Origin of the sequence: Lysinibacillus sp. NPDC093216, from assembly GCF_050280325.1 — a bacterium.
Lineage (GTDB): Bacteria > Bacillota > Bacilli > Bacillales_A > Planococcaceae > Lysinibacillus.
The window spans coordinates 73,642-117,688 of the sequence record NZ_JBNNVB010000006.1; the positions used below are offsets into that span (position 1 = coordinate 73,642).

Annotated in this window: 45 protein-coding genes and 1 pseudogene; 10 read left to right on the forward strand and 36 right to left on the reverse strand. The window is 38.0% G+C overall.

Annotation, left to right across the window (positions count from 1 at the left end):
* The first annotated feature begins 443 nt into the window (after positions 1–443).
* Positions 444–1,025: an ATP-dependent Clp endopeptidase proteolytic subunit ClpP gene (clpP, locus tag ACQKOG_RS09220; RefSeq protein ID WP_132361998.1), complete on the forward strand. Its 582-nt coding sequence runs from the start codon at positions 444–446 to the stop codon at positions 1,023–1,025.
* A 59-nt stretch (positions 1,026–1,084) separates the two neighbouring features.
* Positions 1,085–1,432, forward strand: a complete 348-nt coding sequence (locus ACQKOG_RS09225; RefSeq protein WP_427446121.1) for a hypothetical protein — start codon at positions 1,085–1,087, stop codon at positions 1,430–1,432.
* Positions 1,433–1,776: 344 nt separating this feature from the next.
* Here ACQKOG_RS09225 and ACQKOG_RS09230 read toward each other — a convergent pair whose 3' ends face one another.
* The 6 genes from ACQKOG_RS09230 to ACQKOG_RS09255 form a co-directional block, all read right to left on the reverse strand.
* A complete protein-coding gene (locus tag ACQKOG_RS09230; protein WP_427446123.1) occupies positions 1,777–1,983 on the reverse strand; it encodes a hypothetical protein in 207 nt (68 codons plus the stop codon).
* Between the two features lie 117 nt (positions 1,984–2,100).
* Positions 2,101–2,358 carry an HPr family phosphocarrier protein gene (locus ACQKOG_RS09235; RefSeq protein ID WP_370083594.1) on the reverse strand — a complete coding sequence of 86 codons (258 nt, stop codon included), beginning with the start codon at positions 2,356–2,358 and terminating at the stop codon, positions 2,101–2,103.
* Positions 2,359–2,639: 281 nt separating this feature from the next.
* Positions 2,640–3,587, reverse strand: coding sequence for a DNA-binding protein WhiA (gene whiA, locus ACQKOG_RS09240; RefSeq protein ID WP_049668978.1), 948 nt, complete (start codon positions 3,585–3,587; stop codon positions 2,640–2,642).
* 65 nt (positions 3,588–3,652) lie between these two features.
* On the reverse strand, positions 3,653–4,636 hold the full coding sequence (locus ACQKOG_RS09245; RefSeq protein WP_370083596.1) for a gluconeogenesis factor YvcK family protein: 984 nt from the start codon (positions 4,634–4,636) through the stop codon (positions 3,653–3,655).
* A 4-nt stretch (positions 4,637–4,640) separates the two neighbouring features.
* Positions 4,641–5,534 (reverse strand): RNase adapter RapZ, encoded by an 894-nt coding sequence (gene rapZ / locus ACQKOG_RS09250; protein ID WP_370083598.1) that lies wholly within the window; start codon positions 5,532–5,534, stop codon positions 4,641–4,643.
* Between the two features lie 9 nt (positions 5,535–5,543).
* Complete coding sequence (locus ACQKOG_RS09255) at positions 5,544–6,011, reverse strand: NUDIX domain-containing protein (RefSeq protein ID WP_370083600.1); 468 nt, start codon at positions 6,009–6,011, stop codon at positions 5,544–5,546.
* Between the two features lie 434 nt (positions 6,012–6,445).
* On the opposite strand from ACQKOG_RS09255, the gene ACQKOG_RS09260 reads away from it, so the two are divergent.
* Positions 6,446–6,718 (forward strand): hypothetical protein, encoded by a 273-nt coding sequence (locus ACQKOG_RS09260; protein ID WP_370083602.1) that lies wholly within the window; start codon positions 6,446–6,448, stop codon positions 6,716–6,718.
* Here ACQKOG_RS09260 and trxB read toward each other — a convergent pair.
* From trxB to ACQKOG_RS09340, 16 genes are all read right to left on the reverse strand, one after another.
* Complete coding sequence (gene trxB, locus ACQKOG_RS09265; protein ID WP_370083604.1) at positions 6,698–7,642, reverse strand: thioredoxin-disulfide reductase; 945 nt, start codon at positions 7,640–7,642, stop codon at positions 6,698–6,700. The two genes, ACQKOG_RS09260 and trxB, sit on opposite strands and share 21 nt — an antisense overlap.
* Positions 7,643–7,742: 100 nt before the next feature.
* Complete coding sequence (locus ACQKOG_RS09270; RefSeq protein WP_402870996.1) at positions 7,743–9,266, reverse strand: tetratricopeptide repeat protein; 1,524 nt, start codon at positions 9,264–9,266, stop codon at positions 7,743–7,745.
* A 90-nt stretch (positions 9,267–9,356) separates the two neighbouring features.
* The gene (hisIE, locus tag ACQKOG_RS09275; protein WP_370083607.1) at positions 9,357–9,974 is read right to left on the reverse strand and encodes a bifunctional phosphoribosyl-AMP cyclohydrolase/phosphoribosyl-ATP diphosphatase HisIE; all 618 of its coding nucleotides are present in this window, start codon (positions 9,972–9,974) and stop codon (positions 9,357–9,359) included.
* Positions 9,971–10,732 (reverse strand): imidazole glycerol phosphate synthase subunit HisF, encoded by a 762-nt coding sequence (gene hisF, locus ACQKOG_RS09280; protein WP_370083609.1) that lies wholly within the window; start codon positions 10,730–10,732, stop codon positions 9,971–9,973. The genes hisIE and hisF overlap by 4 nt, the downstream gene beginning before the upstream one ends.
* On the reverse strand, positions 10,726–11,358 hold the full coding sequence (hisH, locus tag ACQKOG_RS09285; RefSeq protein ID WP_370083611.1) for an imidazole glycerol phosphate synthase subunit HisH: 633 nt from the start codon (positions 11,356–11,358) through the stop codon (positions 10,726–10,728). Before hisH ends, hisF begins: the two co-directional genes overlap by 7 nt.
* The gene (gene hisB / locus ACQKOG_RS09290) at positions 11,355–11,954 is read right to left on the reverse strand and encodes an imidazoleglycerol-phosphate dehydratase HisB (RefSeq protein WP_370083613.1); all 600 of its coding nucleotides are present in this window, start codon (positions 11,952–11,954) and stop codon (positions 11,355–11,357) included. The genes hisH and hisB overlap by 4 nt, the downstream gene beginning before the upstream one ends.
* 4 nt (positions 11,955–11,958) lie before the next feature.
* Positions 11,959–13,233 carry a histidinol dehydrogenase gene (hisD, locus tag ACQKOG_RS09295; RefSeq protein WP_427446129.1) on the reverse strand — a complete coding sequence of 425 codons (1,275 nt, stop codon included), beginning with the start codon at positions 13,231–13,233 and terminating at the stop codon, positions 11,959–11,961.
* A gap of 53 nt (positions 13,234–13,286) precedes the next feature.
* Entirely contained in the window at positions 13,287–13,910 is a 624-nt protein-coding gene (gene hisG, locus ACQKOG_RS09300; RefSeq protein ID WP_370083617.1) for an ATP phosphoribosyltransferase, read from the reverse strand.
* The gene (locus ACQKOG_RS09305; RefSeq protein WP_370083619.1) at positions 13,903–15,075 is read right to left on the reverse strand and encodes an ATP phosphoribosyltransferase regulatory subunit; all 1,173 of its coding nucleotides are present in this window, start codon (positions 15,073–15,075) and stop codon (positions 13,903–13,905) included. Before ACQKOG_RS09305 ends, hisG begins: the two co-directional genes overlap by 8 nt.
* A gap of 527 nt (positions 15,076–15,602) precedes the next feature.
* The gene (locus ACQKOG_RS09310) at positions 15,603–16,145 is read right to left on the reverse strand and encodes an acyltransferase (protein WP_370083415.1); all 543 of its coding nucleotides are present in this window, start codon (positions 16,143–16,145) and stop codon (positions 15,603–15,605) included.
* A 4-nt stretch (positions 16,146–16,149) separates the two neighbouring features.
* Positions 16,150–16,791: a pyrophosphatase PpaX gene (gene ppaX / locus ACQKOG_RS09315; RefSeq protein ID WP_427446132.1), complete on the reverse strand. Its 642-nt coding sequence runs from the start codon at positions 16,789–16,791 to the stop codon at positions 16,150–16,152.
* A 12-nt stretch (positions 16,792–16,803) separates the two neighbouring features.
* Positions 16,804–17,625, reverse strand: coding sequence for a prolipoprotein diacylglyceryl transferase (gene lgt / locus ACQKOG_RS09320; RefSeq protein WP_427446134.1), 822 nt, complete (start codon positions 17,623–17,625; stop codon positions 16,804–16,806).
* Between the two features lie 237 nt (positions 17,626–17,862).
* Complete coding sequence (gene hprK / locus ACQKOG_RS09325; protein WP_323654922.1) at positions 17,863–18,798, reverse strand: HPr(Ser) kinase/phosphatase; 936 nt, start codon at positions 18,796–18,798, stop codon at positions 17,863–17,865.
* Between the two features lie 199 nt (positions 18,799–18,997).
* The gene (gene cccB, locus ACQKOG_RS09330) at positions 18,998–19,318 is read right to left on the reverse strand and encodes a cytochrome c551 (protein WP_427446137.1); all 321 of its coding nucleotides are present in this window, start codon (positions 19,316–19,318) and stop codon (positions 18,998–19,000) included.
* Between the two features lie 52 nt (positions 19,319–19,370).
* Complete coding sequence (locus ACQKOG_RS09335; RefSeq protein WP_370083419.1) at positions 19,371–20,219, reverse strand: YitT family protein; 849 nt, start codon at positions 20,217–20,219, stop codon at positions 19,371–19,373.
* Between the two features lie 728 nt (positions 20,220–20,947).
* Complete coding sequence (locus ACQKOG_RS09340) at positions 20,948–22,177, reverse strand: EAL and HDOD domain-containing protein (protein ID WP_370083420.1); 1,230 nt, start codon at positions 22,175–22,177, stop codon at positions 20,948–20,950.
* A gap of 414 nt (positions 22,178–22,591) precedes the next feature.
* Between ACQKOG_RS09340 and ACQKOG_RS09345 the strand changes: the two genes are divergently transcribed.
* Genes ACQKOG_RS09345 through ACQKOG_RS09360 form a run of 4 tightly spaced genes read left to right on the forward strand, consistent with a single transcriptional unit; the run spans position 22,592 to position 25,263 of the window.
* Positions 22,592–22,966: a GntR family transcriptional regulator gene (locus tag ACQKOG_RS09345; RefSeq protein WP_370083421.1), complete on the forward strand. Its 375-nt coding sequence runs from the start codon at positions 22,592–22,594 to the stop codon at positions 22,964–22,966.
* The gene (locus tag ACQKOG_RS09350; RefSeq protein WP_370083422.1) at positions 22,963–23,856 is read left to right on the forward strand and encodes an ATP-binding cassette domain-containing protein; all 894 of its coding nucleotides are present in this window, start codon (positions 22,963–22,965) and stop codon (positions 23,854–23,856) included. The genes ACQKOG_RS09345 and ACQKOG_RS09350 overlap by 4 nt, the downstream gene beginning before the upstream one ends.
* Positions 23,840–24,568, forward strand: a complete 729-nt coding sequence (locus ACQKOG_RS09355; RefSeq protein WP_427446140.1) for a hypothetical protein — start codon at positions 23,840–23,842, stop codon at positions 24,566–24,568. The genes ACQKOG_RS09350 and ACQKOG_RS09355 overlap by 17 nt, the downstream gene beginning before the upstream one ends.
* Positions 24,565–25,263: a hypothetical protein gene (locus ACQKOG_RS09360; protein ID WP_427446142.1), complete on the forward strand. Its 699-nt coding sequence runs from the start codon at positions 24,565–24,567 to the stop codon at positions 25,261–25,263. The genes ACQKOG_RS09355 and ACQKOG_RS09360 overlap by 4 nt, the downstream gene beginning before the upstream one ends.
* Positions 25,264–25,322: 59 nt before the next feature.
* Here ACQKOG_RS09360 and ACQKOG_RS09365 read toward each other — a convergent pair whose 3' ends face one another.
* From ACQKOG_RS09365 to ACQKOG_RS09400, 8 genes are all read right to left on the reverse strand, one after another.
* Positions 25,323–25,970 (reverse strand): VTT domain-containing protein, encoded by a 648-nt coding sequence (locus tag ACQKOG_RS09365; protein ID WP_370083433.1) that lies wholly within the window; start codon positions 25,968–25,970, stop codon positions 25,323–25,325.
* A gap of 455 nt (positions 25,971–26,425) precedes the next feature.
* Positions 26,426–27,973: a fatty acid--CoA ligase family protein gene (locus ACQKOG_RS09370; RefSeq protein WP_370083425.1), complete on the reverse strand. Its 1,548-nt coding sequence runs from the start codon at positions 27,971–27,973 to the stop codon at positions 26,426–26,428.
* Between the two features lie 451 nt (positions 27,974–28,424).
* Positions 28,425–30,359: an FtsX-like permease family protein gene (locus ACQKOG_RS09375; protein ID WP_370083426.1), complete on the reverse strand. Its 1,935-nt coding sequence runs from the start codon at positions 30,357–30,359 to the stop codon at positions 28,425–28,427.
* Complete coding sequence (locus tag ACQKOG_RS09380; protein WP_370083427.1) at positions 30,331–31,107, reverse strand: ABC transporter ATP-binding protein; 777 nt, start codon at positions 31,105–31,107, stop codon at positions 30,331–30,333. Before ACQKOG_RS09380 ends, ACQKOG_RS09375 begins: the two co-directional genes overlap by 29 nt.
* Positions 31,108–31,119: 12 nt before the next feature.
* A complete protein-coding gene (locus tag ACQKOG_RS09385) occupies positions 31,120–31,554 on the reverse strand; it encodes a hypothetical protein (protein WP_415731330.1) in 435 nt (144 codons plus the stop codon).
* 11 nt (positions 31,555–31,565) lie between these two features.
* Entirely contained in the window at positions 31,566–32,549 is a 984-nt protein-coding gene (locus ACQKOG_RS09390; protein WP_415731331.1) for a sensor histidine kinase, read from the reverse strand.
* Entirely contained in the window at positions 32,549–33,253 is a 705-nt protein-coding gene (locus tag ACQKOG_RS09395) for a response regulator transcription factor (RefSeq protein ID WP_370083430.1), read from the reverse strand. The genes ACQKOG_RS09390 and ACQKOG_RS09395 overlap by 1 nt, the downstream gene beginning before the upstream one ends.
* A 639-nt stretch (positions 33,254–33,892) precedes the next feature.
* On the reverse strand, positions 33,893–34,885 hold the full coding sequence (locus tag ACQKOG_RS09400; RefSeq protein WP_370083431.1) for a lipoate--protein ligase: 993 nt from the start codon (positions 34,883–34,885) through the stop codon (positions 33,893–33,895).
* A 144-nt stretch (positions 34,886–35,029) separates the two neighbouring features.
* On the opposite strand from ACQKOG_RS09400, the gene yhfH reads away from it, so the two are divergent.
* On the forward strand, positions 35,030–35,155 hold the full coding sequence (yhfH, locus tag ACQKOG_RS09405) for a protein YhfH (RefSeq protein ID WP_132362068.1): 126 nt from the start codon (positions 35,030–35,032) through the stop codon (positions 35,153–35,155).
* A 389-nt stretch (positions 35,156–35,544) separates the two neighbouring features.
* Here the strand turns inward: yhfH and ACQKOG_RS09410 are convergent, their stop codons facing one another.
* From ACQKOG_RS09410 to ACQKOG_RS09435, 6 genes are all read right to left on the reverse strand, one after another.
* Positions 35,545–37,734, reverse strand: coding sequence for a YhgE/Pip family protein (locus ACQKOG_RS09410; protein ID WP_415731334.1), 2,190 nt, complete (start codon positions 37,732–37,734; stop codon positions 35,545–35,547).
* A 115-nt stretch (positions 37,735–37,849) separates the two neighbouring features.
* Positions 37,850–38,422 (reverse strand): TetR/AcrR family transcriptional regulator, encoded by a 573-nt coding sequence (locus ACQKOG_RS09415; protein WP_370083685.1) that lies wholly within the window; start codon positions 38,420–38,422, stop codon positions 37,850–37,852.
* A 137-nt stretch (positions 38,423–38,559) separates the two neighbouring features.
* Positions 38,560–39,072: a FixH family protein gene (locus ACQKOG_RS09420; RefSeq protein WP_370083687.1), complete on the reverse strand. Its 513-nt coding sequence runs from the start codon at positions 39,070–39,072 to the stop codon at positions 38,560–38,562.
* Between the two features lie 3 nt (positions 39,073–39,075).
* Positions 39,076–40,464 (reverse strand): sensor histidine kinase, encoded by a 1,389-nt coding sequence (locus ACQKOG_RS09425; protein WP_370083689.1) that lies wholly within the window; start codon positions 40,462–40,464, stop codon positions 39,076–39,078.
* A complete protein-coding gene (locus tag ACQKOG_RS09430; RefSeq protein WP_370083691.1) occupies positions 40,461–41,144 on the reverse strand; it encodes a response regulator transcription factor in 684 nt (227 codons plus the stop codon). Before ACQKOG_RS09430 ends, ACQKOG_RS09425 begins: the two co-directional genes overlap by 4 nt.
* Before the next feature lie 2 nt (positions 41,145–41,146).
* Positions 41,147–42,106: a YncE family protein gene (locus ACQKOG_RS09435; protein ID WP_370083693.1), complete on the reverse strand. Its 960-nt coding sequence runs from the start codon at positions 42,104–42,106 to the stop codon at positions 41,147–41,149.
* A 193-nt stretch (positions 42,107–42,299) separates the two neighbouring features.
* On the opposite strand from ACQKOG_RS09435, the gene ACQKOG_RS09440 reads away from it, so the two are divergent.
* Positions 42,300–43,385 (forward strand): glycosyltransferase, encoded by a 1,086-nt coding sequence (locus ACQKOG_RS09440; protein ID WP_370083697.1) that lies wholly within the window; start codon positions 42,300–42,302, stop codon positions 43,383–43,385.
* Between the two features lie 182 nt (positions 43,386–43,567).
* Positions 43,568–44,047: pseudogene (locus ACQKOG_RS09445) on the forward strand (collagen-like protein); the annotation flags it as partial.

A 44,047-nucleotide genomic window follows, 5' to 3' on the forward strand; every position in this document is an offset into this window, starting at 1 on the left:
CGTGGATGCGGAGCGGATGCGGAGCGGATGCGGAGCGGATGCGGAGCGGATGCGGAGCGGATGCGGAGCGGATGCGGAGCGGATGCGGAGCGGATGCGGAGCGGATGCGGTAAATGTTTTTGTAGTTAAAGCAATGCGGAGGCATCAAATGTTTTCTGAGCGAACGCGAAGTTGCGGCATCTAATGGTTTCTGGGCGAACACGAAGTTGCAGCGTCTAATGTTTTCTGGACGAAAGCAATACGGCGGCATCTAATGGTTTATTGGCGAATGCGAAGTTGCGGCTATAATTACGCCAAAGCAAAATTGATTTAATTTATTTTACTTTAACAGGGTTAATATTTGACCTTCCCTGACTATAATGTGTATGATAAGGATACAGCTGAATTACCAAGGAAGTTTTCAGCAAAAGTATTCGAATTTAGTTTTTTAAGGAGGATTTAACATGAATTTAATTCCTACAGTTATTGAACAAACAAGTCGTGGTGAACGTGCGTATGACATCTATTCACGACTACTAAAAGACCGTATTATCCTATTAGGAAGTGCAATTGACGACAACGTTGCTAACTCAATTGTTGCTCAACTTCTATTCCTACAAGCAGAAGATCCAGACAAAGATATCTTTCTTTACATTAACTCACCGGGTGGATCTATCACTGCTGGTATGGCAATTTATGACACAATGCAAATTATCAAGCCACAAGTACAAACAATTTGTATCGGAATGGCTGCATCTATGGGTGCTTTCCTACTTGCTGCTGGTGAACCTGGTAAACGTTTCGCATTACCGAATGCTGAAGTAATGATTCACCAACCTCTTGGCGGTGCACAAGGTCAGGCAACTGAAATCGAAATCGCTGCAAAACGTATTTTATTCTTACGTGAAAAATTAAATGGAATTTTATCGGAACGTACTGGTCAACCACTTGAAGTCATTGCAAGAGATACAGATCGCGATAACTTCATGACAGCTGAGCGTGCAAAAGAATACGGCCTAATCGACCAAATTATGGAACGTAAATAAAAATGCTAAAGGCATCCCAGATTATTTCTGAGATGTCTTTTTTTGTTTTTCGACATTAAATGTATGTATGGTTTGATGAGGCTATCCTTCACTTTGATTGGGCTATCCGCGATTTTGATGGTTTTATCCACGACTTTGGCTACTCTATCCATCATTTTGATGGTTCTATCCACGATTTTGGCTCTTCTTTCCGTCGCTCTGACTTTTCCTTCCGTCGCTTCGGCCTTTCTTTCCGTCGCTTCGACTATTCTTTCCGTCGTAGCCTTTTCTTCCGTCGTTCTGACTTTTCCTTCCGTCACTTCGGCCTTTCTTTCCGTCACTTCGGCCTTTCTTTCCGTCGCTTTGACTCTTCTTTCCGTCGCTTTGACTCTTCTTTCCGTCTCAGCCTTTTACTTCCGTCGCTCTGACTTTTCCTTCCGTCGCTTCGGCCTTTCTTTCCGTCGCTTCGACTATTCTTTCCGTCGTAGCCTTTTCTTTCCGTCGTTCTGACTTTTCCTTCCGTCACTTCGGCCATTCCTTCCGTCACTTCGGCCATTCCTTCCGTCACTTCGGCCATTCCTTCCGTCACTTCGGCCTTTCTTTCCGTCGCTTTGACTCTTCTTTCCGTCTCAGCCTTTTACTTCCGTCGCTCTAACTTTTCCTTCCGTCGCTTCGACTATTCTTTCCGTCGTAGCCTTTTCTTTCCGTCGCTCTGACTTTTCCTTCCGTCACTTCGGCCTTTCTTTCCGTCGCTTTGACTCTTCTTTCCGTCTCAGCCTTTTACTTCCGTCGCTCTGACTATTCCTTCCGTCGCTTCGACTATTCCTTCCGTCGCTTTGGCCATTCCTTCCGTCGCTCTGACTTTTCCTTCCGTCGCTTTGGCCATTCCTTCCGTCGCTCTGACTTTTCCTTCCGTCGCTTTGGCTCTTCTACCCATCATTTCTATCAACGACTTTGGCCTTTCTTTCCCTCGTCCCATCCTTACTTCCCATCGCTTTGACTCTATTTTCAGGACCTATTTATTCGGTGCAAAAGCGCAAAAAAACTGTCCAACATGTAAGTTTTACTGTTTGGACAGTTTTTGCATCATAGTTTTTTAATCTTCTTTTTCGATTAGTGCTGCTAATGCTGTAACCGCTTGCTCAGCATCGTTGCCATCGCCACTAAGTACAACCTCTGTTCCTTTTGCAATGGCTAAGCTCATAACACCCATAATGGATTTAGCATTTACTTTTTTCTCGTCTTTTTCCAGAAAGACATCGGCGCTAAAACGATTTGCTTCTTGTACAAATAGTGCTGCTTGTCTAGCTTGTAGTCCTAATTTTAATTTCACATGGACTCTTCTCTCGGTCATTCTTAAAACTCCCCTTTACTACCGTTCATCTATTATTTTTATCTTACCTTACTTACTAGCAAAAGAACAAGACACGAATCAATTATGCCTCCGCATAATTGCCGGCTTTCGGTACGACAGACATTTGTAACTGCCGCTTCGCTTTCGTTACATAAAACATTTGTAACTGCCGCTTCGCTTTCGTTACATAAAACACCTGTAGCTCACGCTTCGCTTTCGCTACAGATAATAATTACTGAAAGAAGTTAAACATCACATTCATACCTGAAAAGTATGAAAATTTAACCACCAATTTTTTCTCCGCTTCTTAATGCATCGGCAATTTCATCTATTTTCCGTAATCGATGATTGACACCGGATTTACTAACCGTTCCACTTGATACCATTTCACCAAGTTCTTTTAGTGTTACATCTTGGTATTCTACGCGTAATCGTGCAATTTCACGCAGTTTTTCTGGCAATTGATCTAGGCCAATTGAATTTTCAATAAATCGGATATTCTCTACTTGACGTAATGCTGCGCCTATTGTTTTATTCAAGTTCGCTGTTTCACAGTTAACTATGCGATTAACACTATTTCTCATGTCGCGCAATATGCGAACGTCTTCGAATTTCATCATTGCTTGATGCGCTCCAACAATATTAAGAAAATCAGAAATTTTTTCAGCTTCTTTTAAATAAGTTACAAAGCCTTTTTTTCGTTCAATTGTTTTTGCATTTAGCTCAAATTCATTCATTAAATCCATTAAAGCCTCGCCATGCTCTTTATATAATGAATAAATTTCTAAATGGTAGGCCGATGTTTCTGGATTGTTGACAGAGCCACCAGCTAAAAACGCACCCCGTAAGTATGCTCTTTTTTGACCACTCTTTTTAATGAGCTTCCGAGAAATAGTATGATTAAATTGAAAGTCGTCTGAGATGATTTCTAAATCAATCAGTAGCTCACGGGCACCTTCTCTTACGCGGCAAATGTATACGTTATTTTTTTTCAAACGCATTTTTTTTCTAACAAGTAACTCTACATTATATGGATACAGCTTCTTCATAATCGTATAAAGTCTTCTTGCGATTGCAGCGTTTTCAGTTTGTACGTCTAAGCTTAACTGTTTATTAGCAAAGGATAATGAACCATTCATACGAATTAGGGCAGATACTTCTGCTTTCATACAATGATTGTCCGCTTCTATTTGAGTTAACTCTTTTTTCGTTTCAGAAGCAAAAGACATATCACGCCCTCCTTTCAACTTTTTGTTCTATGTATATGTTCATCTTATCATATACAATAAGCGCTTTATGATTCACTAACTTCTTGTTTATAGATATTTGCGTAATCTACAAGCCATTTCGCAACGTTTGTAGCATTATGACGCACCGTCCCATCTGGGCGAATCGTGGCAATATCTCGTTGAATAACCTCTAATCCCATACTTTCAAGCTTTGCAACGTCAAATGTTACTGGTTCAGCACACTCTTCCTTATAAAGCTCTTTTACAGGATGAGGAAGTTTTACATCATTTACCAATATAGAATCGATGAAGGAGTCTTCCACATGCTTATATATAGCTTTAACATGATCGCCTGCTGTATAGGAAATGGTTTCACCTTTTTGAGTCATTAAATTACAAACGTAAATTTTTCTTCCTTTAGCCTTTACAACAGCATCTCCTATTCCTTTTACAAGGAGGTTTGGAATAATGCTTGTATATAAACTTCCTGGACCAATTAAAATATAGTCAGCACGATGAATTGCTCGAATAGCCTCTGGTAACGGTTTCACGTTTTCTGGCACTAAAAAAACACGACTAACTCGTTTTTTAGCCTTTGGGATTTTAGATTCCCCTTCAATGATTGAACCGTCCTCAAGTTCAGCATGTAAATTTATCTTTTTATTGGCTGCTGGTATGACGCGACCATGAACCTTTAAAACCTTTCCCATTTCACTAATAGCATGGTTAAAGTCCCCAGTAATATCTGTTAAAGCAGTCAGCATTAAATTACCTAATGAATGCCCACGTAAATCTTCCGATGCAGAAAAACGGTATTGAAACATTTGCTCTACAAGCGGCTCAACATCCGATAACGCCGCGATCACATTACGGACATCACCTGGTGGTGGAATATCATAGTCATCTCGTAAGCGTCCCGAAGAACCACCATCATCTGCTACTGTCACAATTGCAGTAATATCAAATGGGTGGTGCTTGAGCCCTCGTAGTAACGTAGAAAGCCCCGTACCACCACCAATTACAACAAGCTTTGTTCGCTTCTTTCCCATTCACTCAATCCTTTCTACGATTGATGTCACGATGTGTAATAACAGTGTTTTCCTTCCCAGCTAAATATGCCCCAAAATACTCTGCTAATGTTACTGAACGATGCTGTCCTCCAGTACATCCAAAGGCAATGACAAGTTGTGATTTGCCCTCTTGTCTATAGAGTGGAATCATAAATTCAAACAAATCCGTTAGTTTCTGAATGAGTGTTTGCGTATCTTCAAGTGCCAGAACATAAGAAGATACCTCAGTTTGTAATCCCGTTTTATGGCGTAACTCTTCTACATAATATGGATTTTTTAAAAAACGGACATCAAATACTAAGTCGGCATCTATCGGCATACCATGTTTAAATCCAAAAGACATGATATTTACCGAGAAAATATTATCAGCATCACTGGCAAATTCTTTAGCGATTTTTTCTCGTAGCTCTTTAGGCTTCATATTAGATGTATTATAGACAAATTTAGCGCGACCTTTTACTTCGGATAAAAGTTTACGTTCTTGTTTTATGCCATCTAATGGCAAACCATTTACAGCTAATGGATGTGCACGTCTTGTCTCTTTATAACGTCTAACTAAAGCTGCATCATCTGCATCTAAAAATAAAATTCGTGCAACTATATCGCCTTCTTTAAGAATATGGTCGAGAGCGCCGATAAGAGAATCAAAAAAGTCGCCACCACGCATATCCATGACAGCTGCTATACGTGTAATATTTTTACCAGAATCCCTTAGTAAGGTTAAAAATGTTGTGAGTAGCGCTGGTGGTAAATTATCAATACAGTAATACCCTAAATCCTCAAAGCTTTGAATAGCTACTGTTTTCCCAGCTCCAGACATTCCTGTAATAATAACCAATTCATGTGTACCTTTTGGTCCTTCAACCACCACTGTCATGCAGCTCCTTTATTGTTCGATTGATATTTGTATTTTCTCATGCAGTAATTCAAAATCAGTTGTGTATTCAAATGTACCGTACTGAATGCCTGTTTGTGAGATAGCAAATTGTAAGTTTGTTCGATCACCTTCAGCCATTGGCAAATGTTTCAAATCCTCTACTGGGTGCCATGCAAGTTTGCCTTCTCTAGTTTCTTTAAACGGTACTCCTTCTACATCCTTTGCAACAAATGTATAAAGCATCCATTCGTCCACTACCTCATTATTTTCTTTAATAACCATCGTATAAACACCTTTTAAATGAGCATTTATTGGTGTGACATTTGTTTCTTCTTTAAACTCACGTACTGCAGCCTCATAAATCGATTCACCGCTCTCCATTTTACCGCCAGGAGCTACGAACCAGCCACGTCTCGGCTTCTGAAGTAATAACACTTGACCGTCTTTTACGGCTATTAAATTTGCAATCCTTTGCATAGGCACACCTCTAATCTCTTTTGCATTCTACCTTTTATTATAGCAAGACCAAACAAGGTTTGTCCTCAATTCTAAACTTTACTTCATTTGCAATTTTAACTTCATCGATACTGTTTTTAACCTCTACTCAAACATATGAAACTCCGCCATAAAAATTTCCGTTCATAACAAAAATAGGTTGCTCCACCTAATTTGGCGGAAACAACCTACTCAACAAAATAAAAGGGGGATTGCTAATTACAATTTATATATTACACCTTTTATATGTCATTCAAGTTACAACTATATTAAGACCGTATTAAAATTGTATTTTTTTCCTTAAAATAACGATCTTGGGCTAATCACCGTAACGTGTGGTTGATTTCCGTTCCGACCGAGCGCTTTGCCGCTGACGCTTCGCTTTCGCGCAGAGCAGAGCTTCCTGGGGGCGTCCGATGAGCCGCTTCGTTGCTGTCGCTTCGCTTTCGCACAGAAAACATCCGCTTCGCTGCAGGGTCTCGGGCCAACACGATGTTGGTCACGAAGGCGTTATCACAGGATGTGATGGTTTTAGCCTTCGTTCCTCTATTGCTAATCCCCGAGGAGTCGCCCAGTCTCCACTCCAATCAACTTATATAAATGACATACATTTCAAAAAAATGTCATCCACAACTCTGGTGATGAAACTGCCTTTAGCAATGATCACTTTAAGCATTAATTTTTTCTAATAATTCTTCCACATAGTGCTGTACTGCTTGTGCTGCGATACTTCCGTCACCTGTCGCTGTAACGATTTGACGAAGTGATTTTTCACGTACATCTCCAGCAGCGAAGATACCTGGTACTGTCGTTTCCATATTATCATTTGTCAAAATATAACCAGCCTCATTTAAAATACCTAGAGACTCAAATGGTTTTGTTAATGGGAGCATACCAATGTATACGAATACGCCATCAGTAGCAAAATTAGATTCAACACCATCTACAGTTGATTGTAATGTTACACTTCCAACTTTACCGTTTGCCTCATTAATTTCTTTGACTGTTGCATTCCAAATGAAATCAATTTTTTCGTTAGCAAAGGCACGATCTTGGAGAATTTTTTGTGCACGTAATTTATCACGACGGTGCACAATTGTTACTTTATCAGCAAAGCGAGTTAAATAAACGCCTTCTTCAACAGCTGAATCTCCGCCACCTACGACAACAAGATTTTTTTGTTTGAAGAATGCACCATCACATACTGCACAATAGCTGACACCGCGGCCACCAAGTTCTTTTTCGCCAGGCACGCCCATTTTTTTATACTCGGCACCTGTAGAAAGAATAATTGCTCGTGTTTTATATTCTTTAGCACCTGAAATTATTGTTTTATATTCCTCACCATCAATAATTTCTGTTACATCGCCATATGCATACTCTGCACCAAATTTCTTAGCATGATCGAACATTTTTGTAGATAGCTCAGGCCCTAAAATTGTATCAAACCCAGGATAGTTTTCTACTTCTTCTGTATTTGCCATTTGTCCGCCAGGGATTCCACGTTCAATCATTAAAGTTGAAAGGTTGGCACGTGATGTATAAACAGCAGCAGTCATTCCAGCTGGACCTGCACCAATTATTACTACATCATAAATTTTTTCTTCTGACATAAATACTTCCCCCTAAACAGATTTTTTACTTTTTTATAATAATGTTAGTATGTTCATCGTATGTGAAAGTAAAAAGTTATTCAACTATGTTGCTCACAGTCTAATTATGAGTGTCTGGTAAAAACATTAAAATTTCTTCAATATACTTCGATAAAGTTGACACTGATACTCCGTATTGCTGAGCGATCTCTTTTTTTGTAACCTTGAGCATTCTGGAAGAACGAAATAAGTAATCATTTGCTCCTGCAATAGCTGCTGGATTTGTAAAACGATAATTGTTCATCAATGCTTGCTCACAAAGCACAAACCACATTTGGAACATTGGTGCAATTATTGTCGTTAGCTTTTCATACTGTTCTAGTAAAATTTCTGGCACACTTACTGCTCGTATAAAGCTAGCCTCTACTTTGTTTTTCATATCAAATTGATGTTCTAGTGCATAAGCGAGGAATAGCTTTTCATACGCATTAAATTGGTCAACATCTATCCATTTTGGATGCGCAATAATTTCCTGTTTATGTGCTGTACAGCTTAGTAAAAACAACCCAAATATCCGTTCACTTGTATATTCGCTCTCTAGCTTTTCCACAATATAATCACGGTCATGTTCTAATGCATCAAGTGAATAATTGTTTTCTTCTTGACGCCACGGTTCAAAGCCTTCTTTATCGGGATCCAGCTCAAGTAGCTGCCCCCATGTACTCTTTGAAATTTCTTCATGTCCTGAGAAATAAGCGGCATGTGATAACCAAAAGTAAAAGCCAGCATCGCCTACATAGCCTCTTTTCTGCATGCTACGCAACCATTTAAATGCTAAATCATATTGTCCAATGAGCGCTAATGTAGCACCCAGCTTGTAGCGATGTTCCCATAAGTATGGCTGAATTTTCACAAGTATTTCTAAAAGATCCTTTAAATCTTCTTCATTTTTTTCATAGTATGCGATAACCGTTAAATTACATAGTGCATGTAAATTCCCTTTATTTTCGCGTAATACAGTGTTTAGCAGAGCTTTCGCTTGTTCTGCTTCACCCACATAAAAATAGGCAAGGGCTAAGTTGTTATAAGCTGACCAAAAATCTGGTCTGTCTTCAATTAAGTCTTCTAGCATTTTAATAGCTTCAGGGAAATCTCCCTTTTCCATACAACGTCTTGCCTGTTCTTGTCGATATAAGTCTTCAGCAGAACCTTCAAGCTCCTCAAAATCATCCTGCTCAAAATCAACAAACTCTAATATTTCAGCAGCTTCATCTGCATAGGCACCTTCTGGCTCTAATTGTAAATATTGCTCTGCAAAGCGCTTAGCGTCATGTATGATACCGATACATCCTGAAACCTCTGCCATGTAAAAAATAATTTCTGGATTATCTTTATCTATCTGATAGGCACGACGAAGAAGATCATACGCTTCCTCAAAACGTTGACCCTCTAACTCTATTATCGCTAATTGTAATAAAATCATCGGATCATCAGGACTTAAATCAACTGCTCGCTGTAAATATTTATAGGCTTTATTCATTTGTCCGCTATTCATTGCTTGAATTGATTTTTTATAATAATAGTCGCCTGTTGGAATGAACGACACTATATTCGTTTGATTCTCTTTTTGACGTTTCTTTTCCAAAACATTTCCTCCGAAACAAGAAATAAGGAACGTATTATACGTTCCTTTACACAGTAACTTCTATTATAGCATACAATAAGCAATATGCCGTTATTTCTCCTCGTGACGTTTTTCTAACACATGTAACACGTCATAAACACTTACTTTTTGCTCTTGTAGTAACACTAATAGGTGATAAATTAAATCGGCAGACTCCCACTTCACTTCTTCTGCATCGCGATTTTTTGCACCTATGACAACTTCAGTTGCTTCTTCTCCAACTTTTTTACAAATTTTATCGATACCTTTATCGAATAAATATGTAGTATACGCCCCTTCTGGCATTTCTTGCTCGCGTTTTTCAATGACCTTTACGAGTTTAGAAATAATCTCAACAGATCCTACCTTGTCATTTTGCTGAATAATCTCCGTAAAGCAAGAAGTTGTTCCATTATGACAAGCCGGTCCAGCAGGAATTACTTCCACAACTAATGCGTCACTATCACAGTCCGCCTTAATAGATATCACTTTTTGCGTATGACCACTCGTTGCCCCTTTGTGCCAGAGTTCTTGACGTGAACGTGAGAAGAACCATGTTTCTCCCGATTCAAGTGTTTTCTCTAGAGATTCTTTATTCATATACGCTACAGTTAGTACTTCTTTTGTATTAGCATCTTGTACAACCGCAGTGACAAGACCTTTTTCATCAAATTTAATGCTGTCAATCATCTTATTGCCACTCCTTTTTCACGTAAGTATTCTTTTACTTGTGCTACGCTCGTTTCTTTGTAATGGAAGATGGATGCGGCAAGTGCTGCATCTGCATCGATATCTTCAGCTAATACTTCGTAAAAATGTTCAGCATTTCCTGCACCGCCGCTTGCAATAACAGGAACTGTCACAGCCTCTCTCACAGCTTTTGTTAAGGCTAAATCAAAACCAGATTTCTCACCGTCCTGATTCATACTCGTTAATAAAATTTCACCTGCACCTAAGCGAACCGCTTCCTTCGCCCATTCAGTTACTCGCCATGTTGTTTTGTTTCGGCCCCCATGCGTATAAACCATCCATGTGGCATCTTCTTCGCTATAGCGGGCATCAATAGCTACAACAATACATTGCGCACCAAAAAAGTCAGAACCTTCTTTAATGAGCTCTGGTCGCTCTAAAGCAGAAGTATTCACTGATACTTTATCGGCACCTGCACGTAAAATGCGTTTCATATCATCTAATGTACGAATTCCACCACCTACTGTGAATGGAATGGCTAATGTAGCTGCAGTTTGCCGTACGACATCCACCATTGTTTCACGTCCTTCATGTGATGCCGAAATATCTAGAAATACAAGCTCATCTGCCCCTTGTTCATCATAAAACTTTGCAAGCTCAACTGGGTCACCCGCATCACGTAATGACACAAACTGTACACCTTTTACAACACGTCCCTCTTTTACATCAAGACATGGGATAATACGCTTTGTTAACATGATGCCACCCCCTTCAACCATTGTTCTAATAAATGCACACCTAGTTCACCTGACTTTTCGGGATGGAACTGCATGCCCGTAATAGAGCCATTTGCCACAATGCCAGGAACCTTAATATCATGATAATCCGCATAAGCGACAAGCTCCGTTTCATCGATATCGGTTGCATAAAATGAGTGCACAAAATAAACATGCTTTGCCGTTACTTCGCCATTTAACCAAGAAGGACGGTTTGTCACTTCGAGCTCATTCCACCCCATATGCGGCACTCGATACTCCTGCCCAGCGTTGTCACCAGTAAATCGTTTAATGCTTCCTTTAAAAAAGCCTAGACCTTTCGTTGGGGCTACCTCTTCACTTTGCTCAAATAATAATTGCATGCCTAAGCAAATTCCAAGAAGTGGTCGATTTTCTGCTTTCACCTTGTGCAAATATTGATCTAAATTCGTTTCAGCTAAACGTTTGATGGCATCTGGAAATGCTCCAACACCAGGAAGCAACAGTGCATCTGTTGTATCTAGCACTTTTTCATTAGCCGTGACAACAACCTCACAGCCTAGTCGTTTTAATGCCTGTTCAACGCTAAATAAATTCCCCATGCCATAATCAATAACACCTATTTTCACGTTAACAGCCCCTTAGTCGATGGTACACCTTTAACACGTGGATCAATTTCCACTGCTGCATCAATGGCACGTGCTAACGCCTTAAAAACAGCTTCAATAATATGATGTGTATTATGGCCATAAGGTACGATGACATGAACATTCATCCGAGCCTCGAGTGCAAACTTCCACAAAAATTCATGTACTAATTCAGTATCGAAGCTACCGACCTTTTCCTTCAACTGTGGCACACGATATTCTAAGTGCGGACGATTTGAGCAATCCACCACGACCTGTGCAAGTGCATCATCCATTGGCACAAATGCTGTGCCGTAACGCTTTATTCCTTTTTTATCACCGAGCGCTTCGCGAATAGCTTGGCCTAATACAATTCCGAGGTCCTCTGTTGTATGATGATCATCTATATATGTATCACCATTGGCTTCTATCGTCCCATCAAAAAGCCCATGTTTGATAAATAGGTCAAGCATGTGATCCATAAAGCCAACACCCGTTTTAATATTTGCCTTCCCTTCACCATCTAAATCGATGGCTACCGAAATTTGTGTTTCGTTTGTCGTACGTTCAACTTTTGCATATCGTTTTTTTCCAGTCATTGTACTACTCCTTTTCCCATCCACGCGATTCGACTGCACGTGCATGGCCTTCTAAGCCTTCCATACGTGCTAGACGTGCAATTTTCGGTGCGTTTTCTGCCCAAGTTTTTTCACTATAAAAGACGACGCTCGATTTTTTCACAAAATCATCGACGTTTAAGCCACTTGCAAAGCGTGCAGTGCTATTCGTTGGAAGCACATGATTTGTCCCTGCGAAGTAATCACCAACTGGTTCAGAGCTATAACGACCGATGAAAATACCCCCTGCATGTCGTACTTGCTCAGCTACAGCCTCAGCATTTTTTGTGACAATTTCTAAATGCTCAGGTGCTAGAGAATTAATGGCCTCTACGGCATCTGCCATCGTTTCAGCCACATAAATGACACCAAAGTTTTCTATAGATGCACGTGCGACCTCTTCACGCGGTAAAGTCGTTAATTGCTTCTCCACTTCATCAGCTACTTTTATAGCCAATTGCTCAGAAGTCGTCACTAAAATGGCACAAGCCAATTTATCATGCTCAGCCTGTGATAAAAGGTCAGCCGCGATTTCATCAGCAAATGCTGTGTCGTCTGCTATCACTGCAATTTCACTTGGGCCAGCAATCATATCAATCGCTACCTCACCAAAAACCTCACGTTTTGCTAATGCTACAAAAATATTTCCTGGACCCGTTATTTTATCAACCGGAGAAATTGTCTCTGTTCCATATGCAAGAGCCGCAATCGCCTGAGCTCCACCGATTTTATATATTTCTGCTACTCCTAAAATATGCGCTGCAGCTAGTACGCCTGGAGGTAAATTTCCATCGCGACCTGCTGGAGATGTAATTACTATGCGTTTGACACCAGCTACTTGTGCAGGAATAACGTTCATCAAGACCGAAGATGGGTACGCTGCTGTACCACCAGGAACATAAAGACCTACTGCATCAAGCGCAGTAATTCGTTGCCCAAGCCATGAACCATCTTTAAGCTCTAAGCGATAACCTGAGCGCTTTTGCTGTTCGTGATAAAAGCGAATATTTTGAGCTGCTTCTGTTAAATCTGCATAAAGCTGTTGATCAATTGCATTTGCGCCCTCTTCAATTTCTTCCTTCGTTACGCGTAAATGATTAGGGGCAAAGCCATCCCATTTTTCTGTATAAAAACGTATGGCTGCGTCACCTTGTTCACGAACGTCTGCTAATACTTGACGCACAACCTTTAACTGTTCTTCATTTCCACCTTCAAGTGGTCTCTTTAAAGAAATACCTTTTGCTAGCTTTGTTATTTTCATAGGATTAATCTCCTTTAAATCTAGGAATGTGCCTCTTCCAGACAGTAGACATTTTATTTAACGCATTTTTTCAAACGTTTCACAAGATCGATAATACGATCACTCTTCATGCGATAGCTTACGGGATTGGCAATTAATCGTGATGATACGTCGGTAATAAATTCATACTCCACTAAGCCATTTTCTTTCAGCGTCCGGCCTGTTGAAACAATATCGACAATTCGATCTGCTAAGTCAATCATGGGCGCCAATTCAATCGAACCATTTAGCTCAATAATTTCAACCTGCTCTCCAATACCCTTATAATATTTCATTGCAATATTAGGATATTTTGTCGCTATTCTCGGTGCAATTTCATTCATCGTCGTATTAGGTAAGCCCGCTGATGCGATATAACAAGTACTTATTTTTAAATCCAGTAATTCATGAACTTCTCGTTGCTGTTCTAACAAAACATCTTTACCTGCAATACCAATATCCGCTACACCGTGCTCAACATAAACAGGAACATCCATTGGTTTTGCTAATATAAAACGTATTTTCTCTTCCGGAATTTCAAGCATTAATTTACGAGACATTTCGACTTCTTCTGGTAAATTAAAGCCAGCTTCTAAAAGCATCTGATATGCCTCGTCAAAAATGCGTCCCTTCGGCATAGCAATTGTTAATTCATTCACCTTCAACGTCCTCCTGTCCCACCACAACTACTTCTGTAAAGTGTGCTAAAAAAACTGCTTCATCGACAAGGCTAGTCCTTAACTGTAAGGTAACCTGTTTACCGACTGCTCGTAGCGTCTGTACCTTGGCAAGAGCCGCTTCAAATTGTTCTTCCTCAAATAGCACGACTGTAGCTTCTTGTCGTTCATCAGATTGCGCATCAATTGTTTCTAATAGGCGGTCAACACGAATACTAAATCCTGTAGCACCTACTTTTGAGCCAAATACCTCCAGCAATCCGTCATAGCGTCCCCCATTGCCTAATGGAAAACCACTGCCGGTTGCAAACACTTCAAATAACATGCCTGTGTAATAGCTCATGTGACTAGAAAGTGTAAAATCAAAGGCTACATAATCCGCTAAGTTTGCCATTTCAAGTAGCTTATCGAGCTGTTGCATATATTCTAATGCGTCATTTTTCCGCACATATTTTTCAATATCTTGAATTTCTTTTAAATGTATTGCTTCTTCAATAAATTGCAATAATGCATCGGATTTTGTTTTAGGTAAATCAAATGATTCTACCGCTTCTTCAAACCCTACGTAATTGCGTTGCACAAGCAGCGTCCGAAGTATATTTTGTTGTTCAACGCTTTCTGTATAATCTTGTAAAATGCAATTTAATATACCTGCATGACCGATCGTCACTTTAAATTTCGTTAATCCAAATTGCTTTAATAACTCCATTGCTGTAACAATAACCTCAGCATCCGCAAAGACAGAATTGTCTCCAATTAACTCAATCCCCATCTGATCAAATTCTGCTGGGCGTCCACCTTCCGCTTCTTGTGCTCGAAAGACACTAGCAAAATAAGCAAGGCGTAAGGGAATCATCTCTTTTAATAATTTCGATGTTGCTACACGTGCAATCGGTGTTGTCATATCAGGTCGTAGTACTAACGTGTTGCCCTGGCCATCTACTAATTTAAATAATTGCGCATTGGCTATCGCTGATGCTTTGCCGACTGTATCAAAATACTCTACTGCAGGCGTTTTAATAAATTCATAGCCTCTTCTGCATAAAAAATCTCGCCCTGTATTTCTTACAGCCTCTACCTTTTCAAAAATTTGCGGAAATGTATCGCGCATTCCAAGTGGTTTTTCAAACATTTTAATCGACGACAATTTTGACACTTCCTCACGTTTCACTTTAACTCACTAGAGTATTAGAGAATTAGATTATGAAAGAATTCTATCTTATTTCTTCTTGCTAGTCAATGCAACTCTGTTTGAATTATCGAATAATTTCATTACTGATTATTCTGTTAATTATACTCGAAAATAAATAAATTGAAACTTTATTCAGCAGAAGAAGCAAGCTTTTCTCTCCTTAAACTTGTAAACCTTTAGACAAAAAACTATGTGAATCTTTTTTGCCCTTTGGCAGGTGGATGTCGATAAATTTCAGAAGTTGGGTGATAAAACATGAAAGTTAGTAGATAAATTTCAAAAGTTGGGTGATAAAACGTGAAAGTTGGTAGATAAATTTCAAAAGTTGGGTGATAAAACTAAAAAGTTGAATGTCATTCTGTTAAAACGTATGTCATGAGAACCCCTCATTTTACCAGAGAGTCATACTTTAATTTCATTGTTACAATTATTATCAACAAAAAAACACCGTGCACGGTAAAGCATGCACAGTGTAGATTTTATTATTTTTTAGGCGTGCACCATTCCACTATTTCATTGCGTTTGCGCTCCGCCATTTGTTCAGCTGTATAAATAATTTGCATAGGATTACCGCCTGCTAGACAGCCAGCTGGTACATCCTTATGCACAAGGGTTGCAGCTGACACAATCGCACCGTCACCTATCGTAACACCTGGTAGTATCGTTGAATTGGCACCAACCATCACTTCGTTGCCAATATGAACATCTCCTAGACGATATTCCTCTATTAAATATTCATGTGCCAAAATAGTCGTACTGAAGCCTATAACGGTATTGTCACCGATATGAATACGTTCTGGAAACATTGTATCTGGCATAACCATTAAAGCTATGGAAGTTTGTTCACCAATCTCCATTTTCAAAAAAGTTCGATACAACCAGTTTTTCACACGTAAAAATGGTGTGAAGCGTCCAATTTGAATGACAACGAAACACTTCATCACCTTCCAAAAGGACACCGTATCATAAATATTCCAAAGCGAGTTTGCTCCTTCGACACGGTAGCGTTCTGTTTTACGTGCCATTTACTTACCCCGCTTTCACAATTTCAAATAAATCCGTCATATGATGCAACATATATTCTGGCTTGAATTGCTGTAAGTATTCCTCACCTTTAAAAGCCCATGCGACACCAGCTGCTCTAACTCCAGCATTGTGCGCGGCCTCAATATCGTGAGAATTGTCACCAATCATAATCGCGTCTTCCTTGTTTATACCAAGGCGTTCAAGCGCAAGCAAAACTGGCTCTGGATCAGGCTTTACATTTTTCACATCATCCGTACCAATACGGATATCAAATAAATGACCTGCACCTAGTACAGATAGACCACGATCTATCATTCCATTACGCTTTGTAGACACAATCGCTAACTTGATACCCATAGCCTTTAATTGCTCTAAAGTAGATACAACATCAGGATATTGAGTGACAAGCTCATCGTGATGTAATTCATTATATTCACGATATTTAGCAATCATTGCATCCTCTTCACCAGGAGCAATGTCACTCATTGTCTGTTTTAAGGACGGCCCAAGGAATTTTAGGCAATCTTTTGGCGAATATTGCCCGGGAAATCGCTCATTTAAAACATGCATAAATGTTTGAATGATTAAATCATTTGTATTGAGTAATGTACCATCAAAATCAAATAGTAATGCCTTTACAGTCATGCTTTGCACCCCTTATTTATTATCTAAATACTTTACTACAGGTTTTACTTTTATACGTTGGTAAATAATCGCACCAAGCCCTACTACAATACCTATTATTGAAACAACCTGAGCTGAGCGTAAATCTCCTACTAAATATAGGCTATCTGTACGCAAGCCTTCTATATAGAAGCGACCGATTGAATACCAAATTAAATAGCCGAAGAATATTTCACCACGATTTAAATTTACTTTGCGTAAAACTAATAAAATAATTAGCCCAATGAAATTCCAGACGGATTCATATAAAAAAGTAGGATGTACGTATGTTCCTAATTCTTCAACATACATTTGATTAATAATCCAATCCGGCAGCATTAGATTTTCTAAAAATGCACGTGATACTGGACCACCATAAGCCTCCTGGTTCATAAAATTGCCCCATCGGCCAATTATTTGTCCAATTAAAATACTCGGTGCCGCAATATCCGCTACTCGTAAAAAGCTAATATTTCTTCTACGAGTGAATATGTAAGCTGTCAAAAAGGCGCCAATAAGAGCACCATGAATAGCGATACCACCATTCCAAATTTCAATAATCTTCCCTGGGTTTTCACTATAATAATCCCAACGCATCGTTACATAGTAAATACGTGCACATATTATAGATATAGGAACAGCCCATAGTAATAGATCTGCAAGAAAATCCTCTGGTAAGCCTCTCTTAACAGCCTCTCTTTGTCCTACAACATAAGCTAAAATAATACCCGATACGATTAGTAACCCATACCAACGAACAGGGATAGGTCCTAAATGGAAAGCAATCGGATTAATTTGTAATAATACTAAGTCCATCTTATGCTCCTCTCAAAATCAATTCATTGCATTTGCAAATGAATCCTAATCAATTATGCCTCGGCATAATTGTAGCTTTCGCTACAGATAAACAATGCGGCGGATGTTTGTACATCCACTGAAAAGCAACTTAAAACCGCATTCATCTCACCATCTATAAAGGTAGGAGACTTCTGTCTGTACCTGTCGCTGCGCTTTCGGTACAAAAAACACTCGCTGAAAAAAAGTTAAAAACGATTAGTCATCCAACTCATCCGCCGATGAGATTACTTCATCTAATCGTCTAGAAAACTCCTCGGCTGCATTAACACCCATCTTTTTCAAACGATAGTTCATTGCTGCTACTTCAATAATAACAGACACGTTACGTCCAGGTCTTACAGGAATCGTTAACTTTGTTAATTCCGTATCAATGATTTTCATTTTTTCTTCCTCTAAACCTAGACGATCATATACTTTTTCTGGATCCCATATTTCTAATTCGATAACTAATGTGATACGTTTGTACGGTCGTACCGCACTTGCTCCAAAGAGTGTCATAATATCGATAATACCAATGCCTCGAATTTCGAGTAAATGTTCTAAAAGAGGAGGTGGACTCCCAATTAAAAAATTCTCTGATTCCTGACGGATCTCTACACAATCATCAGCCACTAAACGGTGCCCCTTCTTGACAAGCTCTAGTGCTGTTTCACTTTTCCCTACACCACTTTTTCCGATAATTAGCACACCGATACCGTATATATCAACTAAAACTCCGTGAGCAGCAGTCATTGGTGCTAAGCGACCTTCTAAATAGTTAGTTAGCCTACTCGAAAATTTCGTTGTTGTCATATGCGTTTTAAATACAGGTACATGTTTTTCATTAGACGCCTGTATAAGTTCCTTAGGTACCTCTAAATCACGAGAAATAATAATAGCTGGTGTATCCTGCGAACACAATAGACGCATGCGCTCCAGTTTCACATCTGAAGGCAGCATTTCAAAAAAAGATAGTTCGGTCTTTCCTAGCAATTGCACTCGATTTGCAGGATAATGTGTAAAATACCCCGCCATCTCAAGCCCAGGTCTTGAAATATCACTAGTAACAATCGTTCTTCCTATTCCTTCCTCACCAGCTAATAGTTCTAACTTAAATTTCTCCATAACGTCTCTTGTTAATACTACGACCAATGTTTAGTAGCCTCCATTCAAAGGAATTGAATATGTTTTGTCCTGCGTTAACTAGCAATCAGCATAATGATTGCAGTTTCACCTTATTTTAGCATGTCTATGTATAAAAGAAATGTATTTACACTCTGCCTACCCTGACTAAAAAATCTACAAAATATAAAAAACTAGCGGTTCTCCAGCCCGCTAGTTTCATTTCGTTTTATTTTTGAGTAGACAACCATTTTGCAACTGCTTCTGCATCTGCACCTTTAACAATACCAGCAGGCATTGTACCTTTACCATTTTCAATAACGTTTAAAATTTCTTTTTCTGTTAAACGAGAGCCTACATCGCTAATTTTTGGTGCATTATTTTGGCCTTGTAGCTCGCCACCATGGCAAGTAATACAAGATTTCATAGCAATTGTTTCGCCATTTGGAGTAGTAGTTTTTGTACCTTCAGTTGAAGTTGTTTTACCTCCGCCACAAGCAGCTAAGAAGATTGCTGAACCAATCGCTAATGTTAACATTGCCTTTTTCATTAGGGCCCCTCCTAAAAGTAAATAAGTATCTTTCCCCGACATTATACCAAATTTATGCACGTTTGAAACCTTCTCCTAACACCTCATAAGCATCAGAAACGATAACAAACGCTGATGGGTCAACGCTTTTAATGAGTTGTTTCAGCTTTGTGAATTCTGTTTGGTAAACAACAACCATCAATACTGGTCGTGCTTCTCCTGTATAGCCACCTATAGCAGGCAACTCTGTCACTCCCCGATCAATCTCGGCATAGATGGCATCACGTACTTCATCTTGTTTCATCGTAATAATGTAAACCATTTTAGACTGACTCAAGCCGAGCTGAATAATATCAATCGTTTTTGTAGTGACATAAAGTCCTATCAGGGCATACAAACCTTTCTCTAAGTCAAAAACAATTGCTGCACTAATCGCGATAATCCCATCAATTAAAAGTACACTTGTACCAAGCGATATGCCGGTATACTTTGTAATTATTTGTGCTAGTAAATCAGTGCCACCAGTAGAAGCATTCCCCTTAAAGACAAGTCCTATTCCTAAACCGACCACAATTCCCCCAAAAAGTGCACCTAGTAAAGGATTATCTGTCCAAGGTCCCCAACTGTTCGTTAGTAATACAATAAACGGTAATGTTATTGTTCCAATAAACGATTTGATTCCAAATTTTTTCCCAAGTACTACTACACCTGCTATAAATAATGGAATATTGAATGCATATTGTACAAAGCCTGGATTCCAACCAAATAAACCGTGTAAAATTGTACTAATCCCGCTTACTCCACCAGAAGCTACTTGATTGGGCAGTAAAAATACATTGAAGCCAATCGCAATAATTGCTGCTCCTACTATGACGTACATATACTCCAAAATGCTTTCCCTTACATCACGAATTTGACTCATTTCCCCCACCCGCTCCAACTATCAGAATCTTTTAAATACGAGATGATTATAGCAAATAGTCTTCGCATTGAGAACTTCGTATTGATGAAGGAACATGTATTTTTACAATTTTGTTCATCACCATAATGTGTGGTTGATTTCCGTTCCGACTGGGCGCTTTGTTGCTGACGCTTCGCTTTCGCACAGTTAAAACATTTGTTGCTGACGCTTCGCTTTCGCACAGTTAAAACATTTGTTGCTGACGCTTCGCTTTCGCACAGTTAAAACATTTGTCGCTGACGCTTCGCTTTCGCACAGTTAAAACATTTGTCGCTGACGCTTCGCTTTCGCGCAGATAAAACAATTGTTGCTGACGCTTCGCTTTCGCACAGAGCAAAGCTTCCTGGGGCATACGATGAGCCGCTTGGGCCACACGATGTTGGTCACGAAGGCGTTATCACAGGATGTGATGCTTTTAGCCTTCGTTTCCCTATGTGCTCGCTGCAGGGTCTCATCTGTGACGCTGATCCCCAAGGAGTCGCCCAGTCTCCACTCCAATCAACTATACACATGGCATAAGTTTTAACAATGTCATCCACTACTATAAATGATGAGCCCAATAATGTATAAAACATAAAAAAATAAGCTACCTTAAAAAAGAATTTTAAGATAGCTTATTTTTTACTTTTCACTAAAATATATACTTAACTGCAAATTCCACTATAGGACATTAAGAGCAAATCCTTGATTTATAAAGATTTTTCTGCCCACTCCATTGCTTCATTGTATAAAAGATCAATATTTGTAAAATTCATATTGAGCTGAGGAGCTAATTTTTCTAAAGTAGACCAGTCTAACTTACCTAACGCGATACTGAATTCCAGATAAGGTGTCATTTCAGTTTGATTACCTAAAAGCGTTTCTATTATTTCTTCTGAAAAAGGTAGCTGCTGTAAAATAGCATTCAGCGGTCTTTGCAACAAAGTGTCTATCAACGAAAACATCCCGACTAAAAAATATTCAGAGAAGTTTTTCTTATAGGATAGCTTGGCTAATTTCTCACATACTTTTGCTCTAAATAAAGAAGTTCGCATGACTTCTTTAAAAAGATCACTCTCAGCATTTCTGTCAATTTCTCGCATTGCCAATAAATAAATCCACTTTCGTAAATTTGAAACGCCGAGTAATATAATTGCTTGTTTTATCGAACGAACCTTGGATTTAGACCGCAGCTCTGAGTTATTAACCATTTGCAATAATTTATACGTTAACGAAATATCACGTTCGATGTTATCAGCTAATAATTGTATATTAGGTTCCTCTTCTTTTAATAGCGTAATAATATATAAATATTGAATAGTATTAGCAGGTATATCTGTAGCTGTAATTATTTGAGGTTGTTCAAAAAAATAGCCTTGAAATAATTCATAGCCAGAATGCTTTGCCACTTCAAATTGATTTCGTGTCTCGACCTTCTCAGCTAGCAGTTTTATGTGAGGGAAATTTTCTTTCACTTTATTTTCAATTTCCATGCGCTCCAGTAATGGTGATAATAAAAAATCAACTTTTATAAAATCGATATAAGGAAATAACTCATCATAAACTTGTACTTCATCATCCAAAATAAAATCATCTAATGCTATTTTGAACCCATACGATTTCAGCTCAATGACTCTCTCGACTAACTGAGTTGTAATAGGGACATCTTCTAAAATCTCAATAACAACTTGCGATGGATTTAAATATTCATGTATGGGACTCATAAGTAAGTTTTCTGTAAAATTAACAAAACTAGGTTTACCTTTTGTTACCTCTTCAATGCCAATTGAAAGAAATGAGTTTACTAGTACATCGATTGTTGCAGCATCTGAATCGACTATCGGAAAAGCATTCACGTTTTTGCTACGATATAATAATTCATACGCAACGACTTGTTCATGAAGGTTAAAAATAGGCTGTCTTCCGATAAATACTTCCATTTCATTGCCCCCCCATTTCTCCATAATCTAGTAATTAATATTATAGCACCTTTCATTACTCTCTGCTTACCATTCAAATAACTGTCTAAAAGTCGCCTAACATTCACTAACATTCTATACAAGACATTGATTTATCACTTTTATGACGCTATCCCAAGGAGTAACCCCGCCGTACACCGATGCTCTTTAACCCCAACTTTCGGTGACTAGCCCCTAAAAATCATTAGCTAAAACACCAAACTACTCATATTTCATTTATTCCTTTTCCAGAGAAATCTATTTCAATTTCATTTAATCCTTTTCAAATATTTTTGTAAAAAATTTCATTTCATATTGACATTTTCCAATTTTAAATATACAGTACATTACAACACTAATGCACTATGTTACATAGGAATGAATGGAGGTTTTTCGATGCACATTCATCTAGATGGTACAACACCGATTTATATTCAAATTGCCGAATGGCTACAGCACGAAATCATCGCCGATCGATTACAGACAGACGCGAAGGTCTATTCACAATACCAACTAGCTGAATTATTTAATATAAATCCTGCTACAGCTGGTAAAGGGCTGACAATTTTGCTTGAAGAGCAACTTATATATAAAAAACGGGGGTTAGGTATGTTTGTCGCTACGGATGCAAAGGAACGAATTTTATTGAAACGTCGAAATGAAATATTGACGAAAATGGCACAAGAGATCGTATTAGAGGCAAAACGTTTACATGTATCTGATGAAGAATTGCTAGTACTTATAAGAAAAACACAGGAGGGATTGGAATGAATATTATTCAATGTGAGGCGTTATCTAAAAGCTTTGGACGTCGTCATGCACTACAGCGCGTAACCTGCGCTATTGATGCAGAGAAAATTATCGGTATTATTGGTCGTAACGGTGCTGGTAAGTCAACATTACTTAATATTTTTGCAGGCTATATAAAACCTACAACTGGATCATGCAAAGTGTTTAATGAAAATCCCTTTAATAATATTCGAACTGCTGCCAATATGATTTTTATCGATGATCGTTTAAGTTTCTCTGATTACTTATCGCTCGAAGATATTCTAAAGATGGGGGCTGATTTTTATCCTAATTGGCAAAATGAATTAGCTTATCGCATGCTCGATTATGCAGGTATAGATCTCTCAGCAAAGCATCAGCAATTATCTAAGGGTCAATTAGCAACCTTTAACCTTGTTTACGGATTAGTTAGCCGCTGTGCACTGACAATTTTAGACGAACCGATGAATGGCATGGATGAAGTGATTCGTACAGATTTTTACAGGGCGATTCTAAAGGAATACCTAGCCTTTCCACGAACATTTTTAATAACTAGTCACCATTTGCAAGAGATGGAATCTATTTTAGAAGAAATTTTATTGATAGATGAAGGCTCAGTCATTGCCCACGCGCCATTGGATGAATTTAAGGAACAGCTTATATCTCTTAGCGGACCAAGTGATGCACTTGCGGATCTGCTGTCCGAAACAGAAGTTTACGCACAAAAAATTGTGACAGGGATGACCACAGCAATAGTAGATGCTAGTAAACTATTTGTCTCAGAAGAAATACTTCGAGCAAAAGGCATTACGGTATCATCCCTTACTGCAAGTGACGTGTGCAAGTATTTAACAAGTAAAAAAGGAAGTGATATTGATGCAATCTTTGACTAATCTTTCACTGAAAAGCATTGTAAAAAAACAGGTGAAATGGAAAGCAAAATTATATATTTCTGCCCTTAGTTCCTTAGTTATTGTACAAATCATTATTGGAATTTTAACATCTAGCTCAGGGAGTGGGTCTTCTGGTCATGGAGGAGGAAATTTATATGTTCAGTTCTCTATTTACTCACTCGATATCTTTCTTATTGTTACAGCAATTTGGGCATTTATTGTAGCACTTCTCTTTACGACAAAAGCGTATCGTATTGATGACTTATCCGTTATTTCTAGTCGAACATCTAGTGCCATAGCCAATATATTTGTCATGATTATTTACAGTTTTATTGCGGTCATCATTATGATTTCGACTTACTATTTACAAGTATTCGGAGTTTTATTAGTGGAAAAAAAATCTTTTGTAATAGAAAATCTATTTATTTCACCATCAATATTACTACTATGTTTCAGTAGCCTCTGTTTATTTGGCGCAATCGGCCTACTATTAGGTACCAGCTTCAAGGGGCCAGCAGTGTTCAAAATATTTGTATCTACTTTTATGCTGCTTGGCTTTATATTATTTTTTATGTCACCACAGTCTATAAATCTTAGGTCATTAATAATGTTATCCAATCTTATGATTAGTGTTCTTAATTTGCTTATGGCTCTACTATGCTTTAGCCTCACTATTTGGATTGCTGATAAATCGGAGGTGACTCGCAAATGACGGCGACTACACTATTCTTTTTTACTACAATACTACTTGTAATTGCTATTTTTCTAATACTGAGTAAATTAATGAAAAAAGTTAAAAATATTTGGACCCCTAAGCGTATTATAATTGGCATTACTAGCTATATCGTACTTGGACTTACTGCCTTCCTTTATATTAGCTTTTTTTCAGAATCAAAAATACCAATACTTTCTCCTTCTGAAATTAAACAACTTGAGAAAAAATTAGATCAAATACAAAAGTACGATCAAGAAGATGATTCTTCTTATTTAACAGAGGAGTACAAAAAGAAAACGTGGGAGCTAAGATATGAAGGAGATACATTACCTGTTGTTATAAATGAAGGTGACAGTGGTTCAAACATTAATATTCGAGTGCGTTATAATGACAATATCGAATCTGGAAAAGCTCTTGTTACCTATTATCAATTCCCTGTCATTATAGAAGGTATTGATCTTGATGACGAAGTACCGTTACCTAACGTATACGTGGCGGAAAACCAATTATTTATTGAATCTCTTTCTAGACAACAAGTAAGTTATTTTCGTATAAATGCAACATTAGGTATTTTAGATATGAATCGTGAGATAGAACGTGAACAACACGCAATGCACTATTCCTATTCAAATGTCATCGTTATCGACATTCCAAGAAGTACAGTTTTGGAAGATTCCCAAGGTCTTTTTTAGATAGTAAAAAAACAAGGACAGTCCTCAGTGATTTTTTATCACTTTTAGACTGTCCTTTTTTATTTTCTACTAGTTTTTGATTTAATAGCACCAATAACAGCTGGTACAACTGAAATCAAGATAATTAATATAAGAACCGTTGAGAAGTTATCTTTAATAATCGGAATATTACCAAAGAAATAACCTAGTAATGTACAGCTGAGTACCCATAACACTGCACCTAAAACATTATACATAATGAAGTAGCCATACTTCATTTTACTAGCCCCTGCAACAAATGGTATGAATGTACGGATGAAAGGCATAAAACGCGCGATGACGATCGTTTTTCCACCGTGTTTATTAAAGAACTTTTCTGCCGCTTCCATACGTTCTTTTTTTACGACTCTACCAAGGAAGCTCTTTGGTGGAATGGATGTCCCTACTTTATGACCAATATGATAGTTCATCGTATCCCCTAAAATTGCAGCCGCTAAAAACACAGGAATTAATATCCACATATTAAATGCGCCCATTGCTGCTGCTAATGTACCACTTGCAAAAAGCAATGAATCACCTGGCAGGAATGGGAAAATTACGACACCTGTTTCAACAAAAACAATTGCAAATAGAACAAAATAACTCAAATTACCAAACTTATGAATGATTTCCTCTAAATGCACATCAATATGCATAATAAAACTAATTAACTCCTTGATGAGTTCTATCATTTTTCCGTATGCTCTCTTTCAATTAAATTTTCTAAAGGCTTTGACGTAGCTAGACACCAAAGGGTTCCATTCTTGTTTACTGTCTATAGTGTTACTTCTCCCTCACTATATGACAAGCCTTTATAAAGTATGTAGATTTCACAAGTTTGATTTTATCACTTACAGACATACACACTCAACTTATTTAAATAAGTTGCCATGCTTTTTTACATTGCTGTAATATTGGCCAAAGTGATGCTTCAATCAATGGGTGTTCTTCGTCCTTCACTAAACTAACACCCTGCTACTACGTTTGCACTGCGCTTTCGCACAGAAATTGTTGCCCCTAATCAATTGAACTTGTACGGGCAGTTGATCTCCCACTTCTATTTATTCCTTCTCTTAAATCTTGAAAGGTGAATCTATTATAGGGATAAAAAAAGCTACTATTTTTCAATAGTAGCTACTGTTTCTTATACTTTTTCTTTTAATGTACGACGCAAAATTTTTCCTGTCGTATTTTTCGGTAATTCATCCAAAATCTCAATTACTTTAGGAACCTTGTATTTCACCATATGCTTTGCACAGTATGCGAGAAGATCTTCTGTTGAAGTTGCATCTGCATCTTTTAAAACAACATATGCATGAACTGCTTCACCTAGGTTAGGATCAGGGTAACCTACAACTGCCGCTTCAACGATATTATTATGCGCAAATAGTACTTCTTCAACCTCTCTTGGATAGACGTTAAATCCGCCTACAATAATCATATCTTTTTTACGGTCAACGATGTAGAAGTATCCTTCTTCGTCAACTCTAGCTAAGTCTCCAGTGTATAACCAGCCATCACGTATAGCCATCGCTGTTTCTTCAGGTAATTTATAATAGCCCTTCATAACATTTGGCCCTCGTACAATTAGCTCCCCTACTTCTCCAACGGGCACTTCCTGACCATTAACATCCACCACCCTATTTTCAACATTGGAAATGGATGTCCCAATAGAACCTGCCTTACGCTCACGATCCAATGGATTAAAGCAAGTTACTGGTGAAGCTTCCGATAAGCCAAAGCCCTCTGAAACACGCACATTAAATTTCTTCTCGAAATTATGTAATAGTGCTACCGGTAAAGACGCGCCACCTGAAATTGCTAAACGTATTGTTGAGAAATCTTCAGGGTTGCTTTCAGGTAATTGGTACAAGAAGTTATACATAGTTGGCACACCAGCAAAGACTGTTGCCTTTTGTTCCTTCGTTAATTTAAAGATTTCAGTTGGACTAAAACGTGGTACAAGTAAAACCGTTGCTCCACTCAATAAAGGCGCATTGGCTACGACAGTTAACGCAAATACATGGAAAACTGGTAACGTAGCAATAATACGATCATCTGCTTTATAGCCTAAATAATGTGCTACATCTCGTGCATTTGAATAGATATTTTTATGAGTCAGCATTGCACCCTTTGGAGTACCTGTCGTTCCTGAAGTATATAAAATAATTGCATTATCATCGTCAGCTACTTCTACTGGTTGGAAAGAGTCCGATGCACTAGCAATTACTTGTGAAAATAAATGAATTTTTGCCTTTGCTTCTTCGGATAAAGTCGCTACTTTTTCAGCAACATCTGCTGTTGTTTCACAAACAACAAATGTTTTTACTTTTGGAAAAGCATGTACACCCATTTCTACTAATGGAAGAAGTGCATCAAGTGCAATTACAGCTTTTACATCACCATTATGCAAAATATATGAAATTTCATCCGGTGTATAGATTGGATTAACAGGAATTGCCGTTGCCCCTAAACGCATTGTTGCATATAACGCAATTAAATAATGTGGTGTATTGCCGAGTAAAAACGCCACATGGTCCCCTTTTTCTACCCCTAAATCTTGTAACCCCTTTGCAAAACGACCAACCGTGTGTTCAAACTCACCGTACGTCGTATCTTTCCCCATAAAATGATACGCAATTTTATCCGGTTGTTCTAATGCTTGTTGACGAACGCTTGAAACTAAATTCAATTACACCATCCCCTTATCGTATCAATTTCGCCTTGGCGTAATTGAGGTCAGGATTTTGAATTGTGCCTAGGCCTGCACGAGGGCCGACACGATGTCGGTCATTTCGGTAATGCCACAGGACGTGGCGTTATTACCGATGCAGGTCAGTTAGCCGTTTTCGCAGGATACGAAGGTTTTAGGCTAACATCCTTTAAGCATTCCTTTGAAAATCCGTGACATCCGCCGGAGGCTTTATCTTCATTCAGTAGATGCATGGACATCCCTTAAAAAGGAATCACACCCGAATCCATCTCACCAACCCTGAGGTGGAAGTCTTCTACTGAATAGAGATAAAATGAATCATTATTCAGTAATATTATATAAGAAACACATCTAAAAGACAACGAAACTTTTTATTTCATGTCGTAAATTACGTCAAATAATTCATTTTTTTCTCCATCGCACATTTTGATTACGAACGAATATGCGAGATGTATCGCCAACGAATCAAATAAAAATAGACTACTTGTATTAAAACAAAAAACCCAAAAGCAAAGACAACTTCTTTGACAATGGAAATATTAGCAATATCCTTTAAGATCCCTTGAACCATAAGAAAAGCAAAGGCGCTATGCATCATTGCAACACCCCATGGCAAGAAAAATTGTGGGAATAAATGTCGATTTACAAGCTTTTTGAGCTCTGTATCTGTTAAGCCCATGCGCTTTAAGACATCGAATTTACGCTTTTCTCTTTCAAGAGAAGTATGCAGTTTAAAGTAAACGAAGCTACCTGCTGCTAATAAAAATACAGTTGCTACTAAGACCCCTACTAATGTGAATAAAGAGTAAGTAGCTAATACATAAGAATAATCTAACCCTGCATTTACAAAGAAAAATGGGCTAAATCTATTCTTCTTAGAAAAATATTGAGATCCTTTTAACTCTTCTATGTCTTTGCCGATATCTTTCGTTTCCATCCACTGAGGGATATAGAAGGTAAATAGATGATAGATTGGCTGTGCAACATCTTTATCAGCAATCGGCTTTCTAAGCTTACTAAAATCCTCATCGCTAATTACTATAGAATTCACACTAACAATAGACCCTGGGAATACTATTTTAGGATATACGCTATCAATTGTTATCGGGATAGAGTTTTCCTCTAATACTGTATGCACAACTTTATCTTTTAGTTTTTTTAGAGAATCTTCCGAGTATGGTATAAACACTGCCTCTCCTGAAGCCAAATCAAGTAATGGGTAACTATAAGAAGAAAGCAATACATTCATATCCGATTCCCTAAAAACTTCAACTTCATTGTGGGTATATGAAGATGTTTGCTTGATGACAACAAAGCGCGATAAATGATAGGACAAACCCTTCTCCTCTAATTGAATCCGTAAAGAGGAGATATGATTTCGCTCATATGGATTGTCAACATCTCCCTTATAGACAAGCCCTAATGGATTTAAACGATCATATTGAATCGTATAGGAAGACATCGTCGCTAATACACCGACCGATAAAAAGGCCATTGTTGACACCATCGTTACTACAAAAAACATTTTCACATTGTCCATCATAATATGCGTTTGCTCAGCTAACGAAAGAAGGCGATAACGTTGCCAGTGAAATTTACGTTTGTCCCGTGCTTTATCTAAAAAGCAAGGTAAAGAATCACTGAAAAAATAATATGTTCCAAAGGTCGCTAAAAACGGGATTACTACTGTTAAACCAATCCAAGATGTATTCGATACGATAAACGTTAGTACATATGCTGATAAGATAAGGGTAATACCAAATACTGCACGAATTTTTGAATAGGTTGAAACACTGTTTAAATAGTCATTTCCCTTAAGGAGATCGCGCAATTTTCTTTCACGTGTAAAATACACACTAATAAAGGAAATGACTACAAAAGCACTTGTGAAGACACCAATCGTTAGTAAAAATGGCTGCCATGAAACATATAAGGGTAAACTATCTAAATGTAAAATTTCTCGAACAATCATGAAAAAGAATTTCGAAAATGAGAAACCAAATATAATCCCCACAAAAATAGAGCCCGATCCAATAATCATTGTCTCCAAAAAGACAAGCTTATTCATCTGGCGTTTTTCCATTCCTAAATGTAATAAAATTGCAAACTCATGTGATCTAGCCTCTAAAAAAGCACTCATCGAATAATATAAAAAGAATAAGGTAAACAGGACGAGTACGGTTTCCGCACCTACCATCCCAATTAACGATGCTTCTCCTAGAATCCCTTGTTCAATATCCGGATGAAACATGAGCATTGAATAGATGAAAAACACAGCAACAGAAAAAAAGCTTGCCATGAAAAAGGCACCGTATATACGGCTGTTCCGTACGACATTACGGTAAGCGAATTGTCGAAAGGTCACCTACTTGTCCTCCTCCTAGTAAGCTCAAAACATTTAATATTCGTTGGAAAAACATTTGACGACGGTCATCTTTGTAAATTTCATTGAAAAATTCACCATCTTTAATAAATAGCACACGATCGCAGTAACTAGCTGCAATAGGATCATGTGTTACCATTACAATCGTTGTTCGTTTTTCCTGATTAATTTTTGTTAAAAGTTCAAGTACATCACGCGAAGAATTCGAATCCAAATTCCCTGTTGGCTCATCTGCTAAAATGAGACTTGGATTATGAATAAGTGCCCGCCCAATGGCAGTTCTTTGTGCTTGTCCACCTGATATTTCATTTGGGCGTTTATGCAAGAACGAAGTTAAATCGAGCTTTTCCACAATACTTGCAAGACGCTCCTCCATTACTTCTAATGGTTGTTGATCTAATGTAAGTGGTAGCACAATATTCTCTTCCACTGTCAGCATATGCAACAGATTAAAATCCTGGAAAATAAAACCGAGCTGTCTTCTTCTAAAGTAGGCTAGCTCGGTTGCTTTCAGCATATGAGGATTCATGCCATCTAAAATGATTTCTCCACTCGTTGGTTCATCAATCGTAGAAATGATATTCAATAATGTTGTTTTTCCACTTCCTGATGGACCCATGACTGCTAAAAACTCGCCTTCCTCCACATCAAAACTTAGTTGATTTAACGCACGATGAGTTACTTTGCCTTCATACACCTTCGTCACGTCTTTTATTTGTAAAATAGGCATACCTTGTTCACCTTATTTCTTATTTAATTCCATGGATTCTGGTAAAAGCCATTGTAATACTACCTCAAAGCCAATTTGAAAATGCGGCTCTGTTAATGATTCAGCTGACTGATTACCATCCTCCTCCACTAGACTAAAGCAATGCGACCCAACAATTACATCCCAGGCATCCATTTCGCCTTCAATGATTTCTCCACAAATCGTATAATGCCCACTGTACATCACTTGTTCACCTTCTACAGGAAAAGCGTTAAGTAAAGTTGGTTTATGTAAGTCTAGCCCAAGCTTATTCGAAAAATGCATTACTTCTTCATTAACCAAAAGACTAGCTTTACGAAAATTTTTACAGGATAAACAATCACAAACATCGTTTTTCGATTCGTATAATGCCTCTGTTTTTTCTGTCTCTACATGTAAAACCCATTCATCCAAACATACTTCTGTCATTTCTGATCCCCCTAATTCGTAAATGTCACTGTAACAATTGTTCCTTTTCCTACCTCTGATGTAATGTTTAATTCGTGACCGAGTTTTTCACAGATTTCTTTTGCTAAATATAAGCCCATTCCTGTGGATTCCCCAGTTTTACGCCCATTCTCACCAGTAAAGAAGGCTTTAGTGACACGAGAAAGATCGGAAGTTGGAATACCGATACCTTCATCACGAATGGCTAATTGTACGTAGTCATTCTTTTTAATGGCGGAAATGACTATTTTCTTATTTGATTCAAACGTATATTTAACCGCATTCGTTACGAATTGCCCGAGAATAAAGCGCAGCCACTTTGAATCACTTGCTACGATGATGTCATCCTCAATATGAATTTCTGGGAAAACACGCTTTGTAATAAATAAACGTTTATTTTCATTTACAGTTGCAGTCACAATCGTTTTTAAAGCAACCTGTTCTACTTGCATATCCTCTTCAAAATTTTCTAATCGAGCATTCACCAACACCATATCCAAGCCTCTTCGTAAGCGGTCAATTTCCTCCTGCACATTCTTTTTATCAAGAGGACGTTCATCCTGCAATAAAAGCTCAATAACAGAAATTGGCGTTTTCATCTGATGCACCCATTGATTAATAAACTGATCATGTCGTTTTTGGCCTGCATATAATGCTTGAAGCTCATGCTTATATAGTCGATATAGTTCATGCATATATTGCTCAGCCTTCATCGCCTCAGGTGTTTTAGCATTTTTTTGTAACACATCCTCCATTGTTTTAGGAAGCTGTGATATTTTTAATAAATAACGTTGGCGCATTAAATAACGGATAAGTAAAAACGAGGCTAACAACACTAAACTAATACAGAAGGAATAAATAGCAGTGTCAACATTTCGAAAGCCGTCCAACCAATATAAGACCATGATGAAGCCGACTAATATGATCTGGAATACAATGAACGATGCGTAATCACGCAAAAATAATTTCCAGCCCACTATAACTCACCTGCATTTAAAATAAAGCGATAGCCTGCTCCGCGTACCGTTTCAATAGAAGACGCAATATGATAATCAGCCAACTTTTTCCGCACTCGTGTCATATTGACGTTCAGCGTATTCTCATCAACAAATGCCTGATCGTCCCAAAGCTCTTCTAACAGTTGCTCACGTGTCACTACTTTTGGAGCATTCCCCATTAACAATTCTAAAATGATACATTCTTTTTTCTGAAGTGGAATCTCTAAATCATTTTTATGAAGCTCCATTCTTTCTAAATGAAGAATAAGCTGTCCTTGTTTAATCGTCCGCTCCTCTTGTCTTGCCGCATATTCACCATATGTACGACGCAAGTGACTACGGATTTTAGCCAGTACAATTTCATAATTAAATGGCTTCGTTATGAAATCGTCGCCCCCATTTTCTAGCGCAAAAATTTGATCCATTTCGCCAGAACGAGCGGAAATGAAAATAATTGGACAAGTTGTATGTTGACGTAGCTGGCGACACCAATAGTAGCCATCGTACGAAGGTAAATTTATATCAAGCAACACCATATGTGGATTAAATGCTGTAAATTCTTCAACGAGATGATCAAATTCTTTGATCGTTTCAACTTCGTATTGATATTTTCTAAGCGTTTCTGCGAGCAATGACGCAATCTTTACATCATCTTCGACAATAAATATTCGATGCTTCTCCATACCAACACTCCTTTCTATCTTATATTGTATCAAAAAAAGGTTCGATGACATAACTGTCAGCGAACCTTTTGTAGCAAAAGTTAACACGAATTATTAGCTAGAAATATTTGTCTCAAAATGCCTCTGCCTTAATAAGGGGTATCACCATAACGTGGGGGCTGATTTCCGTTCCGGCTAGGCGCTTTCCTAGGGTGTCCGATGAGCTGCTTTTTTGTTCCTGTTGCTTCGCTTTCGCACAGAAAACATCTGCTTCGTTGCAGGTCTCGGGTCGACAGATGTTTTTTGCACGAAAGCGTAGTGGCACGATGTTGGTCACGAAGGCGTTATCCAAGGAGTTACCGGGCTTCCATACCAATCAACTTATCCGCATGACATGCGTTTTAACAAAATGTCATCCAACTTTGTTTATCGGAACACTTTTACGTTTTATCGCCCAACTTTTGAATTTTATCGACTAACTTTCTCGTTTTATCACCCAACTTTTAATTTTTACCGACTTCCACCTTCCAAAGAACAAAAAAAGGATTCATACACAAAACTGTGTGTGAACCCTTTTACTTTATTATGTCGCCTAGCCAGAATGAAGATCAACTTAAAATCCTCAATAAGGACATGTGCCAATTTCTACACAAGCTTTTCTTAATAAATTAATTGTAAAAACTCTTCTGTCGTAATTCCACCAAAGTATGTTGGAATATCAATATTTGTTAACGCCTCAGCAATTGCAGTTCGATCATAGTTTGTCCCAACTAATCGTTGTTCAACATCAGCCATGTCGCCCACGCCGAAGAAATCACCAAAAATATGCGCTTCTTCAATAATTCCGTGATTCACCTCTAAGCGAATATCAATGCCTCCTGATGGGAAACGATGTGTTTTTTGAATGTTAAAGCGTGGTGATTTCCCATAGTTCCATTCCCATGTTTGATAACGCTCAGCAGATAGCTTATGGATATTTGCCCAATCTTCCTCCGTTAACTCATAATAGCGAATATTTTCTTCACCACCGAAAATGGATTTTAAAATTTCTAGGCGGAATTCTTCGACTGTCATCTTGTCCTTTAAGAACTCTGAAATATTAGCTACTCGTGAACGAATCGATTTAATGCCCTTTGATTCAATTTTATCTTTCTTCACCTTCAATGCGGATACAACAGCATCAATTTCTGTATCAAACATTAAAGTACCGTGGCTAAACATACGGCCCTTTGTAGAAAACTGTGCATTCCCAGAAACTTTACGTCCTTCCGCTAAAATGTCGTTGCGGCCTGAAAGCTCAGCATGAACGCCCATTTTTGCAAGTGCATCTACAACAGGCTGAGTGAATTTTTTATAATTCATAAAACTATCGCCATCGTCTTTAGTGATAAAACTGTAGTTAAGATTCCCTAAATCATGATACACCGCGCCCCCACCAGAAAGACGTCGCACAACGATAATGCCATTATCCTCTACATAATCTGTATTAATCTCTTCGATAGTATTTTGATTTTTACCAATGATGATTGAAGGCTGATTAATGTAAAAAAGTAGCACTGGCTCCTTCTCAACATCCATCGTTTTTAATAAATACTCCTCAATGGCAAGGTTAATGCGTGGATCATGAATCCCTTTATTATCAACGAATATCATAAATTACGTTTCCTCCTTCACAAAATATCCATATTTATTTTATCGTAAATTAGGCATTTTGTGTTGACGAAACGCTTCTGTTATAATACACTAGGAAATATCAAAACAGTAATAGTACAGATGAACTTAAAGGAGGAGTCCACAATGTTAGAAAATGTAGTTGAATTTTTCAAGAACCTACCTGCAAAGCAATGCACAGAATGCGGTGAAAAAATTGAAGAACAAAGTGAATGCTACAGCAACACTTGTGAAAACTGTAACCACCTATAAGCATTTGCCTATTCTGTGAAGTAGTCATATACGTGCCCCACACGTACTAATAATGACAACCCTCATCATATTTTGATGAACCCTTAATTAAATCTCTTACACTTACAAAACAGCAGCTGATACGCTCATATCGGCTGTTGTTTTTTGTGTGATTTTGTTGCATATGAGCGATTTTCCGTTGGAGCCGAGCAGTTCTTTTTGGTAATGGAGCGATTTTCACCCGTACCCGAGCAGTTTTATTCTCTACCTGATCAGTTTTCAAAGATACCCGAGCTGTTCTTCTCTCTACCTGATCAGTTTTTGGCAGCTCTTCCTCCTCCCTATTTAAAGCAATCATTCAACCACAAAAAACACCCACCAATATTGGTGGGTGTAAAAAATTCCTATTTTTAGTTTTCTTCAGCTACTTTTGAGTAACGTTTTGTGTGTAGTAACATGAAATAACCGAAAGTAATAGCTAAGAATGCTACTAGGAAGCCTGCTAGAACTCCGTAGTTTTGCATTAAGTATGATGTATCACCAGTTGAAATACTAGCTTTAAATGCTGAAACAGTATATGTCATTGGTAATAGTTTATTAAATACTTGTAATGGTGATGGGATTAACTCAAGTGGGAATGTACCCGCACTTGTTGTAAGTTGTAAAATTAATACAACAATCGCCATGAAGCGTCCTGGATCACCGAAAATAGATACTAACATTTGAATTAAAGCTAAGAAAACATAACTTGTTAATAATGCTGTTAGGAAGAAGTATCCAAAATTGTCTACTTCAAGGCCTAAGCTCCATTTTACAATAACCACTGTTAATATAGTTTGAATTAAGCCGACTATTGCTAAAACTGAGACCTTACTTGCAAACCAAGTTGCTCCATTTTTTGGACGAATCGCTGGTTCCACAAGTGGGAAAACGATAGAGATTAATAACGCACCAACGAATAAACCAAGAGAAATAAAGTATGGTGAGAAACCTGTACCATAGTTAGGTACATGGTTTACAGATTCTTTATCAACCTCAACTGGGCTACCTACCATATCATATGTGTCTTTGCTTGCATGAACTTCTTTTGCTTTTTCACTTGCTTCACCTAGTTTGCTAGATAAAGTTGATGTACCATCTACAAGTTCAGTAGTACCATCAGCAAGCGTTTTAGAACCTTCTGCTAATTCACCTGATTTAGAGGCAAGTGTTGATGTACCTTGATTTAATGTTGTTGAACCACTCGCTAGCTCATTTAAACCTGAAGCCAATGTTTTAGAACCTGTTACGGCTGTCTTAACACCAGCATTTAATTCACCTAATTTTTGAGCAAGTGTTGCATTACCAGCTTGAAGACCTTTTGCTCCTTGGACTAACGCACCACTTTTTGATGTTAACTCATTAGCACCTGCTAACACTTGTGATTGACCTGCTGCAATTTGTGATGCACCAGAACTTACTTGATTAGCACCAGCTTGTAATTTTTCTGTACCAGCAGTTAAAGAACCTAAGCCATTATGCACGCTTGCACTTCCTGCTTGTAGCTCTGCTAATGTTTGTTTTAATACTGCCGCTTGCTCTTCAGGCAATGAAGCCATCATGCCTTGTAATTGATTAGATAAAGCTGTGATGCCTTCTGCTACTTTTGCAGAACCCGCTGTTAATTGGCCTGCTGCACCATTTAATGCGCCTGCATTTTCAGCAATTGAAGCTGCACCTGCACTAATTTGTTTTTGTTTATCGCTAATTGTAGCTAAACCTGATTGAACCTTTGCTACACCCTGTGTATATTGTGATACACCTTGCTCAAGTGTTGTTGCTCCAGATGCTGCTTGCTGTGCACCTTGTTGTAACTGTCCAGCGCCGTCTTGTATTTTTACTAGACCAGTAGTTAAGTCATTTGCACCTTTTGCAGCGTCTCCAGCACCTTTAGTAATTTTATCTGCACCATTTGACAATTCAACTGTACTTGATGCTAGTTGCTCAAGATAACCTTTTAAATCCTTTGTACCATCAGCTAAAGTTTTAGCACCTTCATCTAGCTTATTCGAGCCATCAGCAGCCTCTGTAAAGCCATCTCCAAGAGTTGTAATAGAATCAAATAACTTTTCAGCATAAGTTGCTGAAACTTGTGAATTTACTTCCGCACGTACACGGTCCATTGCTGTTTCACCAATTTGTGCACCAAGGAAGTTCAATCCTTCATTCGGAATATAATTCATAACTAGTTTAGAAGGTTTGTCATCTAATAAAGTAGTTGCGTGCTCAGAGAAATTTGTTGGAATTTCTAGAATCATATAGTAATCACGGCCATGTAAGCCTTTTTCAGCTTCTTCTTTGGAAACGTCAATAAACTTAAACTCGTTACTCTCGACAAGCTTATCGACTAAATCGTTCCCTAAATCTAATTTAACTCCTTCCATTTCAGCGCCCTTATCTTCATTGACAACAGCTACTGGCAAGTTCGGAAGACCTTCATACGGATCCCAGAATGCCCATAAAAACATACCGGCATACATGACTGGGATAAATAATACAGCGATTATTGAAACAAGCATTTTTCTTGTTTTAAAGATTTTCAGCCACTCAGCTTTAATCATAAGTTTTCTTCACTCCTATAATTTTTGACCGAAAACGTCAGTCGGTCATTTTTATTCAAAAAAAAATCTAAATCCTCACTAGACTGTCATTGATTCACCTTTTAACTAAGCCAAATCAAGTTAAAATTAGCCCACGGAAGATTGTTTCCTTGAAAAGATTTAAGATCTTTTCTTCAGGAATAATGTCGCCATGTAGCTCATGCCAATCAACGACAAACGCTAGATACGCCTTTAACAATAGAAAGCTTACTAGTTCTGCATCACAATCTCTAACTTCTCCTTTATCGATACGTCTTTGAATTAATTCCGTAACGTAGGATAAAATTTCAGTTTCAATGCGAGCTAAAACTTGTTTAACTGCTGGCGTTCGTAGCTCCTTTTCTTCCTCTAATAACTTCGCAAATAAAAGATGTTTTTCACGGAACTGTAGCATTTTCATTAAAGCATTATGTGCATTGTCCATAAAGCTCGCTGATGCATCCAACACTGCATCTGCTTCTGCTTGCATTTCTCGTACAAGTGACATAGCTATCTCTTGAAATAAAATTTCTTTATTTGCAAAGAATGTGTAAATCGTCCCTTTACCGACATTGGCGATTTTAGCCACTTGCTCCATTGTTGTGGCCTTGTAACCAAACAATGTAAAGGATTTTGCAGCTGCTTCAAGAATTTCCTGCCTACGATCCATTAGTAACATCCTTTCCTGTTCTATTATGTACATGCCTTTGTACACGAAAATGATAATGACCAGAAAACCATTCCGGTCATCTGGTCATTATCATATTCCTATTTTAAAAATTATGCAAGCATTAATTGTGATTTTTTTCACTTTTTTTCATGATCACTATGCTCAGAAGTATCATTACCGTGATTCATCATGCTATGATCCATACTGTTATTATTTGCTTTTTCATCCTCTGGTAAAACGTTCGTCATATCAGGACTACCGGCAGTAATTTGTTGCTTCGGCATACTATGAACACCACTGCCTGAAGTAGTATGAGCATACATATAATATACCCCATCGTGGTCAAATGTAGTCGTCGCTTTATAAACGCCATCTTTCTCTAATTTACCGTCCATCATTTGCCCTTGATCACGTTTACCAGATTCCCAAACCTCAAATTGTACAACTGCGTCATCAACTTTTTTGCCACCTTCTACAACCTGCGCAGCAAGATCAATTGTTTCATTGATTGCTACTTCTTTCGGTGTTAAAATTTCAACTTCTGGTATTTGAGCTATCTCAGGCTCTGGTAAAGCTGCTGACTCTTTCTTTTCTCCGCAACCTACTAATAATGCAGGTACTGCGACTAATGCTAATAACCATTTTTTCATGTTTTATTCCTCCATTAACGGCAATGTAATTTTTACAACTGTGCCTTTTTCAACTTCACTTTCAATCTCTATCTTGCCATGTAACTGCTTCAGCAATTGTTCTACAATCGACAAGCCTAATCCACTGCCACCATCTGCTCGGCTCCGCGCTTTGTTAACACGATAAAAGCGCTCCGTTACATGCAATAAATCCTCTTGAGGAATACCCATTCCATAATCCTTAATGATAATTTTTGCACTAGCATTATTCTCTAAGGCAGTAATTTCAACCTTTGACTGTTCATACGAGTAATTAATGGCATTTTCAATAATATTAATAAAAATTTGTTTCAACTTTACTTCATCCGCTTTGATGATTAATGCATCATCAGCATCTAAATGGAGTGCAATGCTCTTCTTCTCTGCCTGATGAGTTAATATTTTTTGAACCTCACGTAATGTTTCGGCAAGAGGGATTGGATATAAAGTAATTTCTGCTTGTTCATTTTCCATACGAGCAAGTTGAAGCAATTCATTCGTTAAACGTTCCATACGATTTGCCTCACGTACAATGAGCTGGATCGTTTCCTCTTTTTGATGTTCTGGAATAATACCATTCTGCATTGCTTCGCTATAGCCTTTTACATAGCTAATGGGTGTCCGTAATTCATGTGAAACTGTCGCCAAAAACGTTTTTTGAGCCTCGTCCTCTTGTTGGATCGCCTCTGCCATTTGATTAAAGGTGCTCGATAGCCTTCCGATTTCATCTTTCGAATGAACTGGCACACGCGTCCCATAGTTTCCGTATGACATTTGCTCAACAGCTCTTTGTAAATTACTTAATGGTCGCATAATATGACGAATTCCCTTATAAATTAAATAGCTGATAACAAGTAAAAATATAAAGGCACTGACAAATAAGAAAATGACTTCATTATTCGCTAACTCACTAATTTTTGCTAGAGGGAAGTATATATAAATAATTCCTTCAAGCCTATTTTGATCCACTAGCGGAAGTACTACCGAAATTAGCTGTCTATCAAATCGGGGTTCATATCCTATTTTTTGTACATATTCACCCGCAAGTAATTGCTGTCGCTCTTCTGGACCAATTAATGTCTCGAAATCAATATCAAACGGCACACAGGCACTTAGTTCTCGCGGATTTCTTACTGCAAAGATATTCAAATTCGAATAATTAGCATACTGTTCAATATCTGCAATAAATTCATCCGTTACCTTACTACCGGTATACATCGTTTGTAGCTTTGTCCCTACTTCTACCATCATCTCTTCCGTGTCTTCTACATAAAGTCTTTCATATAGATAATCAGTCAGGACATACATAAAGACAACGGTAATGATCAAAAATGCAAAGATTAATAGCCAAATGCGTGTTGAAATCTTTTTCATTCGCCAGGATCAAAGCGATAGCCCACTCCCCAGACGGTTTGAATATGCCCCGCCGCTTCCTTTCCAAGCTTTATACGTAAGGTTTTTATATGAGTGTCCACAGTTCTTGTTCCCCCTACATAATCAATATCCCAAATACGTTCTAGTAATTGCTCCCTAGTATAAGCATTTCCAGGGTTATTCATAAATAAATGTAATAGTTCAAATTCCTTTAAAGTAAGCGGGACACTCTTTCCATCTACAGATACTTTTCGTGCAATCTCATCTATTTTAATAGGTCCAAGTATCACATATTTTTGCTGCAAGTCTTCAATATTAGTGCCACTTCTTCTTAGCACAGCATGGATCCGAGCAACTAGTTCATCATTTGTAAAGGGTTTTACAATATAATCATCTCCGCCAATTGTTAAGCCTTTAACCTTATCCTCATTTGCATCACGTGCTGTCAGGAAAATAATTGGTATATTCGACATCGCACGTATACTTTGACAAACCGCAAAGCCATCTTCGTGTGGCATCATCACATCAAGTAGAACTAAATCGATTTTTTCGCGCACGATCATATCGTAGGCTTCTGTACCACTCGCTGCTGTTACGGTCTCAATTTTTGCATTATGGAGCATCATTTCTATTAAATTACGCATATCTTGCTCATCATCAACAATTAATACAGTTGTCACATTTATTCCTCCCTCACTAACAATTGAAATGCACCTTTCCCCACATCAACTGTTTTTTTCACCTGACCTTCTTTTATGAAATACAAAGTATGGTCATCATAACCAGCGACAACAATATAATCTTTAAACTGATTTACGACAAACGGATTAGCTCCTACCTCTTGCTGCCATTTCACATTTCCATCAAAGTCGGCAACATATAATTCATTACGGCCATGACTAACAACGAGAACAGCATCCTTTGTTTTGGTTAATCCAACAGGCATTAAAGGCATTGCTATCTCCCCATGTTTGATGCCTGTTATAAGATCATATTTTTTAACAGAGCTATTCGGTTTACTTCCTTCTCCATGGCCACCAATCCATAGTTCATTTTTCTCTTCAAGAATTGCTATTCCATGTGATGATTTTTGAATCGGCCACTCTTGTTCAATTTCTAGATTCTCAATATTTAACACCGATAATTTCGTATCTTTATAATTAATCACATATAGCTTATCTTTATAAGCTGCCATTGACATAGGATAATTACCAATCTTCTGTGTTGCTAGTTCGTTGCCCTCTTCATCAAAGCTTGTCACTGTATTCGTTTTGCTATTCGTAATAAAAAACTGTTTTCTATTTTCAGCATAATACGCATTCGTTGAACCAAGCTGTACTTTTTTAGAATAGAGCTTCTTTCCGGTTGATAATGTATAGACGTCAATTTCATTTAATTGATGACCATACAATAACACACGATCATTTCCGAGGAGTACTGCCCCTGAGTAAGCTTTATCTAATAACCATGTTGCTATCACATCACCTTGTTCATCTATAAAATCTAGAGAAGGCTCTTGTATATTTAAGGATGCAATAAAATTCTGATCGCGTTCAATAGGCTCAAACGATTTCTCCGTACACCCTACTAGCAATACAAGCTGTACTAAAGAAAAAATGAAGAATGCCCATTTTTTCAACATCATCACCTCTGTTTCTTAACTATACTTCACAATTGTGAAATTCACGTGAAACTTGAGAGGTAAATTTATGACAAAGAAAACAAGCAAATTTCACAGTTATTATTATGTAATGCTACATTTACGAGCATTTATCCAATCCAAAATTATAGTAGCACATATACTACATAGATTATGGTTAGGAGGAATCAACGTTATGGTGTCCATTAGCTTATGTATGATTGTGAAAAATGAAGAAGATGTCATCGGTAGATGTCTAGCATCTGTAAAAGACTTAGTCGATGAGATTAATATCATCGATACTGGCTCTACCGACAATACGAAGCAAATTGTTAATGAGTTTACAGATCGTATTTTTGATTTTGAGTGGATTCATCATTTTGCAGCTGCAAGAAATTTTTCATTCCAACAAGCAACAAAGGAGTACATTTTATGGCTAGATGCAGACGACGTATTATTAGAAGAGGATCAGGAAAAATTGAAAGCACTAAAAGAATCCTTGACCCTTGATATAGATGCTATTTCTATGAATTATAATTTAAGCTTTGATAATGAAGGAAATGTAAGTTCTCTATTAAAAAGATATCGCTTAGTAAGAAGAAATAAACAATTCCAATGGATAGGTGCTGTACACGAATATTTAGAAGTCGGTGGAAATCTATTGGATAGTAATATCGCTGTCAGTCATTTACCACTTAATCACGATCATTCGCGGAATATTAACATCTATAAGCAGTTAGTTGACTCAGGAGAACAGCTCTCTCCACGAGATACATTTTATTACGCAAATGAATTACTGGATCACGGACAATTTGAGGATGCAATATTTTACTATGAGACATTTTTAACTTCTAAATTAGGCTGGGTAGAAGATAATGTTCGAGCCTGTTTCAAATTAGCAGATTGTTATTCTCATTTAAATGATCCAGAAAATAATCTGAGCTCCATTCTAAGAAGCTTTGAATACGATATTCCACGTCCAGAAGCGTGTTGTAGACTTGGTTTTCATTTAATGGAACAAGCCAGAAATTATGAAGCAATATTTTGGTATGAGCAAGCGCTTGTCATCAAGCAAAATCCTAACGCTCCTTTTCAAAACAAAACCTTTACGACATGGTTACCCCACTTACAACTTTGTGTCCTCTTTGATCGGTTACAACAATATGAAACTGCCAACGCGCATAATGAATTAGCCAGATCCTTTTTACCAAATGATGAAAAAATACTGCACAATAAAACATATTTTGATCGTATTTTAAAAAAGGGTAATGAAGAATCTTAATCTCTTCTATAGTAATGGATTAGTACATTGAAGTAATTTCTTAATTCTAGTATTAGGTTTTAACTATACATTGATTAAAAATACTTTTTCCGCTATCGATATTTTTAGAAAAGCCAAGGAGTTAACTGTCTATTTCATCTTCTCTCTCTATGAATACGATATTTGAGAGAGGAGGTGAAACAATGCAATTTGGAAATTTTAAAGAAAGAGTTTGCAGTAAATGTAATACATTCCCATGTTGTTGTAATCCTTGCGCCGCTCAAAGCTGTCCTATTTTCCCTGTTAAACCTACTGGAAAAACTGGTCCTACTGGCGCTACCGGGGCTACTGGTGTTACTGGGGCGACTGGTGTTACTGGCTCTACTGGTGTTACTGGTTCTACCGGAGCTATGGGAGCGACTGGGGCTACTGGTTCTACTGGCGTTACCGGTGACACTGGAGCTACTGGCTCTACCGGAGTTACTGGTTCTACTGGTTCTACTGGTTCTACTGGTTCTACTGGTTCTACTGGTTCTACTGGTTCTACTGGTTCTACTGGAGCTACTGGTTCTACCGGCTCTACCGGAGTTACTGGTTCTACTGGCTCTACTGGCATTACTGGTGACACTGGAGCTACTGGTTCTACTGGCGTGACTGGTTCTACTGGAGCTACTGGAGCTACT

Bases quoted from the DNA above. Each gene is read 5' to 3' on its own strand.
- ACQKOG_RS09310 (WP_370083415.1), bottom strand. From the start codon at position 16,145: ATGGCACGTAAAACAGAACGCTACCGTGTCGAAGGAGCAAACTCGCTT.
- ppaX (WP_427446132.1), bottom strand. From the start codon at position 16,791: ATGACTGTAAAGGCATTACTATTTGATTTTGATGGTACATTACTCAAT.
- hisD (WP_427446129.1), bottom strand. From the start codon at position 13,233: ATGAAAATAACAAAGCTAGCAAAAGGTATTTCTTTAAAGAGACCACTT.
- ACQKOG_RS09260 (WP_370083602.1), top strand. From the start codon at position 6,446: ATGAGCCGCTTCGTTGCTGTCGCTTCGCTTTCGCACAGAAAACATCCG.
- ACQKOG_RS09345 (WP_370083421.1), top strand. From the start codon at position 22,592: ATGCACATTCATCTAGATGGTACAACACCGATTTATATTCAAATTGCC.
- whiA (WP_049668978.1), bottom strand. From the start codon at position 3,587: ATGTCTTTTGCTTCTGAAACGAAAAAAGAGTTAACTCAAATAGAAGCG.
- ACQKOG_RS09395 (WP_370083430.1), bottom strand. From the start codon at position 33,253: ATGGAGAAGCATCGAATATTTATTGTCGAAGATGATGTAAAGATTGCG.
- rapZ (WP_370083598.1), bottom strand. From the start codon at position 5,534: ATGACAGTGGTGGTTGAAGGACCAAAAGGTACACATGAATTGGTTATT.
- hisB (WP_370083613.1), bottom strand. From the start codon at position 11,954: ATGACTGGAAAAAAACGATATGCAAAAGTTGAACGTACGACAAACGAA.
- trxB (WP_370083604.1), bottom strand. From the start codon at position 7,642: ATGTCAGAAGAAAAAATTTATGATGTAGTAATAATTGGTGCAGGTCCA.
- hisF (WP_370083609.1), bottom strand. From the start codon at position 10,732: ATGTTAACAAAGCGTATTATCCCATGTCTTGATGTAAAAGAGGGACGT.
- ACQKOG_RS09230 (WP_427446123.1), bottom strand. From the start codon at position 1,983: ATGGGACGAGGGAAAGAAAGGCCAAAGTCGTTGATAGAAATGATGGGT.
- lgt (WP_427446134.1), bottom strand. From the start codon at position 17,625: ATGGACTTAGTATTATTACAAATTAATCCGATTGCTTTCCATTTAGGA.
- ACQKOG_RS09440 (WP_370083697.1), top strand. From the start codon at position 42,300: ATGGTGTCCATTAGCTTATGTATGATTGTGAAAAATGAAGAAGATGTC.
- ACQKOG_RS09385 (WP_415731330.1), bottom strand. From the start codon at position 31,554: ATGACAGAAGTATGTTTGGATGAATGGGTTTTACATGTAGAGACAGAA.
- ACQKOG_RS09225 (WP_427446121.1), top strand. From the start codon at position 1,085: ATGTATGTATGGTTTGATGAGGCTATCCTTCACTTTGATTGGGCTATC.
- ACQKOG_RS09350 (WP_370083422.1), top strand. From the start codon at position 22,963: ATGAATATTATTCAATGTGAGGCGTTATCTAAAAGCTTTGGACGTCGT.
- ACQKOG_RS09425 (WP_370083689.1), bottom strand. From the start codon at position 40,464: ATGAAAAAGATTTCAACACGCATTTGGCTATTAATCTTTGCATTTTTG.
- ACQKOG_RS09420 (WP_370083687.1), bottom strand. From the start codon at position 39,072: ATGAAAAAATGGTTATTAGCATTAGTCGCAGTACCTGCATTATTAGTA.
- ACQKOG_RS09245 (WP_370083596.1), bottom strand. From the start codon at position 4,636: ATGGGAAAGAAGCGAACAAAGCTTGTTGTAATTGGTGGTGGTACGGGG.
- ACQKOG_RS09435 (WP_370083693.1), bottom strand. From the start codon at position 42,106: ATGTTGAAAAAATGGGCATTCTTCATTTTTTCTTTAGTACAGCTTGTA.
- hisIE (WP_370083607.1), bottom strand. From the start codon at position 9,974: ATGATTGACAGCATTAAATTTGATGAAAAAGGTCTTGTCACTGCGGTT.
- ACQKOG_RS09340 (WP_370083420.1), bottom strand. From the start codon at position 22,177: ATGGAAGTATTTATCGGAAGACAGCCTATTTTTAACCTTCATGAACAA.
- ACQKOG_RS09410 (WP_415731334.1), bottom strand. From the start codon at position 37,734: ATGATTAAAGCTGAGTGGCTGAAAATCTTTAAAACAAGAAAAATGCTT.
- ACQKOG_RS09335 (WP_370083419.1), bottom strand. From the start codon at position 20,219: ATGAGTCAAATTCGTGATGTAAGGGAAAGCATTTTGGAGTATATGTAC.
- ACQKOG_RS09380 (WP_370083427.1), bottom strand. From the start codon at position 31,107: ATGCCTATTTTACAAATAAAAGACGTGACGAAGGTGTATGAAGGCAAA.
- ACQKOG_RS09235 (WP_370083594.1), bottom strand. From the start codon at position 2,358: ATGACCGAGAGAAGAGTCCATGTGAAATTAAAATTAGGACTACAAGCT.
- cccB (WP_427446137.1), bottom strand. From the start codon at position 19,318: ATGAAAAAGGCAATGTTAACATTAGCGATTGGTTCAGCAATCTTCTTA.
- ACQKOG_RS09360 (WP_427446142.1), top strand. From the start codon at position 24,565: ATGACGGCGACTACACTATTCTTTTTTACTACAATACTACTTGTAATT.
- ACQKOG_RS09355 (WP_427446140.1), top strand. From the start codon at position 23,840: ATGCAATCTTTGACTAATCTTTCACTGAAAAGCATTGTAAAAAAACAG.
- clpP (WP_132361998.1), top strand. From the start codon at position 444: ATGAATTTAATTCCTACAGTTATTGAACAAACAAGTCGTGGTGAACGT.
- ACQKOG_RS09415 (WP_370083685.1), bottom strand. From the start codon at position 38,422: ATGGATCGTAGGCAGGAAATTCTTGAAGCAGCTGCAAAATCCTTTACA.
- ACQKOG_RS09400 (WP_370083431.1), bottom strand. From the start codon at position 34,885: ATGATATTCGTTGATAATAAAGGGATTCATGATCCACGCATTAACCTT.
- yhfH (WP_132362068.1), top strand. From the start codon at position 35,030: ATGTTAGAAAATGTAGTTGAATTTTTCAAGAACCTACCTGCAAAGCAA.
- ACQKOG_RS09255 (WP_370083600.1), bottom strand. From the start codon at position 6,011: ATGCAAAGGATTGCAAATTTAATAGCCGTAAAAGACGGTCAAGTGTTA.